Origin of the sequence: Sphingopyxis sp. (assembly GCF_036675685.1) — a bacterium.
Classification (GTDB): Bacteria; Pseudomonadota; Alphaproteobacteria; order Sphingomonadales; family Sphingomonadaceae; genus Sphingopyxis.
On the sequence record NZ_JAKFEM010000002.1, the window covers coordinates 115,344 to 170,087 of the forward strand.

At 65.7% G+C, this 54,744-nt stretch carries 56 protein-coding genes (1 of these 56 cut by a window edge); 19 read left to right on the forward strand and 37 right to left on the reverse strand.

What is annotated here, in order from left to right:
* Positions 1 to 5 precede the first annotated feature (5 nt).
* A complete protein-coding gene (locus V6M50_RS00685; RefSeq protein WP_332816601.1) occupies positions 6 to 794 on the reverse strand; it encodes an NUDIX hydrolase in 789 nt (262 codons plus the stop codon).
* A gap of 103 nt (positions 795 to 897) precedes the next feature.
* Here V6M50_RS00685 and V6M50_RS00690 point away from each other — a divergent pair, with 103 nt between their 5' ends.
* Both V6M50_RS00690 and V6M50_RS00695 read left to right on the forward strand, forming a co-directional pair.
* Positions 898 to 1,530 carry a DUF4126 domain-containing protein gene (locus tag V6M50_RS00690; protein ID WP_332816688.1) on the forward strand — a complete coding sequence of 211 codons (633 nt, stop codon included), beginning with the start codon at positions 898 to 900 and terminating at the stop codon, positions 1,528 to 1,530.
* A 145-nt stretch (positions 1,531 to 1,675) separates the two neighbouring features.
* Positions 1,676 to 4,486: an autotransporter family protein gene (locus tag V6M50_RS00695; protein WP_332816602.1), complete on the forward strand. Its 2,811-nt coding sequence runs from the start codon at positions 1,676 to 1,678 to the stop codon at positions 4,484 to 4,486.
* A 3-nt stretch (positions 4,487 to 4,489) separates the two neighbouring features.
* Here V6M50_RS00695 and V6M50_RS00700 read toward each other — a convergent pair whose 3' ends face one another.
* From V6M50_RS00700 to V6M50_RS00730, 7 genes are all read right to left on the reverse strand, one after another.
* The gene (locus V6M50_RS00700; protein ID WP_332816603.1) at positions 4,490 to 5,713 is read right to left on the reverse strand and encodes an NAD(P)/FAD-dependent oxidoreductase; all 1,224 of its coding nucleotides are present in this window, start codon (positions 5,711 to 5,713) and stop codon (positions 4,490 to 4,492) included.
* Positions 5,714 to 5,815: 102 nt separating this feature from the next.
* Entirely contained in the window at positions 5,816 to 7,003 is a 1,188-nt protein-coding gene (chrA, locus tag V6M50_RS00705; protein ID WP_332816604.1) for a chromate efflux transporter, read from the reverse strand.
* A 173-nt stretch (positions 7,004 to 7,176) separates the two neighbouring features.
* Positions 7,177 to 8,517, reverse strand: a complete 1,341-nt coding sequence (locus V6M50_RS00710; protein ID WP_332816605.1) for a hypothetical protein — start codon at positions 8,515 to 8,517, stop codon at positions 7,177 to 7,179.
* A 12-nt stretch (positions 8,518 to 8,529) separates the two neighbouring features.
* Positions 8,530 to 10,707 (reverse strand): polysaccharide biosynthesis tyrosine autokinase, encoded by a 2,178-nt coding sequence (locus tag V6M50_RS00715; RefSeq protein ID WP_332816606.1) that lies wholly within the window; start codon positions 10,705 to 10,707, stop codon positions 8,530 to 8,532.
* A gap of 1 nt (position 10,708) precedes the next feature.
* The gene (locus tag V6M50_RS00720) at positions 10,709 to 11,566 is read right to left on the reverse strand and encodes a UTP--glucose-1-phosphate uridylyltransferase (RefSeq protein WP_332816607.1); all 858 of its coding nucleotides are present in this window, start codon (positions 11,564 to 11,566) and stop codon (positions 10,709 to 10,711) included.
* Positions 11,567 to 11,724: 158 nt separating this feature from the next.
* Positions 11,725 to 12,663 carry a hypothetical protein gene (locus tag V6M50_RS00725; protein ID WP_332816608.1) on the reverse strand — a complete coding sequence of 313 codons (939 nt, stop codon included), beginning with the start codon at positions 12,661 to 12,663 and terminating at the stop codon, positions 11,725 to 11,727.
* 68 nt (positions 12,664 to 12,731) lie between these two features.
* Positions 12,732 to 14,003, reverse strand: a complete 1,272-nt coding sequence (locus V6M50_RS00730) for an aldehyde dehydrogenase family protein (RefSeq protein ID WP_332816609.1) — start codon at positions 14,001 to 14,003, stop codon at positions 12,732 to 12,734.
* Positions 14,004 to 14,315: 312 nt separating this feature from the next.
* Here V6M50_RS00730 and V6M50_RS00735 point away from each other — a divergent pair, with 312 nt between their 5' ends.
* From V6M50_RS00735 to V6M50_RS00745, 3 genes are read left to right on the forward strand one after another with little or no spacing between them, the layout of a single operon-like run.
* Positions 14,316 to 15,668: a UDP-glucose dehydrogenase family protein gene (locus V6M50_RS00735; RefSeq protein ID WP_332816610.1), complete on the forward strand. Its 1,353-nt coding sequence runs from the start codon at positions 14,316 to 14,318 to the stop codon at positions 15,666 to 15,668.
* Positions 15,665 to 16,675 carry an NAD-dependent epimerase/dehydratase family protein gene (locus V6M50_RS00740; protein WP_332816611.1) on the forward strand — a complete coding sequence of 337 codons (1,011 nt, stop codon included), beginning with the start codon at positions 15,665 to 15,667 and terminating at the stop codon, positions 16,673 to 16,675. Before V6M50_RS00735 ends, V6M50_RS00740 begins: the two co-directional genes overlap by 4 nt.
* A gap of 55 nt (positions 16,676 to 16,730) precedes the next feature.
* Positions 16,731 to 17,906 (forward strand): glycosyltransferase family 4 protein, encoded by a 1,176-nt coding sequence (locus V6M50_RS00745; protein ID WP_332816612.1) that lies wholly within the window; start codon positions 16,731 to 16,733, stop codon positions 17,904 to 17,906.
* On the opposite strand, the gene V6M50_RS00750 is transcribed toward V6M50_RS00745, so the two are convergent.
* Positions 17,903 to 18,178, reverse strand: a complete 276-nt coding sequence (locus tag V6M50_RS00750; protein ID WP_332816613.1) for a hypothetical protein — start codon at positions 18,176 to 18,178, stop codon at positions 17,903 to 17,905. The genes V6M50_RS00745 and V6M50_RS00750 overlap by 4 nt on opposite strands.
* A gap of 43 nt (positions 18,179 to 18,221) precedes the next feature.
* Positions 18,222 to 19,382 carry an acyltransferase family protein gene (locus V6M50_RS00755; RefSeq protein WP_332816614.1) on the reverse strand — a complete coding sequence of 387 codons (1,161 nt, stop codon included), beginning with the start codon at positions 19,380 to 19,382 and terminating at the stop codon, positions 18,222 to 18,224.
* Between the two features lie 195 nt (positions 19,383 to 19,577).
* On the opposite strand from V6M50_RS00755, the gene V6M50_RS00760 reads away from it, so the two are divergent.
* From V6M50_RS00760 to V6M50_RS00770, 3 genes are read left to right on the forward strand one after another with little or no spacing between them, the layout of a single operon-like run.
* On the forward strand, positions 19,578 to 20,759 hold the full coding sequence (locus V6M50_RS00760; protein ID WP_332816615.1) for a glycosyltransferase: 1,182 nt from the start codon (positions 19,578 to 19,580) through the stop codon (positions 20,757 to 20,759).
* Positions 20,756 to 21,319, forward strand: coding sequence for a polysaccharide biosynthesis/export family protein (locus V6M50_RS00765; protein WP_332816616.1), 564 nt, complete (start codon positions 20,756 to 20,758; stop codon positions 21,317 to 21,319). The genes V6M50_RS00760 and V6M50_RS00765 overlap by 4 nt, the downstream gene beginning before the upstream one ends.
* Before the next feature lie 5 nt (positions 21,320 to 21,324).
* On the forward strand, positions 21,325 to 22,047 hold the full coding sequence (locus tag V6M50_RS00770; RefSeq protein ID WP_332816617.1) for a serine acetyltransferase: 723 nt from the start codon (positions 21,325 to 21,327) through the stop codon (positions 22,045 to 22,047).
* Positions 22,048 to 22,057: 10 nt separating this feature from the next.
* Here the strand turns inward: V6M50_RS00770 and V6M50_RS00775 are convergent, their stop codons facing one another.
* The 4 genes from V6M50_RS00775 to V6M50_RS00790 are packed head-to-tail and all read right to left on the reverse strand — an operon-like array spanning position 22,058 to position 26,101.
* The gene (locus tag V6M50_RS00775) at positions 22,058 to 23,356 is read right to left on the reverse strand and encodes an outer membrane beta-barrel protein (RefSeq protein WP_332816618.1); all 1,299 of its coding nucleotides are present in this window, start codon (positions 23,354 to 23,356) and stop codon (positions 22,058 to 22,060) included.
* Positions 23,353 to 24,270 carry an endonuclease/exonuclease/phosphatase family protein gene (locus V6M50_RS00780; protein ID WP_332816619.1) on the reverse strand — a complete coding sequence of 306 codons (918 nt, stop codon included), beginning with the start codon at positions 24,268 to 24,270 and terminating at the stop codon, positions 23,353 to 23,355. The genes V6M50_RS00775 and V6M50_RS00780 overlap by 4 nt, the downstream gene beginning before the upstream one ends.
* The gene (locus V6M50_RS00785) at positions 24,267 to 25,232 is read right to left on the reverse strand and encodes a glycosyltransferase family 2 protein (RefSeq protein WP_332816620.1); all 966 of its coding nucleotides are present in this window, start codon (positions 25,230 to 25,232) and stop codon (positions 24,267 to 24,269) included. The genes V6M50_RS00780 and V6M50_RS00785 overlap by 4 nt, the downstream gene beginning before the upstream one ends.
* A complete protein-coding gene (locus tag V6M50_RS00790) occupies positions 25,232 to 26,101 on the reverse strand; it encodes a glycosyltransferase (RefSeq protein ID WP_332816621.1) in 870 nt (289 codons plus the stop codon). Before V6M50_RS00790 ends, V6M50_RS00785 begins: the two co-directional genes overlap by 1 nt.
* 223 nt (positions 26,102 to 26,324) lie before the next feature.
* On the opposite strand from V6M50_RS00790, the gene V6M50_RS00795 reads away from it, so the two are divergent.
* Genes V6M50_RS00795 through V6M50_RS00805 form a run of 3 tightly spaced genes read left to right on the forward strand, consistent with a single transcriptional unit; the run spans position 26,325 to position 29,555 of the window.
* A complete protein-coding gene (locus V6M50_RS00795; RefSeq protein WP_332816622.1) occupies positions 26,325 to 27,086 on the forward strand; it encodes a glycosyltransferase family 25 protein in 762 nt (253 codons plus the stop codon).
* Entirely contained in the window at positions 27,076 to 28,557 is a 1,482-nt protein-coding gene (locus tag V6M50_RS00800; protein WP_332816623.1) for a lipopolysaccharide biosynthesis protein, read from the forward strand. Before V6M50_RS00795 ends, V6M50_RS00800 begins: the two co-directional genes overlap by 11 nt.
* Positions 28,554 to 29,555 carry a polysaccharide pyruvyl transferase family protein gene (locus V6M50_RS00805; protein ID WP_332816624.1) on the forward strand — a complete coding sequence of 334 codons (1,002 nt, stop codon included), beginning with the start codon at positions 28,554 to 28,556 and terminating at the stop codon, positions 29,553 to 29,555. The genes V6M50_RS00800 and V6M50_RS00805 overlap by 4 nt, the downstream gene beginning before the upstream one ends.
* 28 nt (positions 29,556 to 29,583) lie before the next feature.
* On the opposite strand, the gene V6M50_RS00810 is transcribed toward V6M50_RS00805, so the two are convergent.
* The 4 genes from V6M50_RS00810 to V6M50_RS00825 all read right to left on the reverse strand — a co-directional run bounded on the left by V6M50_RS00810 (position 29,584) and on the right by V6M50_RS00825 (position 34,353).
* Positions 29,584 to 30,972: an exopolysaccharide biosynthesis polyprenyl glycosylphosphotransferase gene (locus V6M50_RS00810; RefSeq protein WP_332816625.1), complete on the reverse strand. Its 1,389-nt coding sequence runs from the start codon at positions 30,970 to 30,972 to the stop codon at positions 29,584 to 29,586.
* 290 nt (positions 30,973 to 31,262) lie between these two features.
* Positions 31,263 to 32,258, reverse strand: coding sequence for a ribosome small subunit-dependent GTPase A (gene rsgA, locus V6M50_RS00815; protein WP_332816626.1), 996 nt, complete (start codon positions 32,256 to 32,258; stop codon positions 31,263 to 31,265).
* Between the two features lie 689 nt (positions 32,259 to 32,947).
* Complete coding sequence (locus V6M50_RS00820; protein ID WP_332816627.1) at positions 32,948 to 33,982, reverse strand: fused MFS/spermidine synthase; 1,035 nt, start codon at positions 33,980 to 33,982, stop codon at positions 32,948 to 32,950.
* Positions 33,983 to 34,167: 185 nt separating this feature from the next.
* A complete protein-coding gene (locus V6M50_RS00825) occupies positions 34,168 to 34,353 on the reverse strand; it encodes a hypothetical protein (protein ID WP_332816628.1) in 186 nt (61 codons plus the stop codon).
* A gap of 376 nt (positions 34,354 to 34,729) precedes the next feature.
* On the opposite strand from V6M50_RS00825, the gene V6M50_RS00830 reads away from it, so the two are divergent.
* Positions 34,730 to 34,945, forward strand: a complete 216-nt coding sequence (locus V6M50_RS00830) for a hypothetical protein (protein ID WP_332816629.1) — start codon at positions 34,730 to 34,732, stop codon at positions 34,943 to 34,945.
* A gap of 15 nt (positions 34,946 to 34,960) precedes the next feature.
* Here V6M50_RS00830 and V6M50_RS00835 read toward each other — a convergent pair whose 3' ends face one another.
* The 3 genes from V6M50_RS00835 to V6M50_RS00845 all read right to left on the reverse strand — a co-directional run bounded on the left by V6M50_RS00835 (position 34,961) and on the right by V6M50_RS00845 (position 37,326).
* Entirely contained in the window at positions 34,961 to 35,266 is a 306-nt protein-coding gene (locus V6M50_RS00835) for an alkylphosphonate utilization protein (protein WP_332816630.1), read from the reverse strand.
* A gap of 81 nt (positions 35,267 to 35,347) precedes the next feature.
* Positions 35,348 to 37,009, reverse strand: coding sequence for a SulP family inorganic anion transporter (locus V6M50_RS00840; RefSeq protein WP_332816631.1), 1,662 nt, complete (start codon positions 37,007 to 37,009; stop codon positions 35,348 to 35,350).
* Positions 37,006 to 37,326, reverse strand: a complete 321-nt coding sequence (locus tag V6M50_RS00845) for a helix-turn-helix domain-containing protein (protein WP_332816632.1) — start codon at positions 37,324 to 37,326, stop codon at positions 37,006 to 37,008. Before V6M50_RS00845 ends, V6M50_RS00840 begins: the two co-directional genes overlap by 4 nt.
* Before the next feature lie 167 nt (positions 37,327 to 37,493).
* Between V6M50_RS00845 and V6M50_RS00850 the strand changes: the two genes are divergently transcribed.
* Complete coding sequence (locus V6M50_RS00850; protein ID WP_332816633.1) at positions 37,494 to 37,946, forward strand: DUF983 domain-containing protein; 453 nt, start codon at positions 37,494 to 37,496, stop codon at positions 37,944 to 37,946.
* A gap of 150 nt (positions 37,947 to 38,096) precedes the next feature.
* Here V6M50_RS00850 and hemN read toward each other — a convergent pair whose 3' ends face one another.
* From hemN to ccoN, 10 genes are read right to left on the reverse strand one after another with little or no spacing between them, the layout of a single operon-like run.
* Positions 38,097 to 39,392: an oxygen-independent coproporphyrinogen III oxidase gene (gene hemN, locus V6M50_RS00855; RefSeq protein ID WP_332816634.1), complete on the reverse strand. Its 1,296-nt coding sequence runs from the start codon at positions 39,390 to 39,392 to the stop codon at positions 38,097 to 38,099.
* A 59-nt stretch (positions 39,393 to 39,451) separates the two neighbouring features.
* Positions 39,452 to 39,685 (reverse strand): hypothetical protein, encoded by a 234-nt coding sequence (locus tag V6M50_RS00860; protein ID WP_332816635.1) that lies wholly within the window; start codon positions 39,683 to 39,685, stop codon positions 39,452 to 39,454.
* Positions 39,682 to 39,837 carry a cbb3-type cytochrome oxidase assembly protein CcoS gene (gene ccoS, locus V6M50_RS00865; protein ID WP_332816636.1) on the reverse strand — a complete coding sequence of 52 codons (156 nt, stop codon included), beginning with the start codon at positions 39,835 to 39,837 and terminating at the stop codon, positions 39,682 to 39,684. Before ccoS ends, V6M50_RS00860 begins: the two co-directional genes overlap by 4 nt.
* On the reverse strand, positions 39,834 to 41,945 hold the full coding sequence (locus V6M50_RS00870) for a heavy metal translocating P-type ATPase (RefSeq protein ID WP_332816637.1): 2,112 nt from the start codon (positions 41,943 to 41,945) through the stop codon (positions 39,834 to 39,836). The genes ccoS and V6M50_RS00870 overlap by 4 nt, the downstream gene beginning before the upstream one ends.
* Positions 41,942 to 42,412: a FixH family protein gene (locus V6M50_RS00875; protein ID WP_332816638.1), complete on the reverse strand. Its 471-nt coding sequence runs from the start codon at positions 42,410 to 42,412 to the stop codon at positions 41,942 to 41,944. Before V6M50_RS00875 ends, V6M50_RS00870 begins: the two co-directional genes overlap by 4 nt.
* Positions 42,409 to 43,866 carry a cytochrome c oxidase accessory protein CcoG gene (ccoG, locus tag V6M50_RS00880; RefSeq protein WP_332816639.1) on the reverse strand — a complete coding sequence of 486 codons (1,458 nt, stop codon included), beginning with the start codon at positions 43,864 to 43,866 and terminating at the stop codon, positions 42,409 to 42,411. Before ccoG ends, V6M50_RS00875 begins: the two co-directional genes overlap by 4 nt.
* On the reverse strand, positions 43,853 to 44,782 hold the full coding sequence (ccoP, locus tag V6M50_RS00885; RefSeq protein WP_332816640.1) for a cytochrome-c oxidase, cbb3-type subunit III: 930 nt from the start codon (positions 44,780 to 44,782) through the stop codon (positions 43,853 to 43,855). The genes ccoG and ccoP overlap by 14 nt, the downstream gene beginning before the upstream one ends.
* Positions 44,775 to 44,933 carry a cbb3-type cytochrome c oxidase subunit 3 gene (locus tag V6M50_RS00890; protein ID WP_332816641.1) on the reverse strand — a complete coding sequence of 53 codons (159 nt, stop codon included), beginning with the start codon at positions 44,931 to 44,933 and terminating at the stop codon, positions 44,775 to 44,777. The genes ccoP and V6M50_RS00890 overlap by 8 nt, the downstream gene beginning before the upstream one ends.
* Complete coding sequence (gene ccoO / locus V6M50_RS00895; protein WP_332816642.1) at positions 44,930 to 45,703, reverse strand: cytochrome-c oxidase, cbb3-type subunit II; 774 nt, start codon at positions 45,701 to 45,703, stop codon at positions 44,930 to 44,932. The genes V6M50_RS00890 and ccoO overlap by 4 nt, the downstream gene beginning before the upstream one ends.
* A gap of 11 nt (positions 45,704 to 45,714) precedes the next feature.
* Entirely contained in the window at positions 45,715 to 47,373 is a 1,659-nt protein-coding gene (gene ccoN / locus V6M50_RS00900) for a cytochrome-c oxidase, cbb3-type subunit I (RefSeq protein ID WP_332816643.1), read from the reverse strand.
* A gap of 171 nt (positions 47,374 to 47,544) precedes the next feature.
* Between ccoN and V6M50_RS00905 the strand changes: the two genes are divergently transcribed.
* Positions 47,545 to 48,216 (forward strand): OmpW/AlkL family protein, encoded by a 672-nt coding sequence (locus tag V6M50_RS00905; protein ID WP_332816644.1) that lies wholly within the window; start codon positions 47,545 to 47,547, stop codon positions 48,214 to 48,216.
* 25 nt (positions 48,217 to 48,241) lie between these two features.
* On the opposite strand, the gene V6M50_RS00910 is transcribed toward V6M50_RS00905, so the two are convergent.
* Positions 48,242 to 48,931, reverse strand: coding sequence for a Crp/Fnr family transcriptional regulator (locus V6M50_RS00910; protein ID WP_332816645.1), 690 nt, complete (start codon positions 48,929 to 48,931; stop codon positions 48,242 to 48,244).
* 31 nt (positions 48,932 to 48,962) lie between these two features.
* Positions 48,963 to 49,772 carry a universal stress protein gene (locus V6M50_RS00915; protein WP_332816646.1) on the reverse strand — a complete coding sequence of 270 codons (810 nt, stop codon included), beginning with the start codon at positions 49,770 to 49,772 and terminating at the stop codon, positions 48,963 to 48,965.
* Between the two features lie 337 nt (positions 49,773 to 50,109).
* Between V6M50_RS00915 and V6M50_RS00920 the strand changes: the two genes are divergently transcribed.
* From V6M50_RS00920 to V6M50_RS00930, 3 genes are all read left to right on the forward strand, one after another.
* A complete protein-coding gene (locus V6M50_RS00920; RefSeq protein ID WP_332816647.1) occupies positions 50,110 to 50,655 on the forward strand; it encodes a GNAT family N-acetyltransferase in 546 nt (181 codons plus the stop codon).
* 52 nt (positions 50,656 to 50,707) lie between these two features.
* Positions 50,708 to 51,733 (forward strand): zinc-dependent alcohol dehydrogenase family protein, encoded by a 1,026-nt coding sequence (locus tag V6M50_RS00925; RefSeq protein ID WP_332816648.1) that lies wholly within the window; start codon positions 50,708 to 50,710, stop codon positions 51,731 to 51,733.
* Between the two features lie 67 nt (positions 51,734 to 51,800).
* Complete coding sequence (locus V6M50_RS00930; protein WP_332816649.1) at positions 51,801 to 52,001, forward strand: hypothetical protein; 201 nt, start codon at positions 51,801 to 51,803, stop codon at positions 51,999 to 52,001.
* Between the two features lie 36 nt (positions 52,002 to 52,037).
* Here the strand turns inward: V6M50_RS00930 and V6M50_RS00935 are convergent, their stop codons facing one another.
* From V6M50_RS00935 to V6M50_RS00945, 3 genes are all read right to left on the reverse strand, one after another.
* Positions 52,038 to 52,451, reverse strand: a complete 414-nt coding sequence (locus V6M50_RS00935; protein ID WP_332816650.1) for a response regulator — start codon at positions 52,449 to 52,451, stop codon at positions 52,038 to 52,040.
* 142 nt (positions 52,452 to 52,593) lie between these two features.
* On the reverse strand, positions 52,594 to 53,388 hold the full coding sequence (locus V6M50_RS00940; RefSeq protein ID WP_332816651.1) for a universal stress protein: 795 nt from the start codon (positions 53,386 to 53,388) through the stop codon (positions 52,594 to 52,596).
* 174 nt (positions 53,389 to 53,562) lie between these two features.
* Positions 53,563 to 53,709, reverse strand: a complete 147-nt coding sequence (locus V6M50_RS00945; protein ID WP_332816652.1) for a BON domain-containing protein — start codon at positions 53,707 to 53,709, stop codon at positions 53,563 to 53,565.
* 287 nt (positions 53,710 to 53,996) lie between these two features.
* Between V6M50_RS00945 and V6M50_RS00950 the strand changes: the two genes are divergently transcribed.
* Both V6M50_RS00950 and V6M50_RS00955 read left to right on the forward strand, forming a co-directional pair.
* Positions 53,997 to 54,482 carry an Hsp20/alpha crystallin family protein gene (locus V6M50_RS00950; RefSeq protein ID WP_332816653.1) on the forward strand — a complete coding sequence of 162 codons (486 nt, stop codon included), beginning with the start codon at positions 53,997 to 53,999 and terminating at the stop codon, positions 54,480 to 54,482.
* Positions 54,483 to 54,569: 87 nt separating this feature from the next.
* A complete protein-coding gene (locus V6M50_RS00955) occupies positions 54,570 to 54,692 on the forward strand; it encodes a hypothetical protein (RefSeq protein ID WP_332816654.1) in 123 nt (40 codons plus the stop codon).
* 24 nt (positions 54,693 to 54,716) lie between these two features.
* Here the strand turns inward: V6M50_RS00955 and V6M50_RS00960 are convergent, their stop codons facing one another.
* A protein-coding gene (locus tag V6M50_RS00960; RefSeq protein ID WP_332816655.1) for a L,D-transpeptidase family protein crosses the window boundary here: on the reverse strand, positions 54,717 to 54,744 show its 3' portion. Its footprint extends 950 nt past the window's final position; 28 of the gene's 978 nt are visible here — the last part of the coding sequence; its start codon lies beyond the right edge, outside the window; it ends in the stop codon at positions 54,717 to 54,719.

The window sequence follows — 54,744 nt, forward strand, 5'->3', positions numbered from 1 at the left end:
CCGTTTTATCCACGCCGGACTCGGTCGAAGGATTCACGGGTGACGGGATAGCCCAGATGCGCCGGGATACACAGAAAGGCCTGCCCTCCGCGCTCTTCGATCCACGGCGTGATCAACTCGACCGGAAACTGCCCAGAATGCGCTGAAAAGCTGGAGAAATCACTCGTCTGCGCCAGGCGCTCGAGATTACGGCGGGTGGGGAAAATCACCGACACGTCGCCGCGATCGGCCATCGCCAGCGTGTCCTTCGCGCTCGCCCAGAAAATATGGCTATGCTCGGCCTCTTCGACCGTCAGTTCATGGCTGTGCGGCGGCGCGGCAACGGCATAGAATCGCGTGTCGAAAGTCCGCGCCTCTTTGAAATTCGGGCACCAGCGCGCGAAGGGGACGAAGGATTCGAGGGCGATTCGGTCACCGCGCTCCGCCAATATATCGGAAAGCAGGGTCCCCGCGAGCAACGCCTGCCGCACGGCGGCGACGTCGCTTTCCGCCAACGCCGGCCAGCCGACCGCGAGCCCCGTTTCTTCCAGCGTTTCGCGCAAGGCCGCAACCCGCGCCGCGCCATCGGCCTCGTCGGCGCCAAGCCCATGTTGCCGCGCCACCAGATAATCGTCGGGGTCGACGCGCCCGCCGGGAAACACGACTGCACCGGCGGCGAAGGCCATCGTGGCCGACCGCTTGACCATCAATATCTCATCGGGTCCGCCACCATCTGGGGGGCGCATGATGACAAGCGTCGCCGCGGGAATTGCGCCATCGGGCAGGACCGCGGGCGGAGGAGCAACATTGGCCATGCCAGGGGCGATAACCGCGCCGCGCGACCTTGTCATCTCGGCATTGCGGGCGGGCGGCAGCGGGTGCAAGATGGAGGGCAGATCAGCGACGGGGAGCAGGACATTGGGAATCGTCGAGATTTTGGGCGTCGCCGGCAGTCTGAGCCTTCTTGCAGGCTGGCGGCTCTATCTGACCATATTGGCCACCGGCACCGCGATGCACTTCGGCTGGCTGCCGCTGCCCGAGCATCTCGCCGCATTGCAGGTTCTCGCCAACCCGTGGGTGCTGGGGGTCGCCGCGATCGGCACGCTCGCCGAATTCCTTGCCGACAAGGTCGCGTGGGTCGATTCGATCTGGGACATGGTCCACAGCGTCATTCGCCCGCTCGGCGGCGCGCTCCTCGCGCTGGCGCTCGTCGACTCGTCCGATCCGACCTGGCAGGTGATCGCCTTCCTGCTGGGCGGCGGCGGGGCGCTGCTGAGCCATGGCGCGAAGGCGACGACGCGCGCCGTCGTCAACGTCAGCCCCGAGCCATTCAGCAACGCGGTGGTTTCGACCGGCGAGGATGTCGCAACCGGCGGCTTGCTTGCGCTCGCGATCGCCTATCCGCCGCTTGCGATCGTCATCGCGATCCTGCTCGCGGTCGCCGCGGTCATAGTCATCATCGCGCTGCGCCGCCTGCTGCGCAATATCAAGACGACATTGAAAAAGGCGCTGGGCGATGAACCGCCGGCGGCAGGAGAATACGGACCCTAGACCGGTCGAAAAACGCGATGAGCCGACAGCCCGTTAGCAATTGCATAACCGTCGCTGCATAAGCTATTACACGGAAACAGCGCATTTTTCTCGACCGCTTGACGGGAAAAAGGGACCAGGCTGCGCCCAGCAAAAGGGGAAAGCCATGCCTATCGCGACTGCACGCCAAATTTCCACGTCCTCCTTCCGCCGGCCGCTGATCAGCGCTGCGATCCTCCTTGTCTTCGGTCATGCTACGCCGGCGCTGGCGGACTGCACCTTCGTGCCGACCGCCGGGGATGATAATCATCTCTGCGACAGCGGAACGTCCCCCGGCGGGCTGAACGACCCCGGCGGCAACAATCGGCTCACCCTCCCCGCCGGCGGCACCGGGACGGTGGGCGGCAATGTGACCTTCGGCGGCGACGTCGATCGCATCCTGGTCGCATCGGGACAAATTACCGGTTCGGTCGATCAGGGCAATGGCGACGATTTTTTTGAAATCTCGGCCGGCAGGGTCACCGGCACGGTGCAGCAAGGCGAAGGCCTCGACGATTTCCGGATGACCGGCGGCGAGATCAATGTGCTCAACCAGGGCGGTTCGCTCGATACATTTTTCATGTCGGGCGGGCGAATTGTCGACGCGTTCGACGATGGCGACAATGCCAGGATGACTGGCGGCCGTATCGGGCGCGTCAACATGAAGCTGGCCGACAATCTCTTCGACATGTCGGGCGGCACGATCGATCGCAATCTCGTCACCGGTTTCGGCAACGACACGATCATCCTGTCGGGCGGCACGATCGGTGGCAATATCAGCGTATCGGGCGGCACCGACAGTGTGACGATCACCGGCGGATCGGTCGGCGGCGACGTACTGATGAGCGTCGGCACCGACCGGGTCGTCTGGGACGGCGGCGGCGTCGTGCACGGCACGATCGACCTCGGCGGCGACAACGACAGCGCGCGGCTCGCCGACCTGACGAACGCCCATCTTGGCGGGGCGCCGCGGATCACCGGCGGCGAGGGAACCGACGCGCTGGTCCTCGACAACGTCACAACCGGCGGTGTCGCCCGCTTCGACGGCTGGGAAACGATCAACGCGACGAACGATAGCGAGCTGACTTTCGACAGCTTTTTGACGATGGGCGATGCCGGAACCGGAACCGGGACTTTCACGCTCGACGCGTCGAGCACGATTTTCGGCGGCGGCACCAATGGCGGAATCGCCGCCTTCGCCGCTGGCCAGCGCGCAACTTTCATCAACGCGGGGCGGATCGACCTGACGAACGGCACGACAGGTCCGGGGGACAGCTTCACCGTGCGCGGCAATTATGTCGGCGACGGAGGGCTGCTGCTCATCGACACCGTCCTTGGCGACGATGCGTCGCTGTCCGACAAGCTGGTGATCGACGGCGGCAGCGCGTCGGGTACGACGGGGGTCACCGTGCTCAACGCCGGCGGCACGGGCGCGGTCACGGCGCTGAATGGCATCCTTATCGTCGAGGCGATCAACGGCGCGACCACCGCGAGCGGCACCTTTGCGCTCAACCATCGCGTCGCGGTCGGCGCCTATGAATATTTCCTGTTCCGCGGCGGCACATCCACCGGCACGGGGGAAAATTGGTATCTGCGCTCGACGCTGCCGCCGCCGCCCGCTCCCGCCGCCCCGCCCCCACCCGAGCCCGCGCCCGCACCGCCGGTCCTGACGCCGCCGCCCGCGCCCGAGCCCGAGCCCCTTCCGCCCGAACCGCCGCCGCCGCCGCCGCCGCCCGTGCCCGATCCGCCTCCCCCGCCGCCCGAACCGACGCCGGTCGATCCCGATCCGGTGGACCCGGCGCCGCCAGTGACCATCGTCGATCCGCCGCCGGCGCCGACGCCCGAGCCACCGCCGGCGCCCGAACCCGAAGCGCCGCCGCCGCCGCCCGAACCGCCGACCGAACCCGCGCCGGTCCCGCCGGCCGATCCCGAAGTTGTGGTCGAGCCGCCGACGCCGGGCGCGACGCCGGCCGTCGCCGAGGCCGGCGAAGTCGTTCCGCTCTATCGTCCCGAGGTCGCGGCCTTCGTTGCCTCCGTGCCGGTCGCGCATCACCTCGCCGCCGCCACGCTCGGCACCTTCCACGAACGCCGCGGCGAGCAGGCGCTGCTCCGCGGCGGCGGCGTGCTCCCGTCGACCTGGGGCCGTGTTTTCGCTGAGAATAGCGAAATCAAATGGGACGGCGACGTCGCCCCCTCGCTCGACGGCGACCTCTCCGGCTTCCAGATCGGACAGGATTTCGCCGGCTGGGGCGAAGATGGCGGAACGAACATCCGCCTCGGCGCCTTCGTCGGACGCGCGTCGACCGACGGCACGGTCCGCGGCGGTGCGATCGGCTGGAACGACCTGACGGTCGGCCAGATCGACGTCAAAGCCACGAGCCTGGCCGGCTATGCGACGCTGGTCGGCGAAAGCGGCTGGTACGTCGACGCCGTGGTGATGCGCAGCTGGTTCGACGGCAATAGCGCCGCCAGCACCGGCGAGGCGATCGACGTCGACGGCACCGGCTGGGCCGCTTCGCTCGAAGGCGGCGTTCCCGTCGCGCTGTCAAGCCGCTGGACGCTTGAGCCGCAGGCGCAGATCGTATGGCAGCGGATCAAGCTCGACGATCGGGCCGATGCCTTCTCGACGATCGATTTCGCCGCGGGCGATTCGCTGACCGGGCGCGTCGGCCTGCGATTGCAGGGCGAATATGGTGGCTTCCAGCCCTATCTCCATGCCAGCCTGTGGCACGGCCTGTCGGGCGACCAGACGACGCGTTTCGGCACCGACCCGATCCGCACCGACCTCGGCCGGACCGAAGCCGAAGTCGGCGCCGGGGTTATCGCGCGCTTCGGCGAAAGCGTCGCGGTGCATGTGAAGGGCGACTATGCCTTCGACGCCGACGGGCCGCGCAGCCGGCGCTACGGCGGCACGGTCGGGATGACGATCCGCTGGTAGGGGTCAGGCGGGAAGCAAAGCCTTCAGCGGGGTTTCGGTATCGGCGAGCTGCTCGGTGGTCGCCCGCAGCCCCGCGGTGACGATCATCCGGCCCTGGACATAGTCCTTGGTCGCGTTGACGCAGTCGAGCGCGATCACCCGCCCCGCCTTGAGGTAGACGACCGAGAAGCTGCGCGCCGCGGGATCGCCGCGCAGCACCGCCTGGTCGTGCCCGGTCGACAGCCCTGCGGTCTGGAGTTTCAGGTCATATTGGTTCGACCAGAACCACGGGATGGCATGGTAAGGCGCTTCGTCGCCGACGATGCCCTTAGCGACGACATTCGCCTGGTCGTTGGCATTCTGCACCGATTCCAGTCGGATACAGGCGCCCTCGGCAAAATCATTCTCGTGCGCCGCGCAGTCGCCGATCGCATAGGTATCGGGCAGGCTGGTCTTGCAGAGCCGGTCGACGAGCACGCCGTTTCCGCCCTCCGCCCCTGCCGCGATCAGCGGTTCGACCGCGGGCACGATGCCGATGCCGACGATGACAAGATCGGCGGCGATCAGCTCGCCGTCCGACAGCCTCACCCCCGTCACATGATCGTCGCCTTCGATCGCATCGACGCACACGCCGAGCCGAAGGTCGACGCCATGATCGCGATGTTCCTTTTCAAAGAATCGCGACAGTTCGGCGCCGGCAACGCGCGCAAGAACCCGATCGAGCGCTTCCAAGAGCACGACCTTCTTGCCCGCCTTGCGCAGCACTGCCGCGGCCTCGAGCCCGATATAGCCGCCGCCGATGACGACGATCTGGCTTGCGGTTTCGGAGGCCGCCTTCATCGCATCGGCATCGGCGCGGGTCCGCACGCCCTGCACGCCGGGAAGGTCACCGCCGGGGATCGGCAGCATGCGCGGGCTGCCGCCGGTCGCCCAGACGAGCTTGCCATAGCCGATCGTCTCGCCGCCGCCAGTAGTGACCGTGTGCGCGGCCGGATCGACCGACACGACGCGCGTGCCGAGCAGCATCGTCACTTCGCGCTCATCCCAATATTTGGCGGGGCGCAGCTGGATGCGTTCGAATTCCTTTTCGCCCGCGAAATATTCCTTCGACAGCGGTGGGCGTTCGTAAGGGAGTTCAGGCTCGTCGCCGATGATCGCGATGCTGCCTGCAAACTTCTGCGTGCGCAGCATGATCGCCACCTGCGCCCCGCCGTGCCCCGCGCCCACAATCACCACGTCGAACTGCATTGCGTTCCTCTCCCGCTGCTTGTGAGGGCGTCCCTTGCACGCACCGCCCAGCGAGGCAAGCTGCGCCGGCCTCGCCGTAGCGAAAGAAAAACTTGGGATGCCTCACAGGCTGAACAGCCACCCCCCGACACCGCCTGCGACGATAATCGCTGGAGCGACCAGCTTTCCCTTGAGCCGCCAGACGGCGACCAGCGCCGCGCCGAAAATCAGGAGAGCGACCGGAAGGTCGGGCGCACGCATGGCGGTCGACCAACCGAGCTGGGCCAGTGTCGCCGCGATTACCCCGACGACCGCCGCGGCGACCCCGCCGAGCAGGCGATGCAGCGCCGGATTGTCGGCGATCGATTCGAGCCGTTCGAAGAAGATCATCGAGAAGGCGAAGGCGGGCAGGAACATGCCGGCGGTAATGGCAAGCGCGCCGGGAAATCCTCCTGCGACATAGCCCGCAAAGGTGGCAAAGATGACGAGCGGTGCGGGCAAGATTCCGGCGATCGCCACGCCGTCGAGGAAGGACGCATCCGACAGCCACCCGCGCCCGACCGTATCCGCCCGCACATAGGGAATGGCGGTATAAGCGCCGCCGAAGGTCAGGAGGCCGCCCTTCAACCCCGCAAGGAACAAGGCGAAGACCCCGGCCCGCGAGGCCGCGGCACCGATATGCTCGACCCTCGCGGCAGGGAAATGAGCAAAGGCCAGGGCCAGCACCGCCGCGATAGCGAAGATGAGAAGCGCGAGGCCCGGGCGCGCCGCGAAGCTGTAAATCAGTCCGGCCGCCGCCAGCGGGATCCAGAAGGGCACCCCGGCGAGCGTCGCACCAAAGGCCGCGGCAGCAAGAGCCCAGAGCAGCTTGTCCTCCAATATGTGCGACCCGATCCGCTGGACGGCGCGCAGGATGATCGCCAGGATGACGATCTGGACGCCGAAAAATACCGGGATCATGGCGGGATTGCCGATAATCCAGTCGGCGTACAGCCATCCGGCCACGAGCATCAGGAAGAAGCCGGGGAGCATGAACCCCAAACCCGCGAGCAAGCCGCCGATCCGGCCGCGCGCCATCATGCCGAGATGTACGCAAAGCTCATGCGCTTCGGGACCGGGCAGGATTTGCATCACCGCGAGCAGGCGATTGAACCGCACCGAGGTTATCCATTCCTCTTCCTCGACCAGCGCCTGGCGCACCATCGCGATCTGCGCGACCGGTCCGCCGAAAGCCAGGCATCCGAAACGAAGGAATTTGAGGAAGAGTCGGGTCAGGCCGATCGGCGGCGGAGAAAATCGGGAAGTCGTCATGGCAAGCGCGCTCCTGCCGCTGGTCGCGGCTTATGGAGCGGAACTTGGGCGGTCTCCGCCTGACCGGGCGTCCGCATTGCCCGCCTGATCCTTTTATCAGGCTTTACCGGCAAGAAAAGATGGAGTTTGCGGGCGGGGCCGTGGTCGCAATCCACCGGCCGGACATTCCCGGCTCAGCTATGGATCAGACGCAGCGGATCCGGCCGGGGCCGCGTCGCTGCGCGGGCAGCATAGATCGTGTAGCCGCAGAGCAGCCCGTAAAACGCGAGCCCTTCCACCTGCCAGAACGGCATCGTCGCCATGTTGAGCAAGAAGAAGGCGAAATGCGCCGCGAGCAGCTTGAAGCGCTCGCCCTGTGCCGAAGCTGCCGCGGCGAACATCACCGTCCATAGTGCGACCATCGCCGCGATGCCGAACCAGCCAAGCTCGTAGAGCGTCGCCACCAGCGTGTTGTGCGGATAGACCTTGAACACGCCCTCCCAGCTCTCCGGCCCCAGGCCGAACAGATGCTGGAGCGGCGTGCCGTTGGCCCAGGCATAGATGTAGCTGCTCCAGATCAGCGGGCGGCCGGACATCACCTGGCGCTCAAGAAGATCGAAGTCCCGCGGCGGTTTGATCAGCCCGGCGGGGTCCGCGAGGAAGGCGGCAAGATCCGTGAAACTCTCGCGGTAGAGCAAGGCGGCGACCGCAACGAGCAGCACGCCCGCTACCATCGCGGTCACCGCCATCGGCCCGCGCTGGTCGCGCCGTACGCTCATCGTCAGCCCGCTCAGAAAGACCGCCAGCGCGAGCGGCGCAAGCGCGAGGATCGTCGTGCGATAGCCCGCGAGCAGGATGCCGAGGAAGGTCGCGGCGAGAAAGGCCACTCGCACTGCGCGCGGTGCCGATCGGGCGAAGCAGCCGACCAGAAAACCCGTCAGCAGCGCGACCGAGAAAGCCGCCTCGTGGTTATAGCCACCGATCCAGACCAGCCCGTCGCCATCCTCCGATCCCTTGGGCAGATTCAGCGCCAGCGACAACGCCTGGAAGACGAGCAGTGGCAGGAAGGAAACCATTGCCCAGCTCAGGAACCGCGCCTCGGGATCAGAGCGCAGCGCCTGGAACACCGCGATCATGATCACGATCATATAGGCATATTTGACCGCGGCGTTGACGCCCCCGGCCGCGTCGCCGTTGAGGCTTGCGCTGAGCAGTGCCAATATGATCAGCGCGTAGACGGGCAGCAGCCATTTGAGCGCCAGATTGGCCGGCCGCACCACGAAGAGCAGCCCAAACCCCGTCACCCCGATCGAGAGCAAGGCGTTGCCCGAAAGTCCGCCGGCTAGCGGCTGGAACATATAGAGATGATAGGCGCCGGCGGTGGTGCGCAGCCACAGCGCCACCACCACGAACGCGCCCGCAATGCTACCCGCCCGCCGCGCCGCGATGACGAGCGGGACGAGTAGCAGCATCGTCACCGGCAGCAATATGCCGGGGCCGAAGGCCGGGCCGTAGGGCAGCGCCTGTGCGGTCACGGCGCCGCCCGATCAGTCCGCATAATAGGGGCGGTAGGCCTTCAGAAAGGTGCCGCCATCCTCATAGCCGGCGCGCTCCTGCTCGCGCACGTCGACCAGCGTCAGCACCGCGCCCAATATCTCGGCGTGCACGTCGTACAGCCGCCGCAGCGCCACCGACGCCGCCTTGGACGGCGTCTTGCGCCAGCGCACCAGGAACACCACCCCGTCCGCCATGCTGGCGATCACGCGCGCCTCGTCGACGGGCAGCACCGGCGGCGTGTCGAGGATCACGAGATCGTAGCGCTCGCGCACCTGCTCGATCAGCTCGGCCAGCCGCGGACTCTCGGTCAGGCCGACGCCCTTTGAATCGAGCCGCTGCGGCAGCATCCATGCATCCGACAGGCTATCTTTGACGATCGCCTGCTCCAGCGCCGCCTCGCCGGCCAGCACTTCGTCCAACCCCAGCTTCACACTGTCGGCGAACTGCCGGCTGGAGGCACGCCGGCGCGCATCGGCGTCGATCAGCAATACCTTGCTGCCCGCCGCCGCCATCGCCCGGGCCAGCCCCATCGCGGTGGTGGTCTTGCCCTCGCCCGGCACCGCAGAGGTAATCGCGATGACGCGGATCGGCTTGGCCGCTTCGGCGAACTGGATCGACGTGCGCAAGGTGCGGAAGGCCTCCGCATAGGTCGATTGCGGCCGCTTGAGCAGCAGCTCCGCCGGCGGCGCCGGCAGGCCCGACTTGCGATAACCGGGCAGCGTGTTCGCATCAGGGATAGAGGCGAGCGTCGACAGCCCCAGCGCGTCCTCGATCGCGTCGCTCGTCTCGAGCCCGCGTTCGAGCAGTTGCAGCAGCACCACGAGCAGCACGCCCACGCCCAGCCCGCCGACCACGGCCATCGCCGCATAGATCAGCATGTTGGGTGAGCTCGGCGCCCCCGGCACCCGCGCGCGGCTGACGATATAGGCATCGCTGCGCTCCAGCCCCGACTGCGCGACCGTCTGGCGATAGCGGTCGAGGAACGCTTGGTAGAGCGTCCGTGCCGATTCGGCGTTGCGCTCCAGCTCGCCCAGCCGCACCGACGCTTCATTGTCGCTGGCGAGCTTGCCCTGCGACTGCGCCACCGACCCCGCGAGCGAGGCGGCGCGCTGGTTGGCGATGCTCGCCTGGATCGAGGCGTTGGCGACGATGCGCTGCACCTCGCCGGCGATCTGCTGGTCGGCGGTGCGGAGCTGGTTCTGCGCTTGGACAAGCGCGGGATGGAGCGGGCCATAGCGCTTCTCCAGTGCCGCCACTTCGCGCGCCGCCTGAGCACGCTGGGCGCGCAGCTGGCTGACCACCGGCGAATCGAGCGAATCGCCCAGCTCTTCGCCGCTCCGCCCGCGGCCGACCTGCGCGCGCGCCGCCGAAAGCCGCGCCTGCGCCGCGGCATTCTCGGCCTTGGCCTGCGCCAGCTGGGTCGAAAGTCCGGACAGTTCCTGCTGCGTCACCGTGCTCGCCTCCGAGACGGCGAAAAGACTGTGCGCGGAGCGATAGTCGGCGACTGCGCGCTCGGCGCCCACCACCTGCGCGCGCAGGTCCTGGAGTCGTTCTTCAAGGAACCCGCGCGCGCGATGCGTCGCCTCGGTCTTGGCGCCCGTCTGGCCCGAGACATAGTTGTCGACCAGCGCGTTGGCGATTTGTGCCGCCTGAACCGGGGTGCTGCCCTCGAACGAGACGCTGATCGCATAGGAGAGCCCGTCGCGTTTTACCGTCAGGCCGCCCAGCATCGTGCCGATCGCGCGCTGACGCCCGATCAGATCGGGCTGTTTCGCCGGCGCACCCTGCCCTGCCGCTTCGTTGAACGCGGGGTCGCGATCCAGCCGCAGCCGGTCGACCACCCGCCCGATCAGCTCGGGCGAGCGCAAGGCTTGCACCTCGGTATCGACAGCCGCCGAATCGGGATCGGTGGTCGGCACCACCGAATCGACATTGATCACGCGCTCGGCCGTGCGTTCGAGCGCGACCTGTGCGGTGGCAAGGTAGCGCGGCTTGGCGACGAGATAGGCCGCCGCGGCAATCACGATCGCCGCGAGCATCGCTGCAGACAGCACCATCCATCGCCGGCGCAGCACCGCGCCGACATGGCGCAGGTCGATCAGCGCGCCGCGATCGACCTGCGGGTCCGCTTCCCGTCGGGGCGGCGCGCGCCGTACCATTGCGTCCATATCACGCGGCGGCCAGAAAGGCGCGTACTGCCGGCGCGATGTCGGGCCGCGCGAGCGCCAACGCGAGCGTCGCGGTTACGAAGCCGGCCTTGTCGCCGCAATCGTAACGCTTGCCTTCGAAGGTGACGCCGTGGAACGGCTGCTGGCCGATCATCCGCGCCAGCGCGTCGGTGAGCTGAATCTCGCCGCCCGCGCCTTCTTCCTGGCTGCCGAGCACGCCCATCACTTCAGGCTGGAGGATATAGCGGCCGATGACGGCGAGCCTGGACGGCGCGATTTCGGGAGCCGGCTTCTCGACCAGCCCCTGCACTTCGGTGATCGCCCCGGCACGCGTGCCCGGGGTGACGATGCCGTATTTGCTCGTGTCCTCGGGCGCCACTTCCTCGGTGCAGATCAGGTTGCCGCCGAGTTCGGCATAGGCGTCGACCATCTGCTTGAGGCAGCCGGGCTCGCCGACCATCAAGTCGTCGGGCAGCAGCACCGCGAAGGGTTCGTCGCCGATCAGGCGGCGCGCGCACCAGACGGCATGGCCGAGCCCCAAGGGCTCCTGCTGCCGTACGATCGCGATGTCGCCCGGCGAGGGACGGGTGCCGTCGAGCGCGGCGAGCGACTTGCCGCGCCGCGCCATCGCCTCCTCCAGCTCGAAGGCGTGATCAAAATGATCTTCGATCAGGCTCTTGCCGCGGCTGGTCACGAAAATGAACTGCTCGATGCCCGCCTCGCGGGCCTCGTCGACGGCGTACTGGATAAGCGGCCGGTCGACGATCGGCAGCATCTCCTTCGGCATGGACTTGGTCGCCGGAAGAAACCGGGTTCCAAGGCCGCCAATGGGGAACACGGCCTTGCGTATTTTTCGCATCTTTCCACCCTTTTCTGGTCACTGGGTTCCCCCCCAAAAAACCAGCATTCGGATCTGCAGACACGATCGCCACGTGCTGACAGGGGCGATCTGCGCCTTTACGCTGCATTGCAGCAAGAGCCCGGCGTCGAAGCGTGTCCAAAGTGCGTCCGGAGCGTTCAGAGCTTGGGCGGGGTGCCCGCGAAGGACACGCCGCCCGGCACCGATCCCCCGCCACGCGAGCGGACCAAAGGCGTGCCTGGCGGCACCTGAATATCGTGCGAGCCTATAGTGATCTTAGCCGGCCCGTCATGGACGTCGAAAATCGGCCAGCCCCGATCGCTCTTTACCGTAAGATGCTCGATAGTGATGACCAGCGGCTCGACCAGTCCTTGCGCGGCCATGATCGAGAAATGGCTGGTGTCCCCGGTCCCGCCGATCTTGACGGGATAGAGACTGGTGAGCCGCGTCGCGCGGATGCTCGACCAGAGCCGGAAGTTACGCGCGTTCCGGCCGCTGACACAGTTATCGAGCACCGTCTCGGTCGACTTCAGGTCGAACCCGCCGTCGCTATTGTCCCAGGCAGCGCATTGGCGGAACAGGAACCGCGCATTGCCACGCTCGGTCGAGAAGCCGTCGCCGTTCCAATATTGCCTGTCGCCGCGCTTCCATTGAAACCCGCGCATAAAGCATCGCTCGACCCGAAAGTCGTGCGCCGTATCGGCGAAGGCGATACCCACGGGCAGGTCTTTCGAGCCGGTGGTCAGCATACCGCTCGCACTGACATCCTCGATTACCCCGTCATGGCTGTCATACCGAATGCGGGCGAAGCTGCGTTCGAGATCGCTCGCTTTGGCCCCGTGCACACGGAGCCCCACGCAATCGGCCCCCACCAGATGGGGTGCCGCGGTATTCTCGATAACCCGATAGCCGCCCGCCACGCTGACATCGGCGATCTGCACATCGCGGACCGGCTCGCGGATCACGAACAAGCCGTTGCCGACATTGCTGGCGCGCACGGCGCGATAGACGCCGCCCGACTGCGCGAAATAGACCGGTTCGTCCTGCGCAGCGATCTGAACCGCGCCCCTGGCGCGGCGGGAGGACATGTCGGCCATGCCATCGCGCTAATTCAAGGCCCCGGGGCCAAGCCAGCCCGCTGCGGCGTTGCGTGGCGCGACCGGGATCAGTGCAGCGCGGGCGCCGCCCCGCCCAGATCGTCGCGTCCTTCGTGCGCGGACCGGCGCGCGAATCGGAGCAAAGGCTGGCGATAGACGCGTCGTGCCCGGCTGAATCGGCGGAAGCCCGCCTCGCCATGGTCGATGTTGAGCGTCATGCCCGTACCTATCGCCACCGCGGACAAGGTTCGCCCGTCCATCGCGATCGCCGAAGACAGCGTGCGCGCGAGCACGTGCCGGCGCTCGGCAGCATCGCGGCCGAAATAATAGATGGCGAGCGGCGGTGGGCGCCGGTGGATCGCGGCGATCGCATCCTCGATCCGCGCATAATTGCGCAGTGGCAGGATCGGCCCCTCGATATCCTCCTGCATCACCAGCATGTCCTCGCTGGCGTGGCGGACGATGTGCAGCGGCATAGCCGCACCGCGCGGCTCCGCCGTCATGACCTCGCCTCCGCGCGCGCGCGCGTCGTCCAATAGCCGCGCAACCCGTTCCTGTTCCGCATCCGTCAGCACAGCCTCGTTCGACCCCGGCTGCATCGCCGCGCGCCACAGCCAGGCCGCGATCGCCTCTTCCTGCTCATCGGGCACGAGGAGGTAGTCGGGCGCGAGCGGCACGCGCCCGCCCTTGAAGCGCTTGCACGCGATCACGTTGTCAGCTGCCTTGGCGAAATCGGCCGAGCGCCCGAGGATGACCGGCGACTTGCCCGAGCGTGCGATCGTTATCGCATCACCGTCCTGCGGTTCGCTTGTCACCAGCAGGTCGAACGCGAGCTCCGCAAAGACGCCGCCCGGCGCAATCGCAAGCTCGAGCGGATCGAAGAAGCGAGGCGCCAGCCCGCTGATCAGCCGGCCCAGTTGCGGCGAGGCCTCATCGAATTTCAGCGTCACCCGATTGCCCGCCGCGAGCACGCTCGCGAGAATGCTCGCCGTCTGGAGCAGCGGCAGCGACGCCGGCGCCGATATGCCGATCACCCCGAGCGGCAGATACTCCACATAGTCGTTGCCTCCACCCAACCGGGCTAACAGCCCGTGCGCTTTTTCGGGGCACATCCAGCGGCCAACGCTATCCATCGACGCACGCAGCGCCGCCAGCGCCGGCGTCACTTCGGTGCGTCGTGCCGACTCGGCATCCTGATTCGCCTGATCGGCAGCAAGCGCGGCACACAGCGCGTCGGCGTTTTCCTCGATCATCAGCATCGCCCGCCGCAACCGATCGCGGCGCATGGCCAACGGCACCGGCAAGTCGGCGAAAAATGCCGCGCGTTGCGCTTCCAGCATCCTACCCATCCCACAGCTTATCGTGTCCAGCTTCTACTCCGTCGCCGACACGTGGCAAGATCAAGTCGAAGCGTTTCGTCGCATTGCAGCTAAATCACTCTGCTGTCGTTTAGGCAAAGCCCCAAATTATCTGCTTCTAATATATCGCATTTTCTTACCTTGTCCCGTTCTGGGGCGGGATTTTGTGAACGATCATTTCGCCTTCCAATTGCCTCAGCTCAAAGCTGGCAAGTTGACCGTTAACCGTCGCGACGCGATTGTTCGCAAGTGCAGCAAAAAGCCGCCTTCATATAAATCAGGGAGCAACGCATCATGCGTATCGTGATGATCGGGTCCGGCTATGTCGGGCTGGTTTCAGGCGCGTGTTTTGCCGATTTCGGCCATCACGTCACCTGCGTCGACAAGGACGCGAACAAGATCGCCCGGCTTCAAGCCGGCGGCATACCCATCTATGAGCCCGGCCTCGACGATCTGGTCGCGCGCAATTTCGCGGCGGGCAACTTAGCCTTCGCCACCGAGCTTTCCGAAGCCGTGGGCGCAGCCGACGTTGTGTTCATCGCGGTCGGCACCCCCAGCCGCCGCGGCGACGGCCATGCCGACCTCTCCTTCGTCCATGATGCGGCGCGTGAGATCGCGGGGGCGCTGAGCGGCTTCACCGTAATCGTCACCAAGTCGACCGTGCCCGTCGGCACCGGCGACGAGGTCGAGCGGATCATCCGCGAGTGCAACCCCGCCGCCGAGTTCGCGGTAGCATCCAACCCCGAATTCCTGCGCGAGGGCGCCGCGATCGAAGACTTCAAGCGCCCCGACCGCGTGGTGATCGGTATCGAGGACGAGCGCGCCCGCGCGCCGATGGAGGAAGTCTATCGCCCGCTCTCACTCAATCGCGCGCCGATCGTCTTCACCCGCCGGCGCACCAGCGAGCTGATCAAATATGCGGCAAACGCCTTCCTCGCGATGAAGATCACCTACATCAACGAAATCGCGGACCTGTGCGAACAAGTCGGCGCCGATGTTCAGGAGGTCGCGCGCGGCATCGGGCTCGACAACCGGATCGGCGCGAAATTCCTGAATGCCGGTCCCGGCTATGGCGGTTCCTGCTTCCCCAAGGATACGCTCGCGCTGATGAAGACGGCGCAGGATCATGACGCGCCGCTGCGCTTGATCGAGGCGACGATCGCGGTGAACGAACAGCGCAAGCGCGCCATGGGCCGCAAGGTCCTCGCCGCGATGGGCGGGCATGTGCGCGGCCGCACCGTCGCGGTGCTCGGCCTCACCTTCAAACCCAACACCGACGACATGCGCGACGCGCCCTCGATCGCGATCATCCAGACGTTGCAGGATGCGGGTGCCAAAGTGCGCGCCTATGACCCCGAGGGCATGGCGGCGGCCGAAACGGTGCTCAAGGACGTCGAATACGCCGCCTCCGCCTATGCCGCGGTCGAAGGCGCGGCGGCCACGGTGATCGTCACCGAATGGGACGCGTTCCGCGCGCTCGATCTTCCGCGCCTCAAGGCAGCGATGGCCGAGCCGGTGCTCATCGACCTGCGCAACATCTATCCGCCCACCCAGGTGGAAGAAGCCGGCCTGCGTTATGTCGGCGTCGGTCGCCCGGGCAAACCGGACGAGGATGGCGAAACCGCGAACGAAAGGCAGGCAGCGTGACGGTCCGTAGCCCCATATTGGTGACGGGCGCCGCCGGCTTCATCGGCCACGCGGTGTCCGAACGGCTCCTCGCGCGCGGCGAGCGCGTGATCGGGCTCGACAATTTCACCGACTATTACGATGTCGCGCTCAAGAAAGCCCGCACGGCGCGGCTGGTCGACAATTTCAATTTCCGGCTGATCGACGGCGACATCGCCAGCCCTGGGCTGGTCAGCGAGTTGGTGGAAGCGAACGGCGTGCGCCGGATCGTCCATCTCGCGGCGCAGGCGGGCGTGCGCTACAGCCTCGAAAACCCCTTCGCCTATGAGCACAGCAACCTCAAAGGGCATCTCGCGGTGCTCGAGGCGGCGCGCCACGCGGGCAATATCGAGCATCTCGTCTATGCCTCGTCGAGCTCGGTCTATGGCGACCGCCCGCTCGGCGGTACCGGCTTTCGCGAAGACGAGCCCTGCGCCGCGCCGGTCTCGCTTTATGCGGCGACCAAGCGTAGCTGCGAATTGATGAGCCAGAGCTATTCCACGCTCTACGCCCTGCCGCTCAGCGGGCTGCGTTTCTTCACCGTCTATGGCCCCTGGGGCCGGCCCGACATGGCCTATTTCGGCTTCGCACAAAAGATCCTGCTCGGCCAGCCGATCGAGGTGTTCGGCGAAGGCCGGATGGCGCGTGATTTCACCTATATCGACGACATCGTCGACGGGGTGGTCGGCGTGCTCGACAAGCCGGCGGCGGGCGGCGAGCATCGGCTGCTTAACATCGGCGACTGCAATCCGGTCGGGTTGATGGATATGATCGCGCTGCTCGAGCGCGCGCTCGGCCGGTCGGCGATCAAGCTGATGCGGCCGATGCAGCCGGGCGACGTGACCGCGACCTTCGCCGACATTTCGGCGATCAATGCGCTCACCGGATATAGTCCCAAGGTGTCGCTTGCCGAGGGCATCGAGCGATTTGTCGACTGGTATCTCAGTGAAATCGAACGTGGAAGAGGGCCGATGGCAGCGGTGGCCTGAGCCGGGAAATCCGGCCGGGCGCTTGTGGAGTTTTAGAATGCTGCAACGGACGAGTATGCGGACCAGCGATCCCAAGGGGTCGCCCATTATCTGCGTGACCGGCTTGCGGGGTTTCCCGCATGTGATGGGCGGGATCGAGAGCCATTGCGAGGAGCTGCTGCCGCGGATCAAGGCGCTGTGGCCCGATCACCGCTCGGTCGTGCTCGGCCGCGCGCCTTACCTGCCCGAGCCGGCGGGCGAGCATCGCGGCGTCGAGATCATCGGCATGCCCTGCCCGCGTTCGAAAAATCTCGAAGCGGTGGTGTCCACCTTCCTCGCGGTTCTCGATGCCCGAAAGCGCGGCGCCGGGTTGATCCACATCCATGCGATCGGCCCGGGCCTGCTCGCCCCGCTTGCCCGCCTGCTCGGCCTGAAAGTGATCGTGACGCATCACGGCACCGACTATCACCGCGCCAAATGGGGTTTGCTCGCGCGCAACACACTGCGCGCCGGCGAGTGGCTGGCGCTCAACTTCGCCGATCGGGTCATCGCCGTCTCCCCCTCGCTGGCCGCGCAATTGCGGCAGAGCTTTCCCCGGCGCGCCCACACGATCGCCTATATCCCCAATGGCACGTCCGATCTGCCCGGCGATGTCGATCCCGCGCTGATACTCGAACGGCTGGGGATCGAGGACAGCGATTTTCTCCTCGCCGTCGGCCGGCTCGTCCCCGAGAAGGGCCTGCACGACCTGATCGACGCCCATGAGCGGTCGAACTGCACCGCCAAACTGGTGATCGCCGGTTCGGCCGATCACGAGAGCGACTATGCCCGCGAACTGCTCGCGCGCGCCGGCGACCGCGTGATCTTTGCCGGCGTCCAGTCGCGCGCGACGCTGAAGTGTCTCTACGAACATTGCGCGCTGTTCGTGATGCCCTCCTACCACGAAGGCCTGCCGATCGCGGCGCTGGAGGCGGCAAGCTGCGGCGCGCGGATGCTGCTGAGCGACATCCCCGCCAATCTCGACATCGGGCTCGATCCGCCGAATTATTTCCCGGTCGGCGATGTCGCGGCGCTCACCGAGCGGCTCGACGCCGATAGCGCCGACTTTCAGGTCGATCGCGACACTATCCGCGCGCGCTTCAGCTGGGACAGGGCGGCGGCGGATACGCTCGAAGTCTACCGGGCCGCACTCGCGCCGCGGCGCGCTCCCCCGCGCCCGTCCAACACGCCCGGCACCGTCATGGAAGGCTAGGTGCGGAGCCGGGCGAGGACCTCCGCCCGGTCGGCCGCGTCGATAGTCCCGCTTATCTGGATGCCGGCATCGGTCCGCTTCGCGCGGGCAATCAAGGGCCGCCACGCATTTTCCCGCCACTGCCAGCTGCGGATGCGCCAGCGCCCCGATCCCTCGGAATCGATCGCCAGCGTCGGCCGGCCGGTCTTTTCAGTCCCGGCATCGTCTTTCGCGGTGCACGCGCTGCCGGCGGCAGCGCCGGCAATCGAAGCCAGAAGCGTTCGTCGATCCATCGCAATAACCTCCATATAATCCGTCGGCAAAGCCGCCCGAACATCACGGCGCGGCGAGCGTCTCGGGCACCGTCTGAAGCGCGCGCGTCGTGTCGCGGCCGATCACGCGCTTGATCACCGCCTTGCCCAGCCTCTGCCCGGGCAACTCGACCAGCTTGTACGTCATAAAAGCAAGCGCGTAGGTCGCCGGCACCACGATCGCCCCGGTCAGCGCGAACCGCCCCGCCGCGCCGAGCCCGGTTCCGAACTGCCCGATCACGGCCGCCGCGACGGGCTGCAGGATCAAGAGGTGGATCAGATAGGTGCCATAGGAAAGCTCGCCCAACCAGTAGAAGGGCCGGCTGCCGAGCAGTCGCGAAACCCAGCCGATCGGCCCAAGCGAGCGCCAATGAACGAGCCCGAAAAAGCCGAGCACAAGCAGCTCGCGCACCGCGAAATGCAGCAGGTCCTGATCGCCGCCGACCGGGATCGCAGCGAGCAGCATCGCCGCGCCGAGGCGCGACCCCAGCTGCGCGCGGCTCGCGCCAGGCTCGACGGCGATCAGCATGCCCGCCAAAAAGAGCTGGAGCTTGAGCGCCAGAAAGGAAGGCATCGGAAAGTCGAGCCCCGCCGCCCCGGCGAGCAGGGCGACAACGACACCGCCGCCCGCCGCGACCAGCGCCGACGGCACCCAGCCGATCCGGCGGCCGAGCAGGATGAGGAAGGGAAAGAGCAGATAGAATTGCATCTCCAGCCCGAGGCTCCAATCGGGCAACGGGGTGCGGAACGCATAGTCGGGGAGCAGGCCGAACAGGAAAGTCAGATGCAGAGCAATGTTGGTGAGGCTGCCATCGGTATAGCGTTCGCGCGGCTGGAGCGACTGGCCGAGGAACGTATCGATCGCGACCCGGTCGGCATAGATCAGCGGCCCCGCGATCAGCGCCGCGGCCAGTGTCACATAGAAAAGCGGCGCGAGCCGAAAGAAGCGGCGTGTCCAGAAGGCCGCCCAGGTGCCGGGAGCATTCCAGTCCTCGCTGCCCGCGCGCAGCCGGTACTGGAACATCATCAGAAAGCCCGAGAGCAGGATGAACAGGTCCACACCCAGGTCCGGCTTGCTCACCAGGGGCAAGCGGAAACCGGTGAGGATCATCATGTGGCCGATGAGCACCCAGAGCGCCGCGACGCCGCGCAGGCCGTCCAGACACTCGACTCGCCGAATGTCCATTACACACCTCCGCAATCGTTCGTCGATGCTCGCCCTGATAGACGCATCCCGGCGCGAAACCACCGCGCAAGCCTAGCTAATCGGCCAGCTGCCCCGTCGGGACGATGAAGCGGGCGTCTCTGTGTGCACCGCAACAAATGCCCGTGGTAAGGGTTCTTCCGAGGCGAATTCCGCCCGAAATCCTAGCGAGGACCAATGCTGCACAGAAAGCGGATATTATTCGCGATCAACTCGCTCGCGGGCGGCGGCGCCGAGCGCGTTTTGGCCACCCTGCTCGGCGGATCCGAGCCCTGGCGCGCGCGCTACGACATCCATCTCGCGCTGCTCGACGACGAGCCGCGCGCCTATGATTTGCCCGATTGGGTCGAGGTGCATCAGCTCGATGCCCGGCACAAATTGCTGCCGAGCCTGACCCAGTTCCGCGCGCTCACCCGGCGGCTCGCGCCCGATGCGACGCTCAGCTTCCTCACCCGCGCCAATGTCGCCAACGCCTGGGCGATGGCGGGGCGCGGCCGGCCGTGGCTGATCAGCGAACGCGTCAACACCAGCGCGCATCTGGGCAGCGCGTTCATAGCCAAAGCGATGGTCCGCATGGTCTATCCGCGCGCCGCGCATGTCATCGCGGTGTCCGACGGCGTGGTCGACGATCTCGCCGCCAATTTCGGCGTCGCGCGCGCGCGCATGTCGGCGATCGCCAATCCGGTCGACCATCAACGCATCGCCGACCTCGCCGCCGAACAGCCCGCCTTCACCCCCGCCGGCCCCTATATCGTCGCGGCTGGACGGCTCATGCCGAACAAGAATTTTCCGCTCCTCCTGCGCGCCTATGCACAGGCCGCGCCGCAGGAACGCCTCGTCATTCTGGGCGAAGGGCCCGAACGTGGCGCGCTCACGGCGCTTGCCGCGTCGCTTGGCATTGCCGACCGGGTCGAGATGCCCGGATTCGTCGCCAATCCCTTCGCCGTGCTCGCGCGCGCGCAGGCCTATGCGATGCCCTCCAATGCCGAGGGTTTCCCGAACGGGCTGGTCGAGGCGATGGCCTGCGGCGTGCCCGTCATCGCGACAAATTGCGCCTCGGGTCCGTCCGAAATTCTGGCCGACCAGCCGCGCCACGCCGTCACCGGCGGGATCGATGTCGAGGCGGGTGCGTTGGTCCCAACCGATAACGTGGAAGCTTTTGCCGCGGCACTCGGCCGGGTGCTTGCCGAGCCGCGCCGCAGCGCCTGCGGGGAGCGGGCGCGCGAACGCTCGCAGGCCTATGGCGTCGAGCAGGCGGCCAGAAATTACTGGGCAAGGATCGAGGCAGCGCTCGCCGCGCCCTCTTCCGCACCAGAAATCAAAGACATATCAGCATATCGTCCTGGAGTAAGTTCATGAAATGGCACATGCAGATAGCGCTGGCGGGGGCGCTGATGGCCCTTGGCGGATGCGCCGGGCAGACCCCGCTCGCGGGCAGCGGCGCCGCGCCGCCACCCGCCGAGGCTTTCCGCCTCTCGCCCGGCGACAAGATCAAGGTCGCAACCTATGGCGAAGAGACGCTCACGGGCGATTTCGAAGTGTCGCCCACCGGCACGATCGCCTTCCCGCTGATCGGCGAGGTCAAGGCGGCGGGGCTGCAGACCGACGAACTGTCCAAGGCGATCGAGGCCAAGCTGGGCGACGGCTACCTCCTCAATCCGAAGGTCTCGGTCCAGGTCGCGAGTTTTCGCCCCGTCTATGTCCTCGGCGAAGTGAACAAGCCCGGCGAATATCCCTATACGCAGGGTCTCACCATCCGGGGCGCTGTCGCGAAGGCTGATGGTTTCACCTATCGCGCCAACGAGAAGCGCGTCTTCCTGAAGCGCGCGGGCGAGGCCGGCGAGCAGGAATATCCGATGACCGCCGACTTCGCGGTGCTCCCGGGCGACACGATCCGTTTCGGCGAGCGTTATTTCTGATGGAGATGGCAACCGCATCGCTGGTGCCCGATCCGGCGTTCGAGGAACCCGTGGCCGACGCGAGCGGAAAACCGCATTTGCGCGGCTGCCCGGTGAGCTTCACCAAGCTCAAGGCGCTGCTCGCCGCAGATCTTTACCGCTATGCGGGCCGCGTCAGCCTCGGCGCCTTCGCCAAACATTACGCCTTCACCCCGGGCTATAAATATACGGTGCTGATGCGCACCACCGGCTGGCTCAAGCTCAAGCCCGCCAAAGCGTTCGGCCTCTATCCCTTCGCCAAGTGGCTGCTGCTGCGCGCGCGCTATAAATATGGCTTCGCGATTCCCGAATATATGGAGATCGGGCCGGGCCTGTTCCTCAACCGTTTCGGCGGCTTCTATTTTCACGGCGACACGGTGCTCGGCAGCAACGTCAACATCACCCACGGCGTCGTGCTCGGCTATATGAACCGCGGTAGCCGGCGCGGCGCGCCGGTGATCGGCGACCGCACTTTCCTGGGGTCGGGCGCCAAGGTGATCGGCGGAATTCGCGTCGGCACCGAGGCCGCGGTCGGCGCCAATGCGGTCGTGACCAAGGATGTGCCGGAGCGCGGCGTGGTCGGCGGCATCCCCGCGAAGCTGCTCTCCGATCAGGGATCGGACGGCTATATCAATCGCCTTGCCCCGCCCGAGCTTCTCGCCGCCTGCGAAGGCGCATTATATGGCTGGCGCGAGGGCAAGCCCGCCTGATCGGGACGTCTCACAAGCCCGAAAAAGTCACCCCCACCGAGACGCGATTGTCCGAAAATCCCCGCCCCGCCGTCGCGCCCCAGCTCGACTGCGTGCGCCGCTGCAGGTCGAGCCGCAGCGCCATCCGCTTGCTCACGAGGTACGATGCGCTGCCGCGCCAGGTCCAGCGGTCGTCGCGCCGGTCGATATTGTTGAAATCGCGCTTCTCCAGCTCGCCGCCCGCGCTGATGATCAGGTTGCGCAGCAGCTCGTAATCGGCGCGCAGCGTCATATTGGTGGCGAGATAGCCGGTCGCGCCGTTGACGCCGGTCTCGCGAATGCCGCGATCGACCGTGCCGGTGATCGTCACCAGCGGGGTCAGGAAATAGGCCAGCTCGCCGCGCACCAGAAAACCCGAGACGTCCTCGAACTCGGTGGGCCGATAATCCTGATGAAGATAGCCAAGCCGCAGCGAGCCGCGCGCCTTGCGGCCCAACTCGAAACTCGCGCCGGCGGCGAGATCGAAGCCGGTCGAATCGCGCGCCGCGACCGGGCCGATGCGTTCGCGATAATCGCGTTTGTTGTATGAGCCCGCGACAAACAGCGCGATGCTCGGGCTCAGCGCATATTCGCCGATCGCGGTACCGGTGTAGGTCGTATGATCGCGGAAATCCTGATCGATCTCGTCCCCGCCCGGGGTCACGCTGTCGCTATAATTGCGGTTCTCGACATCGACCACGCCGCGCAGGCGCAGCCGGTTGAAGACATGCGTGTAGGTCGCCGTTCCGCCGCTCAGCGTGAAACGGACCGGTCGATCCGCCTGCGTGGGGCTATCGGGCGAGACGCGCTCCTGGCTATAGCGCCCGTTGCGCAGCGTGAGGTTCAGCGTGTCCGACTTGCTGATCGTGTAGAGAGCGCCGGCGTTTACCGAATATTGGGTGGCGTTCTCGCTCGCACGGTCGGCATGGCGCAGCAGGTCGAGTTCGCCGTCGAGCGACAATTTCAGGTTCGGTGAGGGCCGCACCAGCGAGATACGCGGGCGGATGCGCAGATAGGCGTCGCCGATCCGGTCGTTCGGCTGGGCGTAAAGATTGTCGTCATAACCCGCGCCGATCGCGATCCGCGGCATCAGCTCGAGCGTGCCGACATGGATCGGCTCGGGCGTGTAATCCGGCCGGCGGCGTTCGAGCACGCCGACATTGCGGTCGCGCCCGAAGCTATTCTCGCTCGAAACCGATCCAAGCCCGTCGGTCGCATCCGATTGCTGCGCGAGCGCGGGCACCGCAAGGCCGCAGCTGCCGAGCAGCGCAAAGGTGAGCGCGCGTCTCATCGGCGCGCCAGCGTCACGAGGATCGGCACATGGTCAGATCCGGTTGCGGGCAACCGCCGCGCCGACACCAGCCCCCAATCGGGTCCGGCATAAAGCTGGTCGATCGGCAGGACGGGAAAGGCGCGCGGCCAGCTCGGCAGCGCGCGCGTCATGCGGGTGAGCGGGTCGAAGGCGCGGTCCTGCTCACGCATCGCCGCGGCCCAGGGAGTGAGGTTCATGTCGCCTGCAACGATCAGCGGGTCGCGATCGATCCGTGCCAGCGCCCGCGCCACATCGCGTCTGCGCACCGCCTGATCGCGCGAAGTCGGGCGGGGATAGTGGAGCGTCACCGTGGTGAAAGGTGGTTCGCCGGGTCCCGCGATCCGCGCCCAGAGCATGGCGGGGCCGAATTTGCGGCCGCCAGGGTCCTCCAGGAAATAGTCGCTGTCCACGATCGGCCAGCGCGAAAAGATCGCGAGATCGCAGCCCGGTGAGCATTGGGTCGCATAGGGGAAATACTGGCTCAACGCGGCGAGCATCGGGCGGAAGCTGCCGTCCACCTCCTGCAGCGTCACCACATCGGGTTTGGCGTCGATGATCGCCTGCGCGGTATCGGCGGGATCGCGGTTGCTCCGCCACACATTGTGGGTGAGCAGGCGGATCTGCGGCGTGCCTGCGCGCGCGGCCGGAATCTCGCGCGTCAATTCGGGCACCACACCGATCGCCACCGGCGCCAGACCGAGCAGCGCGGCGACCATCGTCCAGGCCGGCCGTCGCCACGCGAGCAACAGTCCCAGCAAGGTCGCCGCCCCGAACAGCGGCAGGAACGACGCCAGCGCATCGAGCGCCGGCACGAACCCGCCGGCGAGCGATAGCCAGGCAGCGAGGGAACCCCCGCCAGTGAGCAGGGTGCCGAGGGTGCGGGCCAGCTTCACGCGCGGGCGAGCAACCGGTTGCGCAGGGCATAGCTCGATTGCCGGAGCGATGCGGGGATCAGCTTTGCGGCGAGCAACAGCGCCGCGGTGCCCGCCCCCTCGGGCAGATAGAGGTCGCCCACACGGATCGCCGTCCGCCCGGGATATTTCATCGCATAGCGCGCATAATGCGCGATTTCCTGGTTCACGAGCCGCCGCAGCAACCCCGCCTCGCGCCCCGTGGCGCCGGCGAGCATCCCGCGCGCGGTGTCGACCAGGCACGGCAGATCGAGCGTCGTGGTCGACTTGCTGACCTTGTTGTCGCTGTCGCGGTGAAAGACCGCGGTGACGCGCGGATCGTAGCGGAGCGCCCCCTTGGCGAGCACGCGCAGCCACAGATCCTTGTCGCCGCCGCGCACCGCGCGCCCTTCGGGGAACAGCCCCGCCTCGAACAGCGTGTCGCGGCGGATCGCGATCGCGCCGGTCCACATCGGGCATTCGCGCACCGCCAGCCACGCGACAAGGAAATCGGCGAGATCGAGACTGCACGCCTGCTTAAGCTGCGGCGCGATCCGCTGGGGCTGCGAGCGATCCTCGAAGATATGATCGAACCGCGTCGCCGCCGCGCGGGCGTCGGGGTCCGCCTTGATGCCTTCGGCCAGCACCGCGAGGTGATCGGGTTGCCAGAGATCGTCCGCATCGAGAAAGGCTACCCAGTCGCCGCTCGCCGCATGGATGCCAAGGTTGCGTCCGGCATAGCCGCCCGGCCCCGGCGTCGGCAGGTCGAGCAGCTTGATCCGCTCGTCGCTGATCGCGGCGACGATTTCGCGCCCGCCATCGGTCGATCCATTGTCGATCACCAATATCTCGTGCGCGGGCAATGTCTGGACAAGCACGCTCTCGAGCGCCGCGCGGACATGCGCGGCCTTGTTGTAGAGCGGCATCACTACGGAGAAACGCGGGGAGGAATGGGAAATAGTCATCAGTCGCGTACTGCCTTTCGTCCCCCAGCGAGATGAAGATATTCGCCCACCGCCACCCCGGCGAGCTGCAACGTCAGCAACATCACCGCCAGCCGCCGCTGCAACGGCAGGTCGCGCGAAATTGCCGCCCGGCGCAGCCGCCGGACCGTGTCGACCGCGGTGATGCAGAGCACATGGACAAGGCGCGGGCGCCGCGTGGTGCGGTCCCACCGCCCCCCGCTCAGCCGCTGGCGCTTGCGCACCAGCTCGGCGCGGCTCGCGCGCACTGGGTGGCGCACTACCATCGTTGGCACATAAACGAGCGGATAGCCGGCGTCGCGGATGCGGAGCGCCATCTGCCGGTCGCCGCCCGACTTCAGACCCGCGTCGAACCCGCCGAGCGCCCTCAGCAACGCGGTCTCGCTCGCCCAATTGGCCGTCGCACAATTGCCGCGCGCGGCGTGCGCCTGCGGAAAGCTGAACAGCCGCTCATAGTCGCCGAAAACCTCACGCTCCTGCGCGATTTCGTCGAACAGCTCGATCTTGCCGGCGAGCACGCCGAACCCCGGGTGCGCCGCTGCCGCGCACAGCACCTGCTCGAGCCAGTTAGGCGCGGGCTCGCAATCGGCGTCGGTAAAGGCCGTGATTGGCGCCCGGACCCGCTCGATCCCCCGGTTGCGCGCGACATAGGAGCCGGGCCGAGGTTCCTCGAGCAGCTCGACACCCCGATAGCTCCGCGCGATCTCGCGCGTTGCGTCGCTCGATCCGTTGTCGACGACGATGATCTGATATGCGTCCTGCGGGAGCGTCTGACGCGCGAGCGCGTCGAGGCACCGGCCGAGCACGGCTTCGCCGTTCCACACGGGTATGACGACTGCAACTTGAAACATGAATAGGCCTGTCCAGTGCCCCCGCCGCGCTCCAATCGGACGCCCGCACCGCCCGGGTCAACAATATGCTGCACCTGCGAAGACGAGCCGCCCCGTTGACCGGACGACCGGAGCGCAGGCGCCTTCGCTCTCGAATAATTGCCCGCTACCAAGGATCGCCTCGGCCCGTCGTTGGTTCTGAACCGCGCAGCCATGCGCAACCGCAAGTAAAAAGGCGATCCAAGTGGGTGATTCCCTACCCGAATCGGGCAAAACCACCGAAGTTCTGGTGGTGTCGCTCGAATCAGCCGCGGCCCGCCGGGCAGCCTTTGCCGCGCGCGCGGCGGACACCTCGCTTGCGTGGCGTTTCTTCGATGCCTGCACCGGCCCTGCGCCGGGCATGACGATCGACGAGCCCGCGATCCGCCGCAACAAGGGCCGGCCGATGAGCAAGGGCGAGATCGGCTGCTATGCCAGCCATTTCTCGATCTGGCAGGACATGATCGCGCGCGGCGTGCGCCAGGCGATCATCCTCGAGGACGATACGGTGGTCGACTGGGCCTATCTCGAACCGCTCGCGCGGACCGATCTTCGCGCAGAGGGCATCGATTATCTGCGGCTCTATGCGAAACGGCCGACCTGGCAACGCGTGGTGCGCCGGGACTTCCTCCAGCATTCGCGCACGATCGTCGAGCTGGTCGGCCTCGCCTATGGCACGCAAGGCTATGCGATCACACTCGAAGGGGCGCGGCGGCTGGCCGAGCATTGCCGCATGGTGCGCCGCCCGATCGACGATGCGATGGACCGTTCATGGGCGCACGGCTTGCCCAATCTCGCGCTCTATCCCGCACCGATCCTCGAGGCGGCGATCGTCTCGGACATCGGCAATTCGCGCTTCGGGCCCAAGAGCGATCCGCTCTATCATTCGATGAAGCAAAAGGCCTGGCGCCATGTCGAGCGCGCGCGGATGCGGATGCTGAAAGCGAGACGCCTGCTTGACCGCTGACCTCCCTGCCCGCTTCGACGAGGGCTTGCGCGCGCGCAGTCGCAGCTCGATCGGCTGGACGATCACGCGCTTCCTGTCGGACCAGCTCTTCTCGTTCGCCGTCTTCGTGATTCTCGCGCGGCTGCTGACGCAAGCGGACATTGGCGCCTTTGCGGTGATGGCGGTGACCGCCGAGGCGTTTCGCATCATTGCCACCGCCGGCCTCGTGCAGACGATCGCCCGCAAGCGCGAGATCACCCCGGCCTTCCTCGACACCATCTATCGCTCGCAACAGGCCTTCTCCTTTCTCTCCGCCATTTTGATCATCGCGCTCGCCCAGCCGATCGCCGACTGGATGAACGCGCCGAATATCGCCCTGCCCCTAGCGGTGATGAGCCTCGCACTGCCGATCTCCTCGTTCGGCGCCACGCATCTGGCGCTGCGTCTGCGCGAGTTCGGGCATCGCACCACCGCGCTCCGTTCGGTGGTCGGCGGACTGATCGGCGGCACCTGCGCGGTCGCCGTCGCCTTTGCCGGGCTGGGCCTCTGGAGCCTGGTCATCCAGCGCCTCGTCACCGAAATCGTCGGGGTCATACTGTCGCGCGCCTCCTATGACTGGAAACCGGGCTGGCAGTTCGACCTTGCGATCCTGCGCGGCAACCTGATGCTCAATGCCAGCCTGATCTATGTCCAGCTCGCCTTTCTCGCGACGGTGCGCGTGCAGGAAATGGCGATCGGTGCCGGGATCGGGCTCGCCGCGGTGGGTGTCTATCGCACCGCCTGGCGCACCGTCGAGTTGATCGGGCGCGGCGCGATCCAGCCCTTCACCCAGGTCGCGGTGCAGACGCTCGCGCGGGTCAAGGACGACCCCGCCGAGCTGCGCGACGCCTATCGCTGGATGATTTCGCGTGCCTCAGCGCTCTCCTTTCCAGCGCTCGTCGGCTTCGGCGCGCTGGCGCCGGTCGCCATCCCTACCGTGTTCGGCGCAAAATGGGGCGAAGCCGGTGAGCTTGCCCAGATCTTCGCGTTCATGGCGGTGCCCTTCACGCTCAACTTCTTCGCTTCGCCCTCGCTCAGCGTGCTGGGGGCGTCGCGTAGCCTGATCTCGCTCTCGACCACCCAGCTTGTGCTCGGCGTGATCCTGACGCTCGCCGCATTGCCCTACGGGCTTTTCGCGGTCGCCATCTCCTATGTGGGGCGCGCCTATCTCACCTTGCCGATGCAAATTATGCTGCTCCGCCGCGCCTCGGGTATCCGCCCGGTCGATACCTTCGGCGCGGTCGGCGCCCCGCTGGTTGCCTCCTCGCTGATGGGCGTCGCACTGGCGATCGCGATGCGGTTGCTCGACGCGCATCTGGCGGGCTGGCTGGCGTTGCTGCTGCTCACCGCGATCGGCGCGCTGTTTTATGGGATCATATTGCTCGCCATCTCCGGGTCGTGGCGCAGCCGCCTCCTGTCCATGCCCAGACGCATCAGAAAGGGTCGTATATGACCAAGAAGACCGCCGACCAGCTCGTCGGCGAACTCGCCCAGCGTTTCGCCCGAGTGCTCGACGCCGTACTGCCGCTGGGCAAGCTCGCCTTGGTCGACTTCCCCGATCACTCCAATGTCGGCGACTCCGCGATCTGGCTCGGCGAGATGGCTTATCTGCGGGGGCGCGGCCGCGTTCCGGCCTATTATTCCGCGATCGCTGATTTCGAAGACGCGGCGTGCCGGGCGGCGATCGGCGACGGAGCGATCCTGATCCATGGCGGCGGCAACATGGGCACGCTATGGCCTAAACACGAAGCCTTCCGCCTCCATCTCCTTCGCACGCAACGCGGCCGCCCGATCGTCCAGATGCCGCAGTCGATCCATTATGCCGATCCCGCCGCGGCGGCCGAGATGGCCGAAGCGATCCGCGAGCATGGCCGGTTCACTTTACTGGTGCGCGACGCGCGCTCGCTGGCCTTTGCCGAGCAGCATTTCGACTGCGCGATCCATCTCTGCCCCGATGCCGCGCTGATGCTCGGCCGCCAGCAGCGCAATGCGGCCACCGTGCCGGTCTTCGCGCTGCTGCGCACCGATCATGAGCGCGCGGCAGGCCAGGCCGATGCGCTGCCCGCCGGCGTCGTCGCCGACGACTGGCTGGAGGAGGATGCCGGCCAGAAACGCCGCCTGCGCCTGTCGCTCAAGCTCGGCCGCCTCTTCACCCGCGATCCGATGACGCAGCGCGCCGCGCGGCAGCAGCGTCTGGCCGAATGGCGGTTTCAGCGCGGCCTAGCGATGCTGTCGACCGGCGAGCTGGTCGTCACCGACCGGCTCCACGCGCACATCCTCTCGCTGCTGCTCGACATCCCGCACGTGCTGCTCGACAACAGCTATGGCAAGGTCGCCGGCTTCGCCGATCAATGGACCGGTGACTATGCAGGGCTGATGCGCGCGACCAATCGCGCCGAGGCCTTTGCCACCGCGCTTGCCTGCCTTGCTCCGCAGATCGTGGACGGCTGAAACGACACGCGGCGCGAGAGCGCTCAGCTCAATAAGCGTTGCGGTGCATCAGTACCTGCGCGGTGCGCGCCAGGATCGAGATGTCGCGCAGCAGCGACCAGCCATGCTGATATTCGAGATCGGCCTCGAGCCGGTTGAGAATGTCGCGCTTGGTGTTGGTCGCACCGCGAAAACCGCGAATCTGCGCCAGTCCGGTGATACCGGGCTTGAGCGCATGGCGGTGCCAATATTGCCGGTCGACCCGCCAGAACAGCTCGTCCCCCGCGGTCGAGCCCAGCGCATGCGGGCGCGGCCCCACCAGGCTCATCTCGCCGGACAACACGTTGATCAGCTGGGGCAGCTCGTCGATGCTCGTTGTCCGGATAAACCGCCCGACGCGGGTAATCCGATCGTCGTCGCGGCTGGCCGAGCGCGCTCCGTTCGCGTCGGTCATCTCGACACGCATGCTGCGGAACTTTAGAATCCGGAAGATGCGGTTGCCGCGCCCCATCCGCTCCTGGCGGAAAAAGACCGGGCCCGGCGAATCGAGCTTGATCGCGATCGCCACCATCACCAGCAACGGCAGCAACAGCAACAGCGCCGGGATCGTCACCGCCAGGTCGAGCGCCCGCTTCTTCACCCGGTTCGCCCGGTTGAGCGGGCCCCATGACACCACCAGCGTCGTCACCCCGCCCCATTGCCGCGTGGTGAGTGGTCCCAGTTCGGCGATCTCAGGCATCACGATCTCGCCGAGGATGTTCACGCCCTTCAGCGCCCGCGCCCATTCGACCTTTCGGTCGGGCGCGCAAACGATCGTGACGCGGTCGTAATCCTGCAACACCGTGCCGAGGCGATCGAGCATATATGGATCGTCGAGATCGGTGCGGAGCCCCGACGCACGGGCGTCGATGATCTCGCGACCGAGGTAGGACGCCGGCAGGTTCGCATCGTCGAGGATGACCAGCTCGGCCGTCAGCTGACCGAACGCCCTGCGCACGATATGGCAGACCAGCAACCGCTGTCCGACCAGTAAAGTCAGCGCGGTAACCATGCCCATGCCGACCGCCAATCGCGGAACTTTACCGGTCACCCGCAGCGAGAAGGCGACGAGCAGGAAGACGAACAAGGTCGTTGCGAACGAAATCAGCATCTGGCGGACGCTCTTGACCCGATGGGTCAGGCACCGCGGATTATAAGCCTGATTCTGGAAGGCGATCGCGGCATGGACGAACAGCGCGCCGAACATCGCCGTCCACAGTCCCTCCGAAATGCTCCGGGGCGCCTCGATCATCAGCGTCACCGCGAAGCCGGAGGCCAGCGCCGCCGCGTCCAATGCCATCAGCCCCAGGCAGAGCCATATCTTGGCATCGCGTCGCGCCGCTTTCGCGAGCGGCGTTCGAACGGGCGCGCCATGGAGCGCCAAGTCGATCTTGGTCATGGGATGGGGAGCTCCCTGGGTTCGCGTGATCTTGTTGCAATGCAACATGCCTTTAGCACGGGCGAATACAAGCCGAGCGCGCGAGCACGTGCCGGATACAGGATGATCCGTGCGAAGAATGTGTAGTGTGCCGCGTCCCGCCGAGGCTGGATTACAATCCGATTTCAGGAATCGGGTTCAAGGCAGCCGGCCAATTGGCCAAAGGCTGTCGGTTATCAGGCGGACGAAATCATTATACCCCATGACGGAATCGCGTTGGCTCCCGGTGTATTCATCCTGGCCACGCCCCTCTATCGGGAGCGCTTCGCAAGACGCGCACTGTTGGCATCGTCCTCAACCGCCAGTTTACGCCAGCGATCGAAACGCGCCAATGGCAGCGCGCCCGCCGCGATCGCGGCCCGGACGGCGCAGCCTGGTTCGCTTCGATGCGCGCAGTCGGAGAAACGGCAGCGCTGCGCCATCTGGATGAAGTCGTCGAAGACCTCCGATATTCCATCGGCCGCGTCCGACAGTTGCAGTTCGCGCATGCCGGGCGTGTCGAGCAGCCAGCCGCCCCGATCGAGGCGGTGCATCTCTCGGACGGTGGTCGTGTGGCGCCCGGTACCATCGCCAGCACGGATCGCCTGAGTGGCGATGCTGTCCGAGCCACGCAAGGTGTTGACCAGCGTCGATTTGCCCACGCCCGAGGATCCGAGAAGCGCGACGGTTTCACCCTTGCCGCACCACGCCGCGAGGCGGGCGACACTGGCGGGATCGCGGCCGTTGACGGTTTCGACGCGCAACTCCGGCTCGATCGCGCGCGCCGCCGCCGCGAAAGTCTCCGGCGTGTCCGTCAGGTCGGTCTTGGTGAGAACCACGACGGCGTTCACTCCTACCTCGCGCGCGAGCACCAGGTAGCGCTCAAGCCGCGCGACGCTGAAATCCTGGTTGCACGAGGCGACGATGAACAGCGTATCGACGTTGGCGGCGATCATTTGCTCCTTGCGGGGATCACCGGGTGCGCGCCGCTTGAACAGGTTCATCCGACGAAGGACGCGTATGGGTTCCAGCGTGTCGCGGTCGATAAGCAGCCAGTCGCCGACCGTCGGATGATCGTCCAAGGGCCCGGCGCCGGGAATATAGGGTGAGATGAAACGCCGCGACCCCGCGCCCGCGACGGCAATCTTGCCGCGATGGACCGCCATCACCCGGACCGGGTGGCATTGCCCTGCTTCCTCGCTTGTGACCTGCGCGCTGAAACAGGCTTTCCAGCCGAGTTCTTCCAAGGTTTCGTCGGTCGATTGCATAGAGCTACGAAAGCATCCTTCTTCGACCCAACAGCAGTTTCCCCACGTTGGTGAACATGCCGGGCTCCGCTATATGGTGTTCAATGGCAGGTTAGCGAAGAGGCGCCGGACGAATCTTCCTCCACTCGCCGCCTCGAGGACCAAGACGGGGCGCAAAGCTGCCGCTTGTGGTGATCGAACGACCGCTTTCAGGGCCCAGCAGACCAACGATGGCAAATTTCTGCCATTTTGTCGATGGTTCTGGGGCGTTTTGAGAGCGGTAAGTGGTGCCAGAAGAGGACTCGAAGCAGGCCCTCTAAACCGTAGTATTCTGCGGTTTTTTAATGCGATTCCAAAACAGGGACTCACATTAAAGGGATATTTTCTTTATATAACGGTCCTGTAGCGACAACAATTTTTGCGAAACCTTCACCAGATACCATCGATGCCGGCGCGATCGGACAGCTGGAATGAACCCATAGCTGGGAAGCTCGGCGCTGGTAGCACTGGCGTGAGGAGTTGGACTGCAGCGGCGAATTCGGCTTTTGGCTGGCAACGGCCGATCCGCTTTCGGGCGCAATTCGTGACGAGCAGACTTCGCGCAGTCGGCGCCAATGCGCGGGCGTTTGTGCGCAAGTTCATGGCAATCAACCCAGGCATTCGCACTGCGCTAGCGACGCGGGAACGGGACATTTATCCAGCCAAGAGGCTCAGTCGACGGACCAAAGCAGGGCTATTGATAGTGACTGTGATGCACGACAATTACGTTCCGTCCTGCTGACAGGGTTTTGATCAAGAGCCTCTACCCTGTCCAAAACTTCCTTTGCTAGAGATAAAAAGGAGATGGGATGGACCTGGTCGAGATTGCGGGCGATCCGCTGAATCTCCCCAGGATCCAGGCACGGTCGCTCGTCCTTGAATGCGAATATGACCCGGTTCATCCCGATTTTTACTGGAAGATCGATAACCAGTCCGAAGCACTCCCGTATGCGAGACAGGATAGAGGCGTGCTTCCAGTGATGATCGCATAGATTGATCACGAAGACGCCTCCCGGGTTCAACCGCGAATGGCAATCGCGGTAAAATTCCGAGGAGCAGAGCTGGGCTGGCTGCCCGTCCTTGTCGAAGCCATCCACGAGCAAGATGTCGCAGCTTCTCGTGTCTCGCCTTACGAATTCGGCTCCATCATCACAGATGATCTCGAAGCGATCACCCTCGGGCGGCATCAAGAATTGGTCGCCAACGGCAATGACCTCGGGATCGATTTCGACCGCGGTGATCAAGCTATTGGGCAGATATTTATAGCAATATTTTGCCAGCGACCCTCCGCCGAGCCCGATGATCTCGATGGCCCCCGGAGAGGCATTGAACAGGAGGAAACCCATCATCTGGCGCGTATAGTCAAGCATCAGCCTGTCCGGGTCGTCGATACTCATCGCGCTTTGCACAAAGGCCCAATTGGCCAGGAGACTTCGTATATTGCCGAGCTCGAAGACGAGCGGAACGTCAAATCCGCTTTGCTCCATCAGATGCGGATCGTCACCGTCAGGGCCATATCGTTCGAAATGACGATGATCGCGGTCGATGTCGTCGAGGTGATCGAGAAAATGATCCAGCTCGGTCCCCGTTTGACCTTCGCCATGCAAGTCCGGAGCTGTTTCGGGTCCGCAAGCCATGTCGCCCTCGACTTCCAGGCGTTCTGCGGCCCTATCGGTCATCGTCACGACGTTCGTTTTGCCGATCATGCGCCCGTCCCCCTGCAATGGTGACGCCCACGAACAGGACGAGCAGCAAAATGGTGACAAGGATGATCAAGAATGTCGTCATATATGCCTCCCGCCCGGAAGAGGGGGCTGCGCGAACGGGAATCTACGGCCGCTACGACAGACCCGAAGCATCCCGATCCGCCCAATATTCGGAGCGGACGAAATCAACGGCCCTGCCGTTTCTCAAATAGCCGGGCCTTCTCGTACATCTCCTGCCATGCCGCAGCGGCGCGAAGGGCCCGGTCCCGGACATTCGGCAGCGACGTCGTACGTGCTTCCGCTTGGCAGGCATTCATGCGAGCCAGGTAGAATTCGCAGTTACGCAAAGTTGGCTTGAGGCTGGCGGTCATGTCACAAGCACCATGGTTTTTCTTGTCTGTTGCGGGGACGGCATCGATCCGGCTTGGCCAGGTTTCGATTGCGCCTTCGCGTGAGCACAATTCGACCGCGCGGCCAAATCTTGCTTAAGCCAGATGATCGATCATTGGGCACAATGCATATATACAATGGTCTCTTCGATTGTTAAGTATGATATTTGATGTATGAAACATCATGGAGATGTGATCCGATGCCGTTATCGGTCCGCGAGCTCTTCCCGGCGTGAATAGGCGTCGCCCGTCCTTCACGGAGGAGAGTTTGCCGGGCGCTTCATCATCGGGCCTCAATCGGATATTGGATCTTTCGGCGCGCGGTGACGATAACTATGGCAGGCCTATGCCTCGACGCATGACGATAGCAGGACAGATCGAGCAGCTGATCGAATCGCTGGAAGGCGGCGCGATCTGCGACGATTGCATCACCGATCGGCTCAACCTGTCGGTCCGCAGCCAGGCCAATGCGGTGACGCGTGGCCTTGGCGACGAGAAGAAGTTCGACCGCGGCAAAGCACCGTGCGGCCTGTGCGGATCGACCAAGACCGTCGTCCGCCATCGCGCCCTATAAGCCCGCATAGGAGGCTCAACGCTTGCGCACGAACTCCGCACGCAGGACGAGGCCTTTGATCGCCTCATGCCGGCAGTCGATCTCTTGCGGATCACCGGTCAGCCGGATCGACTTGATGACGGTGCCAACCTTGAGCGTCTTGCCGGCTCCCTTGACGTCGAGATCCTTGACGAGGACGACCTGATCTCCGTCCTGGAGGATGTTGCCCACCGCGTCGCGCACTTCGACCTGCCCGGACGCGGCTTTTCGAGCCGCCAGTTCGGAAGCCGGCATCCACTCGCCGCTCTCCTCGTCATAGGCATAATCATTATCGCTGGTCATTTCATGCTCCATTGGGGTTGGACAGTGGGTCGGTTGAACGGGCGCGGTCGGCTTTGAGCGCGCGCAGAGCGCACACCGCGTTCATGTCTTCTCGAGTAGCTCGATGGCGAGCGACTGCGCGCGCGCATAATCAATCGCATGCGAGAGCTTCATCGACGTTTCGCCAAGCCCGACGCGTTCGAGCATCGAACAGGGCTGCGGCTGCACACCTGACAATATGATCTGCACCCCTGCCAGCCGCGCCTGCTCGACAAATTCCTCGAGCGCCTGCGCGCCGCTGGCATCGAGCAGGGGCATAAGCCGCAAGCGCAGGATGATCACGCGCGGCGACTGCCCCAATCGGCGCAGCGTGTCGAGCAGCTCGCCCGCGACGCCGAAGAAGAAGGGGCCGGCGATCCGGAACACTTCGACACCCGGCGGCAGGTCGTCGCGCTGGTCGAGATCTTCGGCGTCGAGTTCGGCATCGCGCCTGCCGCTACCGTCCACTTCGACCGTTTCGGCCATGCGCGCCATGAACAGCAGCGACGCGAGTGTCACTCCGACGGCGATCGCGACCGTCAGGTCGACGAGTATCGTGAGCCCGAAGGTGAGCAGAAGAACGGCGCGATCGCCGTTCGGCATGCGGAGCAGCACAAGAAAACGCTGATATTCGCTCATGCCCCAGGCGACCATGAACAGGATCGCGGCGAGCGCCGCCATCGGCACATAGGCCATCAGATCGGTGCCGAAGAGAATGAAGAGCAGAAGGAAAGCGGCGTGCATCATTCCCGCGACCGGCGTCTTCGCGCCCGATCGGATATTGGTCGCGGTGCGGGCGATCGCCCCCGTTGCGGGGAGGCCGCCGAAGAGCGCCGAGCCGAGATTGGCGACGCCCTGCCCGAGCAGTTCCTGGTTCGAGCGGTGCCGCGTCCCGGCCATGCCATCGGCGACGACGGCAGAGAGCAACGCCTCGATCCCGGCGAGGAAGGCGATGGTAAAGGCAGACGGCAGGACGGCGTTCATCTTCGCAAACGAAATCTCCGGAAACGCGGGCATTGGAAGACCCGCGGGAATGTCTGGAAAACGCGAACCGATCGTGTCCACCGGAAGGTTGAACATCGCCACGACAAGCGAGCTAACCACCACGGCGATTAGGAAGCCGGGAAGCCGCGGTGCCAGCTTGCGAAGGCCAATAATGATCGCGAGCGCCCCCACGCCGACGCCGATGGCAGCCCAGCTTGCGCTCGGCAAGGCTGCCGCATAGGCCTGCCATTTGGGAATGAAGTCGGCGGGCACCTTGTCGATCGCAAGCCCGAAGAAGTCCTTCACTTGGCTCGACGCGATGATGACGGCGATCCCCGCGGTGAAGCCGGTGACGACTGGATGGGGGATATATTTGATCATCTGCCCGAGGCGCAGCACGCCGGCGAGGATCAGGATCAGTCCCGCAAGCAAAGTGGCGATGAGCAGCCCGTCATAGCCGTGGCTCGCGATCACATTGAAGATCACGACGACAAAGGCGCCCGTCGGCCCGCCAACCTGGACGCGCGATCCCCCGAGCGCCGAGATCAGGAAACCGGCAACGACCGCGGTAATCAGCCCCTTGTCGGGAGATGCGCCGCTGGCGATGCCGAGCGCCATGGCGAGCGGCAGGGCGACGATCGCGACGGTCAGGCCGGCGATCGCATCGGCGCGGAATGTGGCGGCGGAATAACCCTCGCGAAAGACCGTAAAGAGCTTCGGCGTATAGGTCTCGGGTGTCACCGAATTTCGGGCCGGCTCGGAAATTTTGCGGACAGGAGCCCGCGCCCAGGCCGTTTGGGATCGGTGTCCGCCACTTCGCGGAGCCGCACGCCGCGCCCCGTCCCGACGCTCGACGAATATTCGCCGAGCAGTTCGATGCCGTTGCTTTCGAGCGCGCCGATTACCTTCACCAGCGTATCGACGACACCGCGAACCTGGCCATTGGATGCTTCCATGCGCTGGATCGTCGGAAGCGAAAGGCTGGCCAGTTCGGCGAGCTCACGCTGATCGATCCCGAGAAGGGCACGCGCGGCCCGCATCTGCTGCGAGGTGATCATGTCAGCTCCTTGGCGTTTTATACATCAATTATCAATCTTAACACCATCAACTAATGCTGTATATATGGATGATGCTAAACAATCGATCAAATCGCGCGCCGTCCAGGCGCGGGCAGCGGGCATAGCCGATGCCCAATTTCGTGCAGTCGCCCTTCGACCGGCCCATCGTGAGGAAGGCTCGCCCCCCTTCACCCGACCATGTCCCTGAAGACACGCGCCCCGAGCTCCCGGCCACGGGCCGCGAGGCGATCGTCCGCGGGATTCTGGGCCGCTGTCCGCGTTGCAACGAGGCAAGGCTGTTTACCCGCTTCCTCAAGCCGGTCGCGCACTGCCCCCATTGCGCCCAGGACTGGACGCGCCAGCAAGCCGACGATTTTCCGGCCTATGTGTCGATCTTTCTCACCGGCCACATCATGGCGCCGGTCATCATCGCGCTCGTTCAGGAAACGGCGCTGTCGCTAGCCGCGCTGGCCGCGATCATCGTCCCGCTGATGCTCGCCCTGATGATAGCCTTCCTCCAGCCCGCAAAGGGTGCGATCATCGCCCTGCAATGGTGGTTCGGCATGCACGGATTCCAAAAGGAAAGGCCTGCCGTGCCTGACGCTGGCGACTGCGAATAGTGCATTCCGTGAGAACCGCCGTTCGCGGTCGGGCAGAATTGGGGTTTGGTGTCGGAGATATGGGGTCGGGATAGCCGCCGTTCGGTCAATTCCTGATCAATGCCCCCTGCTGTCTCCGATCTCCGCCCATCGTTCCCCCGGGTAGCGCGCTTACAACTTTCCCCGGACACGGTCGAAATGCGCCGCCACGTGCCGCGCGTAGGGCCGTCCGCATTCGCGGATAACCAGCTCATCTCCCTCCCAATCGATCAGGCCGCGGTCTTCGTATCCGTCCATCGCAGCACGCGCCGCTTTGCTGAACGACGCATCGATCCGCGCCCGCCCGCTGCAAAGAAGGTCGCGAATGATCGCGCCGCGCTTGCGTTCGTTCGCGTCGATCATCACCCCGCGCGTCGCGGTCGGCCTGCCGTTGCCGATCAGGTCGCGATAATGTCCGGCGCGCTTTTCATTCTGGACGATCAGGGCGGGAAATTTGCTGATCGCGCTCGCACCGAAACCGAGCAGGACCGAAGCGTCGTCGTCGGTAAAGCCCTGAAAGTTACGGTTCACCCGCCCCTCGCCGACGGCAGCGGCGAGCGGATCCTCGGGGCGCGCGAAATGATCGAAGCCGATGGGCTGATACCCCGCGGCAATGAGGCGCTCATATCCACGCTCGGCCTGTTCGAAGCGCAATTTATGATCGGGCAGATTGCTGGCGTCGATCCGACGCTGGCGCGGGATCATGTCGGGCAGATGCGCATAGCCGAACAGCGCGATCCGGCTCGGGGCGAGACGAATTGTCTCGTCGAGCGTCGCGTCGAGATCGGCGAGCGTCTGCTCCGGCAGGCCGTACATCAGGTCGAAATTGATCGCATCGATGTCGCGGAGCCGTAACGACGCGACGACGCGTTCGATGTGCGAGAGCGGCTGGATGCGTCCGATCGCCTGCTGGACGTGCGGCGCGAAGGTCTGGATGCCAAGGCTGACGCGGGTCACGCGGGCCGCGGCGAGCACCAGTGCCCATTCGGACGAAAAGCCGCGCGGATCGAGTTCGATCGATATGTCGGGATGATGGGCATCGAAAAGGGTGAGCAGAAGATCGAGCAGGCGTATCAGTTCGACAGGCGCGATCGCATTGGGGCTGCCACCGCCAAAGGCGATCCGGTGGACCCGGCCGCGACCCCCGAGCCGTTTCGCAACTTGGGCGATTTCCGATTGCAGCGCGGCAAGATAGTCTGCCAGGCGTTGCTTTCGTCCCGCGGCCCCGGTGTTGCAACCACAGTACCAGCAGATCTGTTCGCAATAGGGAATGTGGACATAGAGCGAGAGGGATGTTGCGGCTTCGACGCCGTCGAGCGCCTCGCCATAGGCGTCGGCACCGACGTCGTCGGCAAACTCCATGGCCGTGGGATAGCTGGTGTATCGCGGCACGGGCCGGGCGAGCAGATCGGGATGATAGGACCACATAAGACCAGTTTAGGCGCTGCGGGCAGCGACGGCATTGACCAGGATCAACGCAGGACGCGTCAGCAGCATCGATCCTTCTTGCCAGACGATTTGTCACGCCGCCCGGTGACGACGTGACAGGCCTTGGCGCAGGCGTCGCCCTTGTCGCGCGGCGCGGCAGGGTCGCCGGGCAGGACCAGGGCCCGCGTGTCGCCGCCACATGCCGGAACACGGACGATCCGTGCGTCGACCGCAAGCGGTGCAAGGGCCAATCCTGCCACGGCGACGATCGCGGCGATTCGGCGCGCAATCATGACGGCCGGTTCTCCTCATCCTCGACGAAGATGCGCAGGGCGGCGCCGTCGAGATCTTCGAACTGCCCCTGGCGGAGCGACCAGAAGAAGGCGGCGAGTCCGAGAAGGCCAAGGCCGAGTGCAATCGGGATGAGGAGGATGAGGCCGTTCACCGGATCGCGCCTTTCAGCCGCAGCGCGTTGCCGACGACGATAAGCGATGACCCGGACATGGCGATCGCGGCGACGAGCGGCGTGACGAGCCCGAGGAATGCCAACGGAACGGCGATCGCATTGTAGACGATGGCCAGCATGAAATTCTGGCGAACGATGGCCTGCGTGCGCCTTGCCATTCGTACCGTCTCGACGACAGGCATCAGCCGGTCGCCGAGAAAGATACAATCGGCGGCATTTTTCCCGACGTCACTTGCCGATCCCGGCGCCATCGAGGCATGTCCCGCCGCGAGCGCAGGTCCGTCGTTCAGCCCGTCGCCAAGCATCAGCACCTTGTGCCCAAGCGCCGTCTGGCGCGCGACTGCGCCAAGCTTGTCCTGCGGGCTCATCGCTGTCTGCGCGGTGAGCCCAAGTTCGCGCGCGACTGGCGCGACTGCTTCCGCGCGATCGCCCGACAAAATCATCGCGCCGATACCTCCACTGCGCAGCGCCTCCATCGCCTCGCGGGCATCGGGGCGTAGCCGGTCGGCGCACCGGATCGTCGCCACGGCGCGGCCATCGACCGCAAGCTGTGTAGCGAGCGCATCGCCAAGTTCGCCTCCGAGCGGCCGGCCGAGCGTCACGCTGCGGCCGGCCCAGCGGCCTTCGACACCGAATCCGGGAGTTTCGCGGATCGATGCGACATCGGCGGGACGGACACCATAGGCCTGGAGGCCGCGGGTGAGCGCTTCGCTCAGCGGGTGGCGGCTCGCCTGCGCCAGAGCGAGGAGCAGCGACTTGACCCCGACATCAAGGCGGCCGAGATCAAGCGCCTCGGGGCGACCAAGCGTCAGCGTCCCGGTCTTGTCGACGAGCGCGAGGTCGACTTCGGACAGGCGTTCGAGCGCCGAGCCATCCTTGATCAGCACCCCCTTGCGCATCAGAGCTCCCGCGGCGACGATTTGCGCCGCGGGCACGGCGAGGCCGAGCGCGCATGGGCAAGTGATGATCAGCACCGCCGCCGCGATCAGCAGGCTATGGTGCCAGCCGCCCCCCGCGATCATCCAGCCTGCAAAGGCAAGCAGCGCAAGGCAATGGACGGCCGGCGCATAGAGCCGCGCTGCACGATCAGCGATCCGGACATAGCGCGACTTGCCCTGCGCGGCCTCGCCCATCAGCCGCGCGATATCGGCGATCGCGGTGTCGGTGCCCGCCGCGGTGACGCGAACTTTTAGCGGCGCATCGAGGTTGAGGGTGCCGGCATGAACGACGTCGCCTGGGCGAACCGCCTGCGGCGCGCTTTCACCAGTCAGCAGCGACAGATCGATGCTGCTCGATCCTCCCGCAACGACGCCGTCCGCCGCAAGCCGCTCGCCGGCAGCGACCAGCATGACCATATCGGGCTCTAGCGCAGTAGCGTCGACCCAGTGCGTCGAGCGTTCGTGCCGAAAGACCATCGCGCCGGTGCCCATGTTGCGAAGCAGCGCGGTGACGCCGCCGCGCGCGCGGTCGCGCATCACGCTGTCGAGCCAGCGACCGCAAAGCAGGAAGAAGAGCAGCATCACCGCGCCATCGAAATAGGCATGGGCGCCGTGCGTCACCGTCTCGTAAAGGCTCATGACGCTGACGAGCAGCACGCCGATGCTGATCGGCACGTCCATATTGGTGCGGCGATGGCGCAGCGCGCGCCAGGCCGAAAGGAAGAAGGGGCGTCCGGCATAGGCTACCGTCGGCAGCGCGATCATCGCGGACAGCCAGTGGAAGAGGTCACGCGTCGCGCCCATAGCTCCCGACCAGACCGACACCGAGAGCAGCATGATGTTCATCACCGCGAAGCCAGCGACCGCGACGGCGCGGAGAAGCGCGCGGCTCGTTTCCGCCTCGGCGTCGGCCTCTTCAACCGTACCGATCGGATGCGCCTCGAAACCGAGCGTCGTGAACGCGCCAAGAAGATCGGGCATGTTGGCATCGGGCATGCAGGAGAGATGAACCCGCTTTTCCGTGAAGTTGACGCGCGCAGCGGCGATGCGCTTGTCGCGCACCAGCCCCTGCTCGAGCTTGGCGATGCAGCCCGCGCAGCGAATGTCGGGAACGGCGAAATCGCGCTCGATCAGAGCGGCGGCGCTCATTGCACATCCTTCCGGTAACGCGCTTCGTCCGCGCCGTGCCGGACGCTGAGGTCGAGCCGCCAGCGCCCCAACGCCAGCGGCTCGACCGAGCGCATCACGCCGCCCGCCGCCGGCTCGAAATGGAGCGCGACGGGCGCGGTGCGCCCAACCGGGTGACTGACGGTCGCCGACACGCTAAGGTCGCCGAGCGGCAGATCATTTTTCCGAACCGTCAACAGAACATGCCGCGCGGGATCGAGGCTGACGGTCTCTTTCCACGCCAACCGGTCCTGCGCGTCGGCACGTTTCAGCCATTGGTTGTAGCGCTGGCTCGCGACATAGCTGTTGTCGACGACCGTCCCCCCAAAGGTCGAGGAAGCGAACCGCGCCATCGTGAAATTGACGGTCATCACGACGGCAAAGAAGGCAACGAGGATCGCGGTCATGTGCCAGCCGGTAAAGGCCTTGGCCGTGGGGCGGTCGGTCATGGGGCAGTCTCCGGTCGGTCGAACTGGATGATGTCGCTGTCGCCGCGCGGGTCACCATCGAGGCCGCGCACCGCGATGGTGAAATCCTGGCGCTCGGGTCCTGCGCCGGGCGCCGCGACGAAGAGCTTCACACGGGTCACGCTATCGGGCGCCAGCGCGATTTCTATATGCTGGCTGGCGCGTTCGCGCGTTCCGGCCTCGGTCCACAACCGGGCTTCGGCCAAGCCGTCGACCGCGATGGCAACGCGGCGCGGCCGCGCTTCCATGTTGCGGACTTTCAGCGTGTAATTGTTGCGGATATGCCCGTCGGACAGCTGGACATAGAGCGGGCTGCGTTCATGCTGGACTGCGAGATCGAGACGTGTGCGCTGGCCGAGCGAGAAGAGCATCGCAGCACCGATGGCGACCCAAACCCCAAAGTATATGAGCGTGCGCGGTCGAAGGAGCGTCTTGCGGACAGTCTGTGCGACACCCCCCGCCTTTTCGACCGCAGCATCGTCGAGCGTGCAATAGTCGATAAGTCCGCGCGGCCGGCCGACCTGTTTCATCACACCGTCGCAGGCGTCGATGCACAGCGCGCAGGTAATGCAGCCGATCTGCGGCCCTTCGCGGATGTCGATCCCGGTCGGGCAGACCGCGACGCACTGGTTGCAGTCGATGCAGTCGCCGAAAGCTCCCGGACGCGCCTGCGCTTTCTTGGTGCTGCCGCGCGGTTCGCCGCGCCAGTCCTTGTAGGTCACGAGAAGCGACTTCTCATCCATCATCGCGGTCTGGATACGCGGCCAGGGACACATATAGACGCACACCTGCTCGCGCATGAAGCCGCCGAAGATGAAGGTCGTCGCGGTGAGCACCGCGACGGTGCCATAAGCCACCGGAGCCGCCTGTCCGGTCCAGAAATCGGCTGTCAGGGTCGGCGCATCGGCAAAATACATGATCCATGCGCCGCCGGTCCAGAAGGCGACGACAAGATAGATTCCGTATTTGATGGCGCGCTTGGCAAGTTTCTCGAGGGTCCAGGGACTGTTCGCCAACCGAATCTGGGCATTGCGGTCGCCGTCGATCAGGCGGTCGACGTGCTGGAAGAGGTCGGTCCAGACAGTCTGCGGGCAGGCATAGCCGCACCAAGCGCGACCGACCGCGCTGGTAACGAGGAACAGCCCGATCCCTGCCATGATGAGCAGGCCCGCGACATAATAGAATTCATGCGGCCAGATCTCGATCTGGAACATGAAGAAACGGCGATGCGCCAGATCGACGAGCACCGCTTGGTCGGGCGCGTAAGGCCCACGGTCCCAGCGAATCCAAGGCGTACCGTAGTAGATCGTCAGCGTGACGAACATGATCGCCCATTTGAAGCGCCGGAAGGGACCGTCGACCTTCTTGGGGTAGACGCCTTTCCGCGCCGCATAGAGCGGTCCATTCCCACCGGTGAGGTCTTCAGGGCTGGCCATCTGCTCCCTGCCCTTCGGGCGTCGCGGCGGCCAGCGGCGCTTTCTCGCCGCCACCCAGCGAATAAACATAGGCGGAGAGCATCTTGATCGTCGCAGGGTCGAGACGGTTGTTCCAGCGCGGCATGACGCCGTTGCGCGGCTGGTTGATCGCCGCCGTCAGGCTGTCGCGGTCGCCCCCGTAGAGCCAGATGGCGTCGGTGAGCTTCGGCGCACCCACGGCACGCCCACCCTGCCCGCCCGGACCGTGGCAAACCGAACAATTGGCCTCGAAGATCGCGGCGCCGCGGGTCGAGGCGGCGCCGGCCTTCTCTTGGCCGCTGATCGCACGCACATAGCTTACGACATCGGCGATCTGGGATGCATCGAGGATGCCGTCGCGCCCAAAGGCCGGCATCTGGCTGGTGCGCGTCTCGGCATGGTCGGGATTCCGGATGCCGTTGGTGATCGTATATTGGATCGAAGCGAGGTCGCCTCCCCACAACCAATCGTCATCGGTCAGGCTCGGATAGAGTTTCTTGAGCCCCGCCCCACCAGCGCCATGGCACTGGACACAATGGACCCGGAAAGCCGCCCCGCCGCCCTGGACGGCGGCCTGCATCAGTTCGGGCTTGGCGGGCAAGTCGGCGATCGCGGTCGTGGCGATCGCGCTGGTGACCGGGGCGCGGCGCGCGGCGTCGGCGCGAAGCTCGGCGCTTAGCTCGGCGCGGCTCGACCAGCCCAGCACGCCTTGGGTCGCTCCGTGGATCATCGGCCACGCCGGATAGAGGATCACATAACCCAAGGCCCACACAATCGTGGCGTAGAAGGTCCAGATCCACCAGCGCGGCATCGGCGTGTCGAGTTCTTCGATGCCGTCCCACTCATGGCCGACCGTGCTCGTCCCGGTGGCCTCGTCGATGCGCTTGCGATCAACCATGCTCGTCGTCCTTGAAGATCATCGTCGCGGCTTCGTCGTGATGCCGCCGCGCACCCTTGCGAAAAGGCCAAATCACCAGGCCAAGAAAGAGGATCGCCATCGCCAGCAAGCCCCAGCTGTCGGCAAAATGCCTGAGCGCGTCGTAGCTCATCGTGCCGTCTCCCCCTTTACCGCGGGTGCGTGCGCTTGCTCCTGGGGGCCGGCCTTCTCGACGTCGACCAGCGTGCCGAGCATCTGGAGATAGGCGACGAGCGCATCCATTTCGGTGAGGCGATCGGGATCGCCATCGAAGTCGCGCACCTGCGCCTTGGGATAGCGCTTCTGGAGGTCTACGCCGGCAGCCGGATCGACCTGCGCCTTCATATCCTCGTTCGCCGCCGCGATCGCTTCCTTCGTGTAAGGTACGCCGACCCGCGACAAGGCTCGAAGGTCGCTGCGCATATCGCCGGTGTAGAGGTCCTTTTCGGCGAGGAATGCATAGGGCGGCATGATCGATTCGGGAACGACGCTGCGCGGATCGATCAGATGCGCACGGTGCCATTCGTCCGAATAGCGGCCGCCGACACGCGCAAGGTCGGGTCCGGTGCGCTTCGACCCCCATTGGAAGGGATGGTCGTACATGCTCTCGGCGGCGAGGCTGTAATGGCCGTAGCGCTCGACCTCGTCGCGGAACGGGCGGATCATCTGGCTGTGGCAGGTGTAGCAGCCCTCGCGCATGTAGATGTTGCGCCCTGCAAGCTCGAGCGGCGTATAGGGCCGCATGCCGTCGACCTTCTCGATCGTGTTGTCGATCCAGAAGAGCGGCGCGATCTCGACGATGCCGCCGATGGTGACCGCGACGAGCGCGAAGAGACCGAGCAGGGTGACGTTGCGCTCGAGAATCTTGTGGCTGAAGCCCTTTTTGGCGTCATGCTTTGCCATGAATGGGCTCCTTATTCGGCGGGCGCGAGGGCGAGCGGGCGATCCGCCGCCGCATTGTGCGGGGTTTCGGTCATCGGCTTTTCGGCGCGGATCCTGCCGCCGAGCGTTGCCCAGACATTGACGACCATGATGAGGAAGCCCGCGAGATACATCGCCCCGCCCGCGGCGCGGATCAGATACATCGGGTGCATCGCAGCGACGCTTTCGGCAAAGCTGTAGACGAGGTAGCCGTCGGCGCCGTACTCCCGCCACATCAGCCCCTGCATGATGCCGGCGACCCACATCGACGCGGCGTAGAAAACGATCCCCACCGTCGCGAGCCAGAAGTGCCAGTTCACCATCCGCAGGCTGTAGAGACGTGGGCGGTTCCACAGGCGCGGCACGAGATAATAGACGCAGGCGAAAGTGATCATGCCGTTCCAGCCCAGCGCGCCCGAATGGACATGGCCGATCGTCCAGTCGGTATAGTGCGACATCGAGTTGACCCATTTGATTGACATCATCGGGCCTTCGAAGGTGCTCATGCCGTAGAAGGCGAGCGCCATCACCATCATGCGGATGATCGGGTCGGTGCGGATCTTGTCCCACGCCCCGTTGAGCGTCATCAGCCCATTGATCATCCCGCCCCAGCTCGGCATCCACAGCATGATCGAAAAGACCATGCCCAGCGTCTGCGCCCAGTCGGGGAGCGCGGTGTAGTGGAGGTGGTGCGGCCCCGCCCAGATGTAGAGGAAGATCAGCGACCAGAAGTGGATGATCGAAAGGCGATAGCTGTAGACCGGGCGTTCGGCCTGCTTCGGCACGAAATAATACATCATCGCGAGGAAGCCCGCGGTCAGGAAGAAGCCGACCGCGTTGTGCCCGTACCACCATTGCGTCAGCGCATCCTGGACGCCCGCGAAAGCGGCGTAGCTCTTCGACCCGAAGATGCTGGCGGGCATCGACAGATTGTTGACGAGGTGCAGCATCGCGATGGTGATGATGAAGCTGAGGTAAAACCAGTTCGCGACATAGATGTGCGGCTCGCGGCGCTTCACGATCGTGCCGAGGAAGACAATGAGATAGGCGACCCAGACGATGGTCAGCCAGAGATCGACATACCATTCGGGCTCGGCATATTCCTTCGCCTCGGTGACCCCCATCAGATAGCCGGTCGCCGCCAGAACGATGAACAGCTGATACCCCCAGAAGACGAAGCGGGCGAGCGTCGGGAAGGCGAGCCGCGCGCGGCAAGTGCGCTGCACGACATAATAGCTGGTCGCGATCAGCGCGTTGCCGCCGAAAGCGAAGATCACCGCCGAGGTGTGGAGCGGCCTGATGCGCCCGAAGGTCGTATATTCGAGATTGAGGTTGAGCGCCGGAAAGGCAAGCTGGAGCGCGATAAAGAGGCCTGCCGCCATGCCGGCAATGCCCCAGAACAGCGTGGCAATGACGCCCCAGCGAACCGGGTCGTCGTCATAGACGCCCTGATCGTCCGGCATCTTCAATAGGCCGCGCGCGATCGCCTCATAATCGGCCCGCAACACGGTCGCCCAGAGCATCAGCAAAGCGGCGAGCGCGACGATGACCATATGGACGGCGAAGGGCGCATCGACCGCGACCGCCGCCATCACCAGCGCGAGCAGGGCCAGGCCGAGCCAGCCCCCCGCCTTTGCTACCAGAGTGTCCATATCGCTTGCCCCTGTCTTCGCGCGGCTTCGCAGCCGCATGGTTCGAGACCGCTCTTGGCCGCGCGTCGGGGCAAAAACATTGACCAGGATCAACGAATAGATTGCGCGGCATCAATGCCCGGCGGTCGAGCCTGGTGCAGGGAGCTGAGGTCAACGCAAGGAGCAACGACCATGAAAAAGCAGCATCTCTCCCTGATCGCGCTGGCGGCCGCCGCCGCGATTCCCGGCCAAGCCGCGGCCAAGGCCGGCGATATCCAGTTCAAGATTTTCGCGACCTATGTCGCACCCGACGGCAAGATCAGCGACGTCAAGCTGGACCGGATCGGGCTGCCGGCCGGAACGCAGACGAAGGCCGACGACAATGTGACGCCGACGATCGCGATCGAATATTATGTCGCCGACCATATCTCGCTCGAGACGATCGCCGGGGTCACCCAGCATGACGTGAGCGGCCGCGGCGCGCTCAATGGCGCAACCCTGGTGTCGAACGCGAAGATCGTGCCCGCGACGCTCACGTTCAAATATCATTTCGGCAGGGACGGCGGTATCCAGCCTTATCTCGGCGCGGGTCCGAGCTATTTCATCTTCATCGACGAAAAGCCCGGCGCGACGACCCGGTCGCTCGGCGCGACGCGGCAGAAGATGGGCGACAAGCTCGGCGCCGCGCTCCAGGCCGGAGTAGATATTCCGGTGAACGACAAGGGCCTTGCGCTGTCCTTCGACGCCAAGCGCTATTTCCTGCGCCCGACCGCGACCTGGTATGCCGGGACGACCGAGGTGCTCAAGACGCGGCACAAGCTCGATCCCTGGGTGGTCAGCGCCGGCGTCGCCTTCCGCTTCTAGCCTCCCACCTCGCGCCGGTGGCCGGTCAGCCCGCCATCTCGTTCAGAGCCGCAAGGTCGTTGATGACGACCTTGCGTCGGGATGGGAGGTCGATCAGGCCATCGGCGCGCATTTTGGTGAACTGGCGGCTCGTGGTTTCGATGGTGAGGCCCAAAATGTCCGCGATCTGCTGGCGACCGAAGGGCAGCTCGAAGCCGCGCGCCGCGTCCGCCGCACCGGGCGATGGCGACAAGCGCTCGGCCATTTCAAGCAGGAAGGAGGCGGCCTTCTCAGACGCCGACTTGCGCCCGAGCAAAAGCATCCAGCGGCGTGCGCGATCGAGCTCGCCGAGCGTGCGGCGCAGCAATTTCTGTTGCAGGTCGGGATGGTCGCCGGCGAACTCGTCGAACTGGTCGCGATGGAAGATGCAAAGCTCGGCCTCGCTGATCGCGCTGACGCTGTAAGGACTTTCCTTCCCGAACGGCCGCCCGATGAAGTCCGAGGGAAAGACGATGCCGACGATCTGCTCGCGGCCGTCGGCGGTCGCGGCAACGAGCTTCAGCACCCCTTCGAGTACATTGGCGACGACCGGCGCGTCGTCGCCCTCCCACAGGAGCGTGTGACCGCTGCTCACGCGCTGGCGCCGGCCCATCCAGCCGAGCAAGAGGAGCTCGTCGGGCCGCAGGCTTGCACAGATGGCGCGGTTGCGCACGATGCAGGACAGGCAATCGGTCATGCGCCGGGCGCCCGGCAGGCGCGCATCGCGGTCAATGGGCGAGCAGGAGCGGCGCAGGCGCGGCTTCGAGCAGATAGCGCGTCACCCCGCCGAACAGGGTCTCGCGCAGCCGCGGACGCCCATAGGCGCCCATCACGATGAGCCCCGGCGCCAGCTCCTTCGCGGTTCCCTCGAGAATTTCCTCGGGCGTAAGCGCCCCGCGATCGAGGCGGCGAAGCTCACCATGAATGCCGTGCCGCGACAGATAGCAAAGCGCATCCTCGGCGGGCACCCGTCCCTCATCCGGACCGACCTGAACCATCGTCACCGTCCCCGCGCTCCCCATCAACGGCGCCGCGGCGCGCAAGGCGTGCGCGGCTTGCGGGCTGCCGTTCCACAGGATCATCACCGGGGCGTCAAGGTCGAGCGGCTGGCCTTCGGCGGGCAGGGCGAGGACGGGCGCCGGCACGGTCATCGCGAGGTCGCCCGCCAGCGTCGGCTGCGCGAGGCCGCGCCGGTCGCGGAGGCCGAGCGAGACGATGGCCAGATCGGCGAGCGTCGCGGCGAGCGACAACGACGCGAGCGCATCGCCGTCGGCGATTGCGACGTCCCAGGGCACATCCTCGCGCGCGAGCTGTGCCGCGAGCCGGGCCTCGAGCTCGGCATCGGCAAGCTGGGCCTCGGCGAGCTGTTCGCGCGCCAGATACATGCCGCCGAAGGGGTCCGAGGCGATGAACTGCTGGAAGGGCGAGCAGATCAGGAAGCTGAGATGGGCGCCGAGGCGCCGCCCGATCGCGAGCGCGGTTTCGGTGCGCCCGGCCATGGCCGGGCTCGCGTCGGCGTGAATCAACAGGTTTCGCATGTCTTGCTCTCCTTCAAAGTGGCAGAGAGGGAAGCCCTTATGCACACCGCTTTCATTGACCCTGATCAATAACGCCGCGCTTTCAGGCCGGGCGGCACAGTGGGTCGCTCCGTATAATTACGAAATGCGCCGACCGCTCTGTGCGTTAGCCTGACTTCGCAAAGGAGCAGGCGATGCCACGACCCAGTCCGTTGACCCCAATTCGCGCGTATCCGCGCCGGACCCCCGTAAATCGCGCGCCGGCGGACCCGAGGCGCGAGCGAAGCCGCATCGCGGGCACGCTCACCCTTCGCACTTCGCCGCTCCGGCGGCCCGACCCAAATCAAGGAGACAGAGGATGACGCTCACCAATGCGCCCGACACCACGCTGGGCGAGGCGACCGAGACCTGCCTGCAGACCCGCAGCGGCGTCGATCTTCGCCTCCGGCCGGTCGCCGACAGCGACGCCGACATCGTCAACCATTTCTTCGACGGCCTGACGGCGGACGACATGCAGTTCCGCTTTCTTAGCGGCCAGTCGCACCTTTCGAGCGCCCAGCTCGCGGCGATGATCGGGGTCGATCACCGGCACCGCGAGCATCTGCTCGCGTTCGATGCGGCGACGTCGGAGCTTATCGCGAGCCTGCTGATCGCCGCCGACGACGCTTTCGTGACCGCCGAGGTCGCGATTTCGGTCGCGCCCGCGTATAAGACGCGCGGCGTCGGCTGGACCCTCCTCAACCATGCCGTCGATCTCGCCCGCGCCCGCGGCCTCAAGACGCTGCGGTCGATCGAGAGCCGCGCCAATCGGGGCGCTATGGAGGTCGAACGGACGCTGGGGTTCAAGTCGAGCGACTATGATGGCGACGCCACGCTGGCGCTGCTCGAACTCGAGCTTGGCTGACCTGGGCCATCGGGTCGGCGTCCCGACTGGCAGTTGGCTGGAGACGCACCCAATGGACCAAGGTTTTCATGCCATGCAGCTCGACGCGCCGGGGGCGTCGCTGCGCCGCGTCGAGCGGGCGATGCCGGCACCGGGAGACGGCGAGATTCGGATCGCGGTCGCCGCGTGCGGCGTGTGCCGGACCGATCTCCATATCGCCGATGGCGACATCAGCGGCCGGCTTCCGATCATCCCGGGCCATGAGATCGTCGGCCGCGTCGATGCGCTCGGCGCGGGCGTCACGCGGTTCGGGCTTGGCGACCGGGTCGGCGTGCCCTGGCTCGGACGGAGCTGCGGCGCCTGCCCCTATTGCGCTACGGGTCATGAAAATCTCTGCGACACGCCCGAGTTCACCGGCTTCACGCGCGACGGCGGTTTCGCTTCGCACGTCGTCGCCGATGCGCGCTTCTGCCTCGCAATCCCCGATGCCTTCGACGATGTGCATGCAGCGCCTTTGCTCTGCGCCGGACTGATCGGCTACCGCGCCTATCGCATGGCGGACGGCGCGAAGACGCTTGGCCTCTATGGCTTCGGCGCCGCCGCACATATTCTCGCGCAGATCGCGATCGCTGACGGCGCCGACGTCTATGCCTTCACGCGCGAGGGCGATACGGCAGGCCAGGATTTCGCGCGCCGCCTCGGCTGCATCTGGGCGGGCGCGTCGAACGAGGCCCCGCCCGCCGCGCTCGATGCCGCGATTCTCTTCGCGCCGGTCGGCGCGCTGGTGCCCGAAGCACTGCGCCGGGTGCAGAAGGGCGGACGCGTCATTTGCGCCGGCATCCATATGAGCGACATCCCCGCCTTTCCCTACGCCGATCTCTGGGAGGAGCGGGTGATCCGGTCGGTCGCCAATCTGACGCGCGCCGACGGCACCGCCTTTCTGGCGCAGGCCGCGCGGTGCGGGGTGCGCCCGCATGTAACCGCGGTGCCGCTCGGCGACGCGAACCGCGCGCTGGACCAGCTCCGCGCCGGAGAGGTCGAGGGCGCGCTCGTGCTCGTCCCCGACCCGCAGGACAAGGCGGTTAGGGAGAATCCCTAATGGCGGACGGCGCGGTGCAGCGGCAAGGATGACGCACGCCAGACCGGCGCGTCAGGAGACACATCCCATGGATCATTTCGAGAAAGGCGATGCGCACGCCGGACGTCCGCCCGAATGCCCCGACTGCGAACCGCCGGCCCAGCCGGACAAGAGCTACCCCGAGGCGCCGGCGCCGAACCCCGATCGCCAGCCACTGCGCACGTCGCCGGAGGCCCCGGTGCTTCCCGACAGTCATCCCGAAACCACCCCCGGCGAATATCCCGAATAGGCCCGGCCGTGCAGATGCGCCACAAGCGGCGCGCTTTCAGCCCGTCGCCGATGGCGATCCGCTGCGCGTAAGCCGGGTTACGGCATCGACAAGTGCATGTTCGCGCAGCGGCTTTTCGAGGACAAGCGCGAAACCCGCAGCGCGCGCTTGCGCGCTCAGTTCGCCCGAGGCATAGGCCGAGATCAGGATCGCGGGCCCTTCCCATCCCTGCGCACGGAGCGAGCCGAGCATGGCGATCCCGTCGCTTTCCTCGAGCCGGTAATCGACGATCAGGCAATCGGGCGCGGCGCGGGCCGCCTCGGCCAGCGCAGGATCCGCCGCGGACCAAGCCTTGGCGGCAAATCCGCGGCCTTGGAGGAGCAGGAGCAACGAGCGCCGCACCGCCGGGTCATCCTCGACGATGAGGATGCTGGGCGGCGCCTCGCTCCACCCCGTTCTGGCGATCAACATGTCCATCGTTCCGTTACCGGCGCGATCGCACGGCGACCGGGTTCGGGCCGCCACGCATATCGAATTCATCTGGAAAATTCTCCGGGCTCGACCGTTTGCGGGTGCGAGCCCGAAGCCGGAAAGCGGGGCAGCGAACCATCGATCAGTGGCTCATCAACAGCGGACGCTTGCTCTTCGAAAGCAGATTCTTGGTCGTCCCGCCGAAGGTTTCGCGGAGCCGGCCGCGGCCATAGGCGCCCATCACGATATAATCGGCACGAAACAGTTTGCTCTCGTCCGAGATCAGGAAGTCGGCGTGGAACTTGCCAATGTCGGTCGTCCGCACGCTCGCCTTGATGCCGTGCCGCGACAGATAGGTCGCCGCTTCTTCGGGCGCGATATTGTTGTCGGGGCCCTGCGCGGTGAAAATCTCGACCTCCTTCGTGAAGGCGAGCAGCGGCACCGCAGCGCGCAGTGCAGCGGCCGCCGAAGGCCGGCCGTCCCAAGCGACGAGCGCGCGGTCGAGCTCGAAGCGTTCGAGGCCCTCAGGCACCGCGAGAACCGGCGCGCTCGCGCGTGCAACGATGCGGCTGGTGATGTCGCGCATGTCGGGCATCGGGAAGCCGTCGAGCGCGCAATTGAGGATGATGAGGTCGGCGAGATCGGCGGCGTCAAGCACCGCGTTCGCGATCTCGTCCATCGCATCGATCCAGCTCCAGCTCACATCCTCGCGCGACAGCCTGTCGCTGATCAGCGACTTGTTCTTCGCCTCGCTATCGCGCTCGTCGAGAACGACCACAGTCTCGGCAAAACCGAAGCCATCGCCGGCGATAAGCGGATAGGGGGTGACGTCGATACAGGTGAGATGTCCCTCGACCGCGCGCGTGATATCGAGCGCCGCCTGCAGGCGCGCTTCCTGGCCATGGTCGTCATGTACGAGCAACAGGATATTCTTCATGAGCCGTCTCCTTGGTTTCTGCGCCGAGCCTATGGGTCGCCGACCGCGGCCGATATGCGCAATGATACGGATAGAAAGGCGGCCGCCCGGATGTCCGGACGGCCGCAGGGGGGTCGCCTCTTCCCCAAGGCGAGCGGGATCAGTTGTCGACCGCGAGATGGTCCTCGACATCGGTTACGCCGGGCGCCGACCAGCGGCGAGCTCGGCCATGCGGCGTTCGGCCCACGCCTTGACCTTGCCGCACAGCGTGACCGTGCTGCACTCGGTCGTCACCGACACGCCGGTCGCGTCGAAGCCTGCCTGCCGCTTGAACGCCGCCATGATCCTTCTCCTTTGATCGGGGCCCCGCTCGCCGCGCGAGGGGAGCAAAGCCCGGCGGGCGGTGGCAACGGACCGCCCGGCGAGTGTGCGCAAGCCTGCCCGAGACGAGGGCGGCCGCTTATCCGCAATTTCCCGTAAGGAAGGTTCCGCTTGGGACCTTCCCCGATTCCGGTGCCGCAAACCGCTCGCTAGGTCCCGATCGCGCCTCGGCGCGTCGCGGCGGAGCGAGCCTTGCTCCGGCACAGCCCGCCGCCGCGATCTTTTCCATTTTCAAAAGGAACAAGCTGATGAACGATCTCACCCCGACCCGCACTGCTGGCAGCCCGCCCGCCCAGGCCGAACTCGGCGCAATGAACTGGCTGCGCGGCGAGCTTGACCGCATGTTCGAAGAATTCGCGGTGCCTGGCCGCAGCCTGTTGAGCTATGTCCCGCGGCTCGTCAGTCCGGTCCCGGCGGTCGAACTCGCCGACACCGGTTCGGCCTATAAGCTCACGGCCGAGCTTGCAGGGCTCACCGAAAAGGATATCCGTCTCGAGGTCGCCGACGGCGTCCTCCTGCTCGCGAGCCAGCAAGAGGAATCCTCCGAGCGCCACGAGGATGGACATCTGATCAGCGAGCGACGCCACGGCAGCTTCCGGCGCCGCATCACGCTGCCCACCGACGCCGACGCCGACAAGATCGAAGCGAAGTTCAAGCATGGGCTGCTCAGCGTCGATATCCCGAAGGTCGAAAAGGCCCGCGATCATGCCCGCAAGATCAAGATCGGCGGCTAGTCCGGCGTGCCGGGACCGCGCCGTGCGGCGCGGTCCCGGGTGCCTTGGCGCGTCGGCTGCCCGACGCTTTTTTCCGGAGCGAAATCCATGGCCCGCATTCTTCACACGGAACACCGCAGCGAAGCGATGCTGCGGCTGAAACTCGGATCGGCCCTTCTCTCGCTGGTGATGGGCGCGACCTTGGTCCTGTTGCTCGCGCCGCATCTCTAGACATTTGGCCCGGCACGTCCGGCGCTAACGCGCCGGCGCTGCCGCCTCATCG

Excerpts from the sequence above, each read along its gene's own strand:
- V6M50_RS00685 (WP_332816601.1), bottom strand. The coding sequence starts at position 794 with ATGGCCAATGTTGCTCCTCCGCCCGCGGTCCTGCCCGATGGCGCAATT.
- V6M50_RS00695 (WP_332816602.1), top strand. The coding sequence starts at position 1,676 with ATGCCTATCGCGACTGCACGCCAAATTTCCACGTCCTCCTTCCGCCGG.
- V6M50_RS00700 (WP_332816603.1), bottom strand. The coding sequence starts at position 5,713 with ATGCAGTTCGACGTGGTGATTGTGGGCGCGGGGCACGGCGGGGCGCAG.
- chrA (WP_332816604.1), bottom strand. The coding sequence starts at position 7,003 with ATGACGACTTCCCGATTTTCTCCGCCGCCGATCGGCCTGACCCGACTC.
- V6M50_RS00715 (WP_332816606.1), bottom strand. The coding sequence starts at position 10,707 with ATGGACGCAATGGTACGGCGCGCGCCGCCCCGACGGGAAGCGGACCCG.
- V6M50_RS00720 (WP_332816607.1), bottom strand. The coding sequence starts at position 11,566 with ATGCGAAAAATACGCAAGGCCGTGTTCCCCATTGGCGGCCTTGGAACC.
- V6M50_RS00725 (WP_332816608.1), bottom strand. The coding sequence starts at position 12,663 with ATGGCCGACATGTCCTCCCGCCGCGCCAGGGGCGCGGTTCAGATCGCT.
- V6M50_RS00730 (WP_332816609.1), bottom strand. The coding sequence starts at position 14,003 with ATGCTGGAAGCGCAACGCGCGGCATTTTTCGCCGACTTGCCGGTGCCG.
- V6M50_RS00735 (WP_332816610.1), top strand. The coding sequence starts at position 14,316 with ATGCGTATCGTGATGATCGGGTCCGGCTATGTCGGGCTGGTTTCAGGC.
- V6M50_RS00745 (WP_332816612.1), top strand. The coding sequence starts at position 16,731 with ATGCGGACCAGCGATCCCAAGGGGTCGCCCATTATCTGCGTGACCGGC.
- V6M50_RS00750 (WP_332816613.1), bottom strand. The coding sequence starts at position 18,178 with ATGGATCGACGAACGCTTCTGGCTTCGATTGCCGGCGCTGCCGCCGGC.
- V6M50_RS00755 (WP_332816614.1), bottom strand. The coding sequence starts at position 19,382 with ATGGACATTCGGCGAGTCGAGTGTCTGGACGGCCTGCGCGGCGTCGCG.
- V6M50_RS00760 (WP_332816615.1), top strand. The coding sequence starts at position 19,578 with ATGCTGCACAGAAAGCGGATATTATTCGCGATCAACTCGCTCGCGGGC.
- V6M50_RS00765 (WP_332816616.1), top strand. The coding sequence starts at position 20,756 with ATGAAATGGCACATGCAGATAGCGCTGGCGGGGGCGCTGATGGCCCTT.
- V6M50_RS00770 (WP_332816617.1), top strand. The coding sequence starts at position 21,325 with ATGGCAACCGCATCGCTGGTGCCCGATCCGGCGTTCGAGGAACCCGTG.
- V6M50_RS00775 (WP_332816618.1), bottom strand. The coding sequence starts at position 23,356 with ATGAGACGCGCGCTCACCTTTGCGCTGCTCGGCAGCTGCGGCCTTGCG.
- V6M50_RS00785 (WP_332816620.1), bottom strand. The coding sequence starts at position 25,232 with ATGACTATTTCCCATTCCTCCCCGCGTTTCTCCGTAGTGATGCCGCTC.
- V6M50_RS00790 (WP_332816621.1), bottom strand. The coding sequence starts at position 26,101 with ATGTTTCAAGTTGCAGTCGTCATACCCGTGTGGAACGGCGAAGCCGTG.
- V6M50_RS00805 (WP_332816624.1), top strand. The coding sequence starts at position 28,554 with ATGACCAAGAAGACCGCCGACCAGCTCGTCGGCGAACTCGCCCAGCGT.
- V6M50_RS00810 (WP_332816625.1), bottom strand. The coding sequence starts at position 30,972 with ATGACCAAGATCGACTTGGCGCTCCATGGCGCGCCCGTTCGAACGCCG.
- rsgA (WP_332816626.1), bottom strand. The coding sequence starts at position 32,258 with ATGCAATCGACCGACGAAACCTTGGAAGAACTCGGCTGGAAAGCCTGT.
- V6M50_RS00820 (WP_332816627.1), bottom strand. The coding sequence starts at position 33,982 with ATGATCGGCAAAACGAACGTCGTGACGATGACCGATAGGGCCGCAGAA.
- V6M50_RS00825 (WP_332816628.1), bottom strand. The coding sequence starts at position 34,353 with ATGACCGCCAGCCTCAAGCCAACTTTGCGTAACTGCGAATTCTACCTG.
- V6M50_RS00830 (WP_332816629.1), top strand. The coding sequence starts at position 34,730 with ATGACGATAGCAGGACAGATCGAGCAGCTGATCGAATCGCTGGAAGGC.
- V6M50_RS00835 (WP_332816630.1), bottom strand. The coding sequence starts at position 35,266 with ATGACCAGCGATAATGATTATGCCTATGACGAGGAGAGCGGCGAGTGG.
- V6M50_RS00845 (WP_332816632.1), bottom strand. The coding sequence starts at position 37,326 with ATGATCACCTCGCAGCAGATGCGGGCCGCGCGTGCCCTTCTCGGGATC.
- hemN (WP_332816634.1), bottom strand. The coding sequence starts at position 39,392 with ATGTGGTCCTATCATCCCGATCTGCTCGCCCGGCCCGTGCCGCGATAC.
- V6M50_RS00860 (WP_332816635.1), bottom strand. The coding sequence starts at position 39,685 with ATGATTGCGCGCCGAATCGCCGCGATCGTCGCCGTGGCAGGATTGGCC.
- V6M50_RS00870 (WP_332816637.1), bottom strand. The coding sequence starts at position 41,945 with ATGAGCGCCGCCGCTCTGATCGAGCGCGATTTCGCCGTTCCCGACATT.
- V6M50_RS00875 (WP_332816638.1), bottom strand. The coding sequence starts at position 42,412 with ATGACCGACCGCCCCACGGCCAAGGCCTTTACCGGCTGGCACATGACC.
- ccoG (WP_332816639.1), bottom strand. The coding sequence starts at position 43,866 with ATGGCCAGCCCTGAAGACCTCACCGGTGGGAATGGACCGCTCTATGCG.
- ccoP (WP_332816640.1), bottom strand. The coding sequence starts at position 44,782 with ATGGTTGATCGCAAGCGCATCGACGAGGCCACCGGGACGAGCACGGTC.
- V6M50_RS00890 (WP_332816641.1), bottom strand. The coding sequence starts at position 44,933 with ATGAGCTACGACGCGCTCAGGCATTTTGCCGACAGCTGGGGCTTGCTG.
- ccoO (WP_332816642.1), bottom strand. The coding sequence starts at position 45,703 with ATGGCAAAGCATGACGCCAAAAAGGGCTTCAGCCACAAGATTCTCGAG.
- ccoN (WP_332816643.1), bottom strand. The coding sequence starts at position 47,373 with ATGGACACTCTGGTAGCAAAGGCGGGGGGCTGGCTCGGCCTGGCCCTG.
- V6M50_RS00905 (WP_332816644.1), top strand. The coding sequence starts at position 47,545 with ATGAAAAAGCAGCATCTCTCCCTGATCGCGCTGGCGGCCGCCGCCGCG.
- V6M50_RS00910 (WP_332816645.1), bottom strand. The coding sequence starts at position 48,931 with ATGACCGATTGCCTGTCCTGCATCGTGCGCAACCGCGCCATCTGTGCA.
- V6M50_RS00915 (WP_332816646.1), bottom strand. The coding sequence starts at position 49,772 with ATGCGAAACCTGTTGATTCACGCCGACGCGAGCCCGGCCATGGCCGGG.
- V6M50_RS00920 (WP_332816647.1), top strand. The coding sequence starts at position 50,110 with ATGACGCTCACCAATGCGCCCGACACCACGCTGGGCGAGGCGACCGAG.
- V6M50_RS00925 (WP_332816648.1), top strand. The coding sequence starts at position 50,708 with ATGGACCAAGGTTTTCATGCCATGCAGCTCGACGCGCCGGGGGCGTCG.
- V6M50_RS00930 (WP_332816649.1), top strand. The coding sequence starts at position 51,801 with ATGGATCATTTCGAGAAAGGCGATGCGCACGCCGGACGTCCGCCCGAA.
- V6M50_RS00935 (WP_332816650.1), bottom strand. The coding sequence starts at position 52,451 with ATGTTGATCGCCAGAACGGGGTGGAGCGAGGCGCCGCCCAGCATCCTC.
- V6M50_RS00940 (WP_332816651.1), bottom strand. The coding sequence starts at position 53,388 with ATGAAGAATATCCTGTTGCTCGTACATGACGACCATGGCCAGGAAGCG.
- V6M50_RS00945 (WP_332816652.1), bottom strand. The coding sequence starts at position 53,709 with ATGGCGGCGTTCAAGCGGCAGGCAGGCTTCGACGCGACCGGCGTGTCG.
- V6M50_RS00950 (WP_332816653.1), top strand. The coding sequence starts at position 53,997 with ATGAACGATCTCACCCCGACCCGCACTGCTGGCAGCCCGCCCGCCCAG.
- V6M50_RS00955 (WP_332816654.1), top strand. The coding sequence starts at position 54,570 with ATGGCCCGCATTCTTCACACGGAACACCGCAGCGAAGCGATGCTGCGG.